A 57,671-nucleotide genomic window follows, 5' to 3' on the forward strand; every position below is an offset into this window, starting at 1 on the left:
ATGGTCGGTAACTGAGTCTGTTTTCCTTTAGGTAGCGTTAAATAGGCTTGGATTTTCACCCCATCCCGCGCGGTATAGACAATCGATTGGCGTGGCGAGAGTTGATCCGCAGGAATACTGGCCGGAATGTCTACTAACAGATGGATATCCCCCGTGGCGGCATTGTATTGATAGTCCGCGCCTGCGGCTCTGTCGCTGGCGACATGAATTTGCCACAGATGGGTTTTCTCGTTCATCTCGCTAATTGTGATTTCAACATCTTGATTAAAATGACGATTAATCACATCCCAATGGCGAGCAAACTCGGCATCTAAGGGATAAACCCGTAAACGTCCACCATAGTAACCAACCGCTAAGGGCTCGCCCGCATCGCTAAACTGTACCCCAAATACGTCGGCCTCGTTGTCGGGATCCTTGTGCAGCGTCTCATATTTACCCGTCATCAGATCGACTTTCAGCAATTCCTGCTTATCGCGATCGCCGATATTGGCGCTGATATAGGCGAGCTTCTTATCATCGTTCACTTTAAGAATATCGATGCTCTCGCCCTTGGCACTTTGGATGATCTTGCGCCAGTTGCCGTCGATCAACACATACAAGGCATTGGTGTTATCGAGATTACTGCTGCTGGCAATCACAGGTTGTCCCAGCTTATTAAACTTCACCTGAGTAAAGCTCAGCTCGTTCTTCAGGATTGGGGTTAACTTGCCATCGTTGATATTGAGCAGATAAATATCCATACGGCTCGAATCATCGTGGTTGGCTTGAACAACCAGCAAATCAGGATTGTCTTTTACCTGCTCGAGCACGCTGTATTGCAAATCGTCCTTATGGGTTAAGCGCTGCTCTTTAGCGGTGATTTTGCCCGCGTGTTCTTCAAAGCTCAGCTTGTAAATCTGGGTGTTCTCATTACCGCCTTTGTCCTTCATAAAGAATAAGTCATTACCCTTGGCGGACCATTCGAAGGCGCGGATGGGTTCTACCGATGTGGTGAGTGGTGTAGCGCTGGCAAGATCGGCCTTATCAGCCATCAGGAAGATATTGCTGGCCCCTTGATACTCCTTCACAAAGGCAAGCCACTTGCCATCGTCGGACATTTTTAAATGGCGAATGCTCTGCTCGTTAAAGAAGTTTTCGATGGGAATTAACGGCGCTTCGGTTTGCTGCGTCGCGGCAACTTGAGGTTGTGCATTTTGGGTATCAGCAGTGCTGCAACCCGTCAGTAGCAGTGCGGCGGCAATGGCAGCACTGCATAACTGACTCGTGAATGGAAATTTTTGCATTGTCGTCACCTGAGTGTGTTGAAATTGAAAACATGCTAATACGAAAATTAATCATCGTAAAACAATAAATTTATATTTCTTTGTAATATTTTTTGTCGAAGGATTATACTGGTGCTCGTTCGCTAAGAATTATCTAGGGTGATGTTTGGGTGAGTTGATGAATCAAAATTTTAAAAAATTAATAAAAATCAGTGAGTTTTGCCGCTGGCTGGTGCTCTTTTCGGCGGTGGCCATTGTCGGCTACCTGTTTTATTGCTATTGGGCCTACGACGATATTCGCTTCAATAGCAGTAACACCCAGTTACTCGAGTTATGGCACCTCGCAAGCGCCAACAGAATGTTGTTGCTTGCAATGCTAACCCCTTTATTTATCACATTTTTATTAGGAGTCTATTGGCTACAAAGGCTTTTATCCTGCTATCAGCGCGGCCTGTTTTTCAGTGACGAGAGTATGAAATGTTACCTATGGCTAGTGTGGTTAAAAGTGGCGGCCTTAGTGTTCGAGATGCTGCAAACCTTAGGGATAGGTATCTATCATCAGTCGTTTTTTGAAGAAGGTCGTATCGAACTGGTGCTCGATTTTGGCAATATATCGACGATTTTATTGATGTTGCTTATCGTGTATTTGCTTAAAGCCGCCCGCGATTATGAGGCGGAAAACCAAGAGTTTGTTTGATTTTGAATATTATCGTTAATTTAGACGTCATGATGGCGGTGCGAAAGGTGAGTTCTAAGGAGCTGGCCAAAGCGGTGGGCATTACCGAGGCTAACTTGTCACTGTTAAAACGGGGCAAAGTCAAAGGGGTGCGTTTCGATACCTTGGCGAGTATCTGTGAATACTTGGCCTGTCAGCCGGGGGATATTTTGGAATACCGCAAGGAGGCCGAGCAAGACGCGTCGGACTAAGGAAGCGGCCTAGGCTGCATGCTGTTTCTACATGCTGTGCAGCCTAGGCTTGCGGTTTTACGCTTTTACTAACTGAGTTAAATCCGCAGGGCGATAGTACACCGACTTTAATACCTTGCCTTGGCGCACGACTTTACCGGCCATTTCCACATCCTTAGCGCATTTGGCGATGATAAACTCGCCCTTTTTGCTGCCAACGATTTCAACGCCTTGCTCGGCATAGAAGGCGATAGTCTCTGTTAGTTCCTGCTCATTGCGGCACACTTTGCTCATGTTGCTCGAATGCACTTCATCCCAGCAGGCGATAAAGTCGATTTCACGGTTTTTGGCCACACACAGCAGCAAGTCGATAAGGTAGCTGATCTCTAGGCGGTCACTCATTTGGGCCGCGCCTAAATGCACTAAACGCCCCATTAATACATACACAGAATCGACAATGGCATCGGCCTGCTCGATACGGCTATCGGCTTCGGCAAGTTCGGTTAATTCTTCAATAATCAGTGAAGTATGTAGCGTGTCGGCCTTTTCATCCAAGGAGCTAGCATCGTTGACGGCGAGGTCGAAGGTGCTGCGAAACTCACTGATATCACGGTACAAGTGGTCATAAATAGGTTGAGTTAAACAAGTGAGTTTCATCGGGAAGCCTTAGATTTTATCAATGGGTTTTACGAATGGATTTGCAAAATCGATTCATGGATAACAGCGGCAATTCTAAAGAAAGGTGGCGCAGAATACAAAGCGAGTCCGCCTTGGGGTAAAAATACCCGCTGCCAAATCGGGGAGCAGCGGGCTTCGGCAAAGATTTAGGGTGGGGTACCGAACGGAGATTTGATTTCATGGATTGGCTAAGTCAAAACTCACTTAGCCCTTCAGTGCTGTGCTAATGAGTGCCGAGCGAAATTACTGGGCATATTTGGCGATAAGCTTATCCAAATAGGGCGCAACCTCTTTATCGGTCCAATCGAGATAGCCACGGACAAAACCGACTAGGTTGCCTTTAGCATCAAACACATAGGTCGCAGGGACAACGTTGGCAGGGATGATCTGCTCGATGTTTTTGTCTGGGTCGAGCCAAGTGCGGTAGTTGCTAAAGCCATGCTGATTAAGAAAAGGTCGCACCTCTTTTACTTCTTCATCAATCGAGATGGGCACTATGGCGATGTTCTTATCGACATATTGTTGCTGGAGTTTTTGCAGCTCAGGGATTTCCCGTAAGCAGGGCACGCACCAAGTCGCCCACAGATTCACTAAGGTCAGTTTGCCTTGGTGTTGTTTTAAGCTGTGTGTCTGCCCAGCTTCATCGATAAAAGGCACTTCGGGCACGCCGCGGGCATGCTGCATCTCGATAAAACCAGTCATGACTCTGGGTTTAGGGATGGGCTCACCCGTGTCATAGAGTTTGTTTTGCAGTGAATGGGCCTGAACGGCGCAGCACAGCAGCCATGCGGTGCAAAGGAGAGCGAGCTTGGCGGTGTAAGATTTCATGGGGTTATCCTTCTATTCAAACTGAGCAATAGGGTAAAAGGGGCTATCTTCTAGGGGCTATGCGTTTGGGACTTGTGGCCTGCGCTTTAACAGCGCAAATCCTAAGCCAAATCCAGCGGCTAACAGCACGAGCGGGCCGAGCCAGAGTGCCAGTGTGGCTGGCTTAAATTCGGGCTGATATCGGATTTTTTCGCCATAGCGCTGCACCATAAAATCGAGGATCTCATCACGCTTATAGCCTTGTTCCAAAAGTGAAAAGATTTGTCCTTTCAGCTCATGGGCAATCGGTGCTTGCGACTCAAATAGGGTTTGATTAGTCGCCATGGGGCAGCGCAGCACTTTGCTGATCTCTATGGCTTGCTGTTGATAGGAGGCGCCAAGGTTGGGAGCCTCCTGCGCCGTGGCGAGAAACGTGGCGCCGCCAAAGCACAGACTCAGCGACAGCAACCAAAATAAGAGGCTCAAATAAGGCGAGCGAAACAGTGGGTTCATAACGTCATTGTCTCCTTTGGTGAGCGACTTACATTAAGCGCCTTTGTTTGTGCGACTCTATGGCCTTGTTTGATTGGCCAAGCGGCAATCGCGCCCGCAAGCATCATCAATAAAGCACCCAGCCAAATCCAGGTCGCCAAGGGCTTATAGCTAATGCGGATCAGGTATTCGGTGTCGCTCAGTTGTAGCCCCATAGAGACATAGAGATCCCGCCAAAAACCGTGGTCTATGCCCGCATGGGACACTTCCATGCCATTGCTATGAAAGGTTTGTCGCTGTGGATGCAGGTAACCCAGTACAACATCATCCTGCTTGGCTGCGCGGATGCTGATATTGGCTTGAATCGCGCTAAAACTTGAGGTTTCTACAGGTTCTGTGCTTTCGTACACCAGCACATAATTGGCAAGTGGTTTACCTTGGCCTGGCCCCATACGCAGCAAGGCTTCCTGCTCGAAAAACGATACCGAGGTCGCGCCGATAATGCTGACGGCCACACCAAAATGGCCGACTAGCATGGCTAATCTGGCGCGCTTTGATGTTGTCGATATGGCGGGCTTAGGTGGGGTCAATGCTTTGGATATCACTGTTACACTCACCCCAAGACAGCAGAGCAAAAACAACGCGCTGGCGCAGCCAAGGAATAGGAAGAGAGCACCATCGGTTTGGGTTTGATAACTCATCAGCGCCGCGATAATCACAATGGCGACAGAGGGCAAGGCTAATACCTTGAGTGGCTTGCCGCGCGATCGTCCCCAAGCAATTAACGGTGCTATGCCCATTAGCATCACCGCGATAAAGGTCAGTGGGACAAAAATCGCATTAAAATAAGGCGCGCCGACCGACAGAGTGCCTAAGCCTAACAACTCGTATAGCAGGGGATAAAAGGTGCCCAGCAGAACGGAAAAGGCTGCAACCACCAATACTATGATGCCAAGCAGTAACAGTGTCTCTTTGCTCAATAGGCTAGGGCTGACCTCATGCTTCAAGGCTTGGGCTTTGAGCGCAAAAATCAGCAGCGCCGCACCGACAAATAGCACCAATAAACATAGGATTGACATGCCTCTGGTGGGATCTGCCGCGAAGGCATGCACAGATTGCACTATGCCGGAACGCACCAAAAAGCTGCCGAGTAAACTCAGCGAAAATGCCAAGATGCACAAAAATAGCGTGGTGAGGGCAAAGCCTTGGGTCTTTCTGGTCAGCACTAAAGAATGCACCAGCGCTGTGGCGACTAACCAAGGAATAAAAGAAGCATTTTCAACGGGATCCCAAAACCACCAACCGCCCCAACCCAATTCGTTATAGGCCCACCAAGAACCAAAGGCATTGCCTCCCGTCAGGAAAATCCACGCCAGTAATACCCAAGGCCGCAAGTATTCGAGGTGACGATGCACTAATGCGCCACCCAATAGGGATGACAGCGCCGCGGCAAAACATACCGTCAGCCCGACATAGCCTAAAAACAGCATAGGCGGGTGCAGTATGAGGCCAATGTCCTGCAATATCGGATTGAGGTCGCGCCCTTCAATCGGAATGTTAGGCAGTAATCGGGCAAAGGGATTGGAGGTAAAGAGTAAAAACAGATTAAAGCCGAGGATAACGAGTGCGAGAATCGCCAATAGCCGGGCAAAGTAGGCTTTATCCGTCTGCACATCGGCGTTATCTAAGTCGACGAATATACCCGCTTGGCGGCAATTGATGATGGCACCCCATAACGCGATGGCGAACACCCAAAACAGCATAGAGCCTTCATGGCTGCCCCATACTGCGGCAATTTTATAACCGAGGGCGAGTTGGCTGTTGGAATGATTCGCCACATAGGCAACCGAAAAGTCATCGCTAATAAAGCCATAAATAAGGCATAAGAGTGCGCCAAATAAGCTTATAAACATGGCATTAAATAATTTATTGCCAAACTCGATTAAATAAAACCGTGGTTGATGAATGCCAATAAAGTGAATGGTGGCGGAGAATAATGCCAACACAGTACTTATGATGAGCAATAGGTGACCTATTTCTGGGATCATACTTATCATAGTGATTTCCTGTGTTGCATGGTTAATCTGATTTATTGGCTATTCATTAATGGTGAAATTTAACTTGATAATGTTCGAGCATTTTAATTTGAGCTTTATGTCAATTCTCGCTGGATTATTTTTGATGCATCTTATTTTTAATTTTGAGTGCTTTTAAATATCTCGAGCATTTCACCCGCTTTGGATTGACTGGCAGGGTAGCGGAGTTTTTCGGCTAGGAATGTGATCTGTCTCGGCATTAAAATCGTCACTTTTCCCTTTGGTGATTTTTGAAAAATAAAACCATTTTTTAGGTCTTTTTAGATCTCAAAAACCACGATTTATATCTAAAATATTTCCCATGAATTGACATTAACTTGTTGGTTTTGTTGTGTTTGATTCTTTTTATTTCTATTGATTTTTGAATCAAAATTTAATGTGCTCTAGCTCAGGTTTTTAGGCGTTTAGCTGCTTCATCATGCCGCCACTGGTCAATTGTTTATGTCGTTCAGTGAACAGTTAGGTTCAGTGGAAAATATAAAACTAATGATAAATTAGGAGTGAATGATGAAGCGATGGAAATCCAAAGTAGCATTAAGCGTGCTATTTTGTTTAGGTTCTGCCGTAAGTGCTACCACAGTCGCTGCCGATGCTAAGTCGGAGGGGAAGGTGGTACCTGGAGTGGGTAATAAACAACAATCCCACTATACTCAAGATATTTTGGCTAATCCCCATGTAGATGAAAATTTAATGGAGAAATCCCGTGGTGTGAAAACACTGCAGGATTATATTGTTCAAGAGCAAGAATTGTTTGATTTTCTATTTGAAAATCACCCAGTTTTTAAATACGACGCTGAAGGTCGATTAAAGGGCACTTATAAAGTCAGTGACCGTGGTGAAGAATATTTGCACGGTGGTGACAGTGTTGCTTACAGCAAACACAGTAAAGAAGTGAATCCCACAGATGGCACCGCTGTGCGTTACAGCTCTTATAACGATGGCCAGCGTCCTAAGGCACTGCAATACCGTTTAGGGGCGAAATCGATTTTAGATTTCCCGAACAAGTTTGTCGGCCCAGAAAAATGCGGTGAGTGTCATGGTCCGCAATACGAGAAGTGGAGACGTTCACGCCACTCTAAGACGATTCGCTTCCCTGGGGAGCATCCTGAGGTCGATAACGACCTGAAGAAAACCATGTATGGCACTAAGGATACCTCGATTCTGCCATCGGGTATTACCGCCGATGCCATCTACGCGACTGTGGGTACGCCACGGACTAAATATGGCTTTATCGACGCCTACTTAGTGCGCGGTACTTACCACGTGAAAGACGGTCTGTTGAAGGATGGCACAGGGACTATGGTCGCTGGTGGTAACCAGTTCTCCCGTGGTTGGGCTGAGTGGTTAACCCCTGAAATGGCAGCCAAAATCAACAAAGCTATCCCAAGCTTCCCCGTCAAAATGGAAGACTTCGGTACCAGCGGTTCACACCAATGGGGTATGAGTTCATACGGCGCTAAGTATGAGAAGGAATTCCTGTTCCAACCGGCTAGCTCCTATTGCGAAATGTGTCACACCTTTAAGTTTGACTTCCAAACCAAAGATGAATTTTTCGCGGCTTTAGGTAACCCGAAAGAGCTGCAAAAGCACACTATCGCTAAAGGGATTACCTGTGAAGAGTGCCACGGCGCGGGCGGCCACTTAGACGGTGGTATCGGTGGCGGCATGCCATCTAACTGTGAACGTTGTCACCAACGCTTTAACTTTGTTGAAGAGTTAGCTGACACGCCACAGGGTAAAGAGAAGCTGGAATATGCCTTCAACGTGAAGATGAAGTCTTCTTGCCCATCCTGTGGTACTGAAGGTTCGCAAATGTTTGCCTCAGCGCACTATGACAAAGGCATGCGTTGTTCAACCTGTCACGATCCGCACGAAGTCACCGACGGTGATTGGACTACGGGTATGACTAAGCCAAAAATCATCAAAGAGTGTACTGACTGTCACACGGCTCAAGCCGAGATCGCCAAGAACACTAACACCCACAGCAACCAAACCTGTCAAAGCTGTCACATGCCAAACATGGGAAGTTGTGAAAACTTCACGGCGATCCAATTCCCAGATATGGCGGGCTTCGACAACGTGCGTAAGTCACACATGTGGAAGATTGATGTCGACCCACTGCGTAAGACCCTTAACCCACCAGAAGGCAAGTCTCGCGATGCGACCACTAAGGGCTGGACTGTGGCGAAAGACGAGAACGGCTACAACTACCTCGACCTGATGTGGACTTGTGCTCGTACATCTGCCTCAGACCACGACGTAACTGAAAACAAAGGTTGTCATAGCCAGTTCCAATCCGAGCTAGAAGTTGGTCTGCACTTCGAAGATCAGCTGGAAATCTACGGTGAAGTTCAAAAGTGGCAAAAACCCGTTAAAGATACTTTTGCTCAAGTAGAACAAGCCCTTGCCCGTATCGACAAGCTGTTAGAAGTCACCAAGCTGTCGGTGGAAGACAAGACTCAAGTGTTGATGTTGACCGACAAAGCCCAAGACGTTGTTCGCCTGATCAAGGCTGACGGCTCATGGGGTGTCCATGGTCCACGTTACTCACTGAAACGTCTCGACGCTGCCTTGACCTATGTCACTCAAGCCCAAGCCATTATTGATGGTAACGGCCTGAGCGCACAGAAAATGTAGTTCGACTCGAGTCTAACTTGTCCCCGACACGCGAGTGTCGGGGGCTATACGAGGCCAAATGATGAATAAAGCGATTCGACACAGCCTATTAGGCGGCTTACTGGTACTGGGCCTAGGTGGCATGAGTTTACCCGCTGTGGCTGGTGGTGGCTCTGAGATCTCCGAGGCGCCCTATAACGAAATTCAGTTGAATCCGATTTCCATGCGGGAAGCCGAAACCTTAGTCGGCAAGCCCGGGGTGTATTTTTTCGATGTAAACACGCTGGAAATCTGGGCGGAAGGTTTTATCCCCGGAGCGGTGTTTTTCAATGTGCAGAATTGGCGAGATCTACTGCCAAAGAATAAAGACGCTGTGATGGTGTTCTATTGCGCTAACCGTCTTTGCACCGCCAGCAACATGGCCGCACGGGAAACCATGAAGCTAGGTTACACAGGTGTGCGCCACATGGCCGATGGCATTTTCGGCTGGCGTATGTCAGGCAGAACAACAGAAAAACCATAGTAATCATATAAATATTTTAATCGATTATGGGGTTACCCATACGTTTTCGGCTTAAGCACTAAAGCCCAAGGGCTAAATTGTAGAGAACATAAAATGAAAATATCTATGCCAACTTCTTTTATCCCAAAAACCCTCACAGTGGCGACCTGCGCTGCATTGTTTGTCTCTATGGCGAGCTTTGCTGCCCCAACGCTTAAAACCGATGCGGATAAAGCGTCTTACAGCATCGGCGCCTCTGTGGGTAACTACATTTCTGGCCAGATTTATAACCAAGTCGAACTGGGCGCCGAAGTGAATGTGGACTTAGTGGTACAGGGCTTTGTCGATGCGCTGAAAAAGCAGCAGCAATTAACCGATGAAGAAGTGCTGACCTATCTTAACCAACGCGCCGAAGAGTTAAACCAAGTGAGAAAGGCTAACGCCGAGAAGCTCGCTGCGGAAAACACTAAGGCAGGTGAAGCATATCTTGCTGAAAATAAGAAGAAATCAGGCGTAACCGTTACAGAGTCAGGCCTGCAATACGAAGTGTTAACTCAAGGTACAGGCAATAAGCCCAGCCCAGAGGATGTGGTCACTGTCGAGTACGTCGGCAAGCTTATCGATGGCACCGAGTTTGAAAATACCGTCGGCCGTGAGGAACCCACACGTTTCGCCCTGATGACAGTGATCCCGGGTTGGGAAGAGGGCTTAAGACTCATGCCTATGGGCTCTAAATACCGTTTTGTTATCCCGGCAGAGCTGGCCTATGGCAATGAGTTTGTCGGTGAAATCCCACCGCAATCCACCTTAATTTTTGAAATCGAACTGAAAAATATTGAAAAGCCCAGCGAGAAAAAAGAAGCCCGCATGATGGGCATGATGCCAGCCCACTAAGGGCTAAGTATTGGCTTAAGTTCAGAGAGTGATGAACTTGGATAGGCGAGCGTCGAGGTAAGGCATGGCAAGTTTAGGATTCACCATAGCACTCCTATTAAGCGGGTTTGTGGCTTGGATTTTCTGGCTGCACGCACGTTTAAACCAACGGCAAACGCTGGTGGGAGAGTCTCAAGTCTCCCATGGCGTGCCTGTGCTGTGCAGTGTGCTTCTGCTATTGCTCACGCTCGCCATCTATAGCCAAACGGGGCGTTATCAGGATTGGAACACAGGCAAGCTCGATGAAAACATTGACTATTTAGTGGCTGCCGACATCACCAAAGCCCTGCGTATCGTGGATGAACAACCGCAAAACCCGTTGGCATTACAGGCGCTTGCCGAGGCTTACAGCGCGGGAGGCTTATATGCCGATGCGGTGCAGACCCTAGACAAACTGCTTGCCTTGGTGGGGGAGGATGCAGAGGTGCTCGGCGCTAAGGCCAATGCCCTCTATTACCGCGATGGCCGGCAAATGACCGCAGAGACCCAAGCACTGATTGCACAGATCTTGGCGCTCGTGCCCTTCGAGCCGCAGACGCGGATGCTACAGGCCAACGATGCCTATCTCCATGGGCGCTACCAAGAGTCGATAGACCATTGGCAAGCATTACTGGCGCAGCCAAGGGCAGAGATTAATCGTGAGGCCCTGTTAAACGCCATCGGCAAGGCCCAAAGCAAATTGAATGAAAGTGGATATTAATCAAGTCGCTAGCCATTTTCAGGCATGTTGGAACGATAACGATATAAATAAAAACGTCGGTATAAAACCGATAGATGGAGGATGTTGTGAGTGAAAATATAGAGAGACGGAGGTTCCTTAAAAGCGCTGGCATGTGCTCTTTGATGTTAACGCCTTTAGCCGGGTGTTCGGTCAAAGAAGAGTCTGACGGCGCCCATAAGCCCCATTACGTCATGGTCTTTGACCAAAACAAATGTGTCGGCTGTGGCGACTGTAAAACCGCCTGTAATCAAGCCAACCATTTACCTGCGGGTAAATCACGAGTACTGCTCGAGCAGCAGAGTGGCCGTGTCGAGGGTCAGCCTTGTCCACATTGCGGCAAGATGAGCTGTGACTGTGAACGTAAGTTTGTGCGGGTTTCCTGCCAGCAATGCAAGAACGCCCCCTGTGTCACAGTTTGTCCGACTGGCGCGGCGCACCGCGACGCGAAAACGGGCATTGTGACTATGGATGCGAGCAAATGCGCCGGCTGTAAATACTGTATTGGGGCTTGTCCTTACAACGCCCGCTACATCAACAGCGATACGGATGTGGCCGATAACTGCGATTTCTGTTTGAACAGCAAGTTAGCCAAGGGCGAATTACCCGCCTGTGTGCAGAGCTGTAAATACGATGCGCTGATCTTCGGTGATGCCAACGATCCTCAATCCTACGTAAGCAAACTCTTAGCGGTAAAAGACTCAGTGCGCATTAAGCCACAGTTTGGCACTGAGCCGAGCTTACGTTACATACCAATCGTCAAACTGGGAGTGTAAATATGGATACCAGTATGGAATTTACCCTAGGCCTCTCCCAAGGCGTCGCTTGGCCTTGGCCAATTGCGGTGTACTTGTTCTTCGCCGGCATCTCCGGCGGGGCGCTAACCATTGCGCTGGCGCTGCGGTTTTACTTAGGTCAGGTTGAAAATACCGCCTTTTTAAAAGCGGCGACTCTGCTGTCCTTTGTCACTATCAGTTTAGGGATGTTGTGTCTGGTGCTCGACCTGACTAACCCATTATTCTTCTGGCGAATTTTGGTGTTCTACAACTTAAATTCTGTGATGTCGATTGGTGTGATTGCCCTGTCGGTGTATATCCCGTTAGTGGCTGTGGTCGCGCTACTCGCCCTCGAAAAAGAGCTGATGGCTATTCCACAATTGCAGTTCCTCGGCCCCATCATCACTAAGTTGAAGGGCTTTAGACGCCCGATGGAAGCACTGGTGTTATTACTGGCGTTATCCGTCTGTGCTTACACCGGCTTCTTAATCTCCGCCCTGATCCGCTTCCCGCTGATCAACACCTCGGTATTGCCTGCGCTGTTTATTGCCTCAGGGCTTTCAGCGGGCGGCGCTTCGGCCAAAATGCTGGCGGTATGGTTGTTTAAAGAACCTTTGCACAGCGGTGAGATGAAAATTCTGCATGGCGCCGAGTGGCCGATTATGTTCGCCGAAGCCCTGTTTATTTTCATGATCGCCACCGCGTTGTTAACTGGCAATGCCGGAGGCCAGTTTGCCTTTGCCGCCTTCCAAGAAGGGATCTGGGCAAGCGTATTCTGGATTGGTGTGGTCGGTATCGGTTTTGGTGCGCCGCTGCTCCTTAACTTCGCCACGGGTAAGCATTTTAGCCATTCGGCCAAAGCGTTTTATATGTCGGGTATGTGCGCGGTAGTAGGCATGATGTGTTTGCGACTCTTCATTCTGTTGGCGGGTCAAAACTACGCAATTTAACCCAAAGCTAAGGCCCAAGGCCTGAAGCGATGAACCATTTTTGTATCAACCCTCGTCACAAGAGGTCTGTCCCTGCAAGGTGCCTTGGCGAGGTGTTGATATTTTTTAGAAGGAATAACAGGATGAAAAAGTACTTAAGTTTGCTACTACTCGCTCCTTTGTTATTGGGTTGCAACAAGAGTGAAGCCACGGATCATCAACATAAAGCCGAGATGATCCACGAGCATGACCGTTGCCACCTTTGCGGCATGGTGATCACTAAATACCCAGGGCCTAAGGGACAAGTGCATTTGAAGGCCGAGAAGATGGTGCCTAAGTTTTGCTCCAGTCGCGATATGTTTAACTTTGCCCTACAGCCTGAAAACAAAAGACAAATTGATTACATGATGGTGCATGACGCCGCATCGACCGACTGGGATCAACCAGACGACGGTGCCTTTATCGACGCCGCCAGTGCGTTTTATGTTTATGGAACCAGTAAAAAAGCCGTGATGGGACCAGCAGTTGCACCTTTTAGCACGAAAGCCGCTGCCGAGGCCTTTGCTCATGAATACGGTGGACGCGTACTTCGCTTTGAAGATATCACCCTCGAATTACTGGCTGGCGATAAGTAGGCGATTGGTATGTGGCGCTGCTTGCTGCTCGGTTGGCTCTGTAGTTTATCCCTTGTTGGGTTAGCGCAGGAGTTTAGGGTCACAGACACTGCGGCTTTGACCCAAGCCCTCACGCGGGCGCAGGATGGCGACACTGTTGTGCTCGCCACTGCCGTTTACGAAGGCAATTTTACTGTCAGCCGCGCGATTCATCTTAAGGGCGAAGCGGGCGCAACCTTAGATGCCCTGCGTCAAGGTAGCGCCTTAACGATTACGGCGCCCAAGGTCATTGTTGAAGGGCTGAATATCCGTCACTGGGGTCGGGATCTTTATTACCACAATGCCGGTATTTTGCTGCAACCGGGTGCTGACGAGGTGCTCATCAAGGGCAATCGACTGGTGGGGGATGGCTTTGGTATCTATGGCGAGCAGCTGAGTGCGCCCCGCATTATGGAAAACAGCATTAGCGGTAATGGCGCCATTTATGTGTTGGATCGGGGCGATGGCGTCTTTCTCAAGCATGTAAGTGCGCCCCACGTGCAAGCTAACCATTTTATTTTTGTCCGCGATGGTGTGTATCTAGAGTCGGTGACAGATAGCCAAATCCACCATAATCAATTCGCTAAGTTGCAATACGGTATCCATTATATGTACACCCGAGGCGATGAAGCCTCAAATAATCAAGCGATTAGCGTTGATGGCGGTTATGCTTTGATGAACTCACAGCACATCTTTTTACACCACAACAAGGTCAGTCATGCGCGGGACTTTGGCATTCTGCTCAATATCACTAATGATGCCCATATTCAGGCAAATGTCGCGACAGAGGTCGTCAATCCCCAAGGTTCGCTGGAGCTTGGCAACGAGGGCAAGGGTATTTTTATCTACGCTGCGCAGAATAATCGCATCGAGGCGAATGAGTTTAGCCATAGCGATACTGGGATTAGCATGGCCATGGGCGGCGAAGCAAATCGCCTTTGGCACAATCGTATTTTAGCCAACCAGACCCAAGTCAAATACGTTGGCGAGGCACAACTCGAGTGGAGTTATCAGGGGCAGGGCAATTACTGGTCCGAATATCAGGGTTGGGACACTAATGGCGATGGACTGGGGGATATCGCCCACAGACCTAACGACAGTTTGGACAAACTCTTTTGGCTCTATCCCGAGGCAAAGTTATTGATGGAAAGCCCAGTAGTATTGCTGCTGCGTTGGGTGGAGCGGCAGTTTCAGCCAACTGGCGTAAGCGGTGTGAGTGACAGCTTTCCCTTAATGGGATGGAAAACCGAGGGAGATGGGCAATGAGCCATTTTAGCAATGATGCAAGGCATAAACAGGCGCTAACCTTGATGAAAAACGAGGCTTCATCACAAGGGCAAGTGGCGGTTAAGGCCATCGGGCTTTGTAAGCGTTATGCAAAGTTTGAGGCACTCACGGATCTTAATTTTGAACTTCATACAGGCCAAACCTTAGCACTACTTGGCCACAATGGTGCGGGTAAATCGACCTTGATTAAAATGATCTTGGGGCTTGTATCCCCAAGCCATGGCGAGCTATTTGTGCAGGGGCAATCGCTGCATACCAAGCGACCCAACGCTAACCTGTCATTAGGCTATTTACCTGAAAACGTGAGCTTTTATGACAATATGACGGCGCAGGAGATCTTAAGCTATTTTGCCAAACTTAAGGGTGTCGCCCCCAAGCGAGTATCCATTTTGCTCGAAGAATTTGGTCTAATGGCGGCCAAGGATAAACGCCTAAGCACCTTTTCGAAGGGGATGCGTCAACGTTTGGGATTAGCTCAGGCGGTATTGGCAGATCCTAAGGTGTTGTTGCTGGATGAACCGACTGTGGGGTTAGACCCGCTCGCATCGGCATTTTTATATCAGAAAATGGCGCAACTGAAGGCGCAGGGCTGCGCCATTATCATCAGCACCCACGAGTTAGGATTAGTGCAAGATCAAATGGATAGCGCGCTGATCTTGGGCCAAGGTCGGCTGCTCGCCGCAGGTGATTTATCACAGCTTAGGGCAATAAGCGCGCTGCCAAGCCTGCTTGAGTTACATCGCGTTTCGCCTTGGCAATATCATCAGCTTATCAGTCTGCCGCTATTTGCCTCACTGCAGAACCACTCAAGTGCTAATAGGGTGTGCTTCAGTGTGCCCGATGCGCTTAAGGCTAAGGTTATCGAACAATTGTATCTTCTTAAAATCCATGAGTTTTCCATTGCGCCAGCGAGCTTGCAGGATATTTTCCATCATTTTATGGCAGGGCTGAATCGCCCTAATGCGTCAGCTGTGTGCTCGGGTGCAGGAGAAGAGCAAGAACAAAGGGAGTTAGTGGCATGAGTCAGATAAGTGTCGAGCAAGGCTGTGCTCAATATTGTCCTCCACGGGCGTTGACACTCATTCAAGCCGTTGCCATGAAAGAGTTTAAGGACAATTTACGCAACCGCTGGTTGGGCTTGATGGCAGGGATCTTGTTGATTCTGTCACTGTGCGTGAGTTTTATGGGCAGCGCCGTGTCGGGCACAGTGGTATTGCTCGAGAGTGCACAAATCTTCTCAGGCTTAGTTACGCTCGCGGTATTTATCTTGCCCTTGGGGGCGATTTTACTTAGCTACGACAGTTTTGTCGGCGAGCGCGAGTCGGGCACTCTGTTGTTGTTACTCACTTATCCCTTGGCTCGTTGGCACTTGGTGTGCGGCAAATTACTCGGCCATGCCTATGTGATGATTACTGCCTGTGTAACGGGATTTGGTACGACGGCATTGTTACTACTGGCCTTTGTTGAAGAACACGCCAGACACGCCTTAATCATCGGATTTATCCACTTGATTTTCAGCGGGATTTTGCTGTCGCTGGTGTTTGTGCTTTTGGGCTATTGCGTGAGTTTGAGTGTGCGGGAAAAGGCCAAAGCCCTAGGCGTATTACTGCTACTGTGGTTTGTGCTGGTCTTGGTTTATGACTTAGTGCTGCTCACGGCGCTGGTGAGTTTGGCGGAAGTGTTCAATCGCCAGCTATTTAACCTATTGATTTTAATTAATCCTACCGATCTTTTCCGCGCCTTAAATTTGCTTGCTAATCCCGCCGATAGCCTATCGGCGAAGAGCAGTCTCGCCCTGATTGCTCAAACGGGAATGGGGCCTGTGCTGATGTACGCCATGCTGGCAACATGGATAGGGCTTTTAGGGTTGCTGGCTAGCTGGATTTTTTCACGGCAAGAGGTTTAGTTTTTGCTGCATTAGTTTAGATTTACGCTTTAAAAACAATAAGTAAACTGAGTGTAGAGTCACAGTATTTTATGTTGTTAAAAGGTAAAATAAGCCATCTTGATTTGGTAGCCAGGAATCACGGTTGCTCTCGGGTGAAACTGAGTTTCACTGTGTTTGCCCGTTGTTAGCGCAATCATAGTCTATTGTTTTGGCTTAGTTTTGGGCGCTTAACATGCATAAAATCACTTCATATCTAATGTTAGATGAGCAGGCCAAAGAGCTTGTTGACCTTGTTCATGGAACCCATATCGGCCTGACTTTTTCAGAAACCGCCGTACTCGTATTGCTGTTATCTTCCCCGAATGCGATTTTTACCAAGGAAGAATTGCTGCAAGTTGGCTGGCCTGAACGCGTGGTCGCACCCACCTCGTTAACTCAGTGCGTCAGCACCTTACGCAAAAAATTAGAACCCTATACCGAAGTGCAGCTCAAAACGGTGGCGCGCCGGGGTTATCAGTTGCATGTGTCCGAACAGTCCCATGTGAAGATGTTGGCGATTAACGATGCCGATGCGATCCGCGATGCGATTGTCGGCGTCTCTGCTTGGACTAAGGTGGCGGGCATCGTCATGCTGGGGTTAATCCTTATCTCTGTGTGGTACTGGAGCGATCACCATGCAGTGGTGAAACATGTCGCTAAATGGAATGCCGATAAATATATCAGCCTCAATATTGGCGGCACTTTGGGGACGGCGCAGGTGCTGTATATCGACGATGAGGAACATTTACATCCCTCATGGTGGCAAAAACATTTAGCTCCAGAAGGTAACCATATCAGTGGCTTACCTTATTTCAGTGCCTTTGCTTCAACAGATGGCAAAAACTACTCTATTTCAACTTGCCCGTCGCTCGATGCCAAAGATTGTACTGGCAAGGGCATAATCAACATCACTGCTATCGATGCTAAACCCGCAGGGCTCAGCATGGCGGAATTTATTCCGCTCAGTAAAAAGATGGAGGAGCGCATTCGCTACAATCGGGTAGTGTTACCCGTTGATGATAAAGGCGTGGGTGAGCTGCTAGAGCACAACTACCACGCGGATATTTACTTCCCTGTAGCGGGTGAGTTGCTGGTTCGCACGGATCTGAGCATGTCACTGGTGTACGAGGGGCAAAATCGGGGTAAGTTTTACTCTACCTCCTGCATTACCGACCAGGACTGTTTAACCACACCAATTAAGTACACAATCCGAGGCGAATTTGAGCAGTATCAAACGCAAATTGATGATCTGAATGTGGATGTATTTCATGTCAAAGTGTCGCAAAAGGAACTGACTAAACCCGATGAGGTGAGCCATTCGGCCATGCAGTTTTACCGTGCGATTCGCAAACACGATATTCGCGATGAAGATCTGTTCTATTATCGGGTTTATCAAAATAAGGACACTGCCGTTTGGATCGTCCCGCAAATGGGACAGTTGCTGGCGTGGACTCAGTACACTCAAGTTAAGCTTTAATCACAAAACCATCTAAACAGCCGATAACCATCGGCTGTTTTGCTTTTTGCTAGAAGCATCCGCTTGCCAAGAGATAGAGTGTATTAAAGACTTTGCATTAACTTTCTATCATAAAGTGTGAGTTTCTTTTACATCCCACCATATCGCCAGTTACACTGCCTCGCCATGCTGGAAAGCATTCAAATAGCCAAAATACCAAAAATACAAGAATATCAACGGAAGGAGTCTCATATGTCGGACCGCCTGATCCCCGCCATATTACTGTCGACGACAGTACTGACAGGGTTAACTGCCTGTGGTGATAACACCAAGGAAACCGCCGCTGCCGCCAGCGATAATGCTGCAAAAGTACAAACCAGCGCAGCACCCACTGCCAGCCAACCCGCCACGCCAATCGGCATTAACCTCGCTGCAATGTCGCCTAAGGTTAAACCCGGCGATGATTTTTATACCTACGCCAATGGCGAGTGGATGAAAACCACAGAGATCCCCGCCGATCGTTCAAGCACTGGCGCATTTTTAGTGGCTTTCCAAGAGACAGAAAAGCATAAAACCAGCCTGATAGCCGACTTAGTTAAGGCCGAACACGCCGCTGGCAGCGATGATGCGCGCATTGCCGATTTCTACAAGGCTTACACTAACACCGCGGCAATCGATGCGGCGGGCATGAAGCCAATGGAAGCCGATTTAGCCCGTTATCAAGCCATTGCGGATAAACAGGCCTTATCGGCGGCGCTTGGTGCTAACCTGCGCGCCGATGTGGACCCTCTCAATGCCACCGACTTTTTCACCGAAAACCTCTTCGGTATTTTCGTGACTCAAGGTCTGGCGACGCCGGGTGAAGTGCTGCCTTATATTCTGCAAGGCGGTTTAGGTTTACCCGAGCGGGAATATTATCTGTCGGACGACCCTAAAATGGTCGAGATCCGCACCGCTTACCGTGCCTATATCGAGACCCTGCTGACCGATGCGGGCATCAGTGATGCTGCGGCTCGTGCCGATCGCATTTTTGCCCTCGAACACAAAATTGCTAGCGCCCACGCCAGCCGTGAAGACAGTGAAGATTTCACTAAGGCATCGGGTGTGTGGAGCCGTGCCGACTTCGACGCTAAAGCCCCGGGTATCGACTGGACAGCCTTTTTAGATGCCGCCCAGCTTGGCAAGCAAGACAGATTTGCCGCCTATCACGCCAGTGCTATTACCAACCTCTCGGCGCTGGTGGCCTCTGAACCGCTGGATGCGTGGAAAGACTGGTTGGTGTTCCACCATATCAACAGCCACGCCGACGTACTGCCTTCGGCTATCGATAACGCTTCTTTCGCCTTTAACGGCACTAAGCTGTCGGGCACTCCTGAGCAGCGCAGCCGTGATAAACGCGCCTTGAGTGCCTTGGATGAATACCTAGGTGATGCCGTAGGCCGCGCCTACGCCGAGCATTATTTCCCGGCTTCGGCCAAGGCCGAAGTCAGCACTATGGTGGATAACATCGTCAGTGCCTTTGGTAAACGTGTCGAAAAACTCGAGTGGATGGACCCTTCCACCAAGCAGGAAGCCCTAGCTAAGGTTGCGACCATCGCCGTGGGCGTGGGTTACCCCGATAAATGGCGCAATTACGATGCCTATGCGGTATCGCCAACCAATGCCTATGCCAATGCTATCAATGGTGAAAAGGTGGAATACGCCCATCAACTCGCCAAAATTGGTAAGCCAATGGACAAGGGCGAGTGGTGGATGACGCCGCAAGTGGTTAACGCGGTTAACCTGCCGGTGCAGAACGCGCTTAACTTCCCTGCGGGGATTTTGCAGCCACCATTCTTCGATGCTAAGGCCGATGCCGCCTATAACTACGGTGCGATTGGCGCTGTGATTGGCCATGAGATCAGCCATAGCTTCGATAACAATGGTGCGGCGTTCGACTCGACTGGCGCTATGCGTAACTGGTGGACGCCAGCGGACTTTGCTCAGTTTGCCAAACAAGGTGAGGCACTGGCGAAACAGTTTGATGCCTATGCGCCATTCCCAGATTTGCATGTAAACGGCAAGCTGACCTTAGGTGAAAACATTGCCGACGTGGCGGGCTTAGCGGCCGCACTCGATGCCTACCATGCCTCGCTTAACGGTAAACCTGCGCCAGTTATCGATGGCTTTACCGGCGACCAACGCTTCTTTATCGGCTTCGCCCAGACTTGGGCAACCAAGATGCGTGACGAAGCCCTACGTGCCCGCGTGGCGACCGATGGCCATGCCCCTGGCATGTACCGCGCGCTGACCGTGCGTAACTTAGATGCGTGGTACACCGCATTTGATGTGAAGCCCGGCGACAAGCTGTACTTAGCGCCAGAGGATCGCGTGAAGATCTGGTAAGTTTAAGGTTCTAAAAACAAAGGGAACCCTAGGGTTCCCTTTTTTGTTAGCGATTTTGCAGTCGATTGTAGTCCAGCCAACCGCTTTCAATCGGATGACTGTCGAAAAAGGCTTGGTTGAGTTTGTCACTAAAGGCCCAAAAACGCGGATCGGTACGGCGCACTGCCGCCAAATCCAATAACGCCTCGTAGTCTTTTTCGGTTTGCATGCCTTCGACCTTAGCTACGACTTTGGCTAAGTCCTGCTCCTTAATATGCCAGAAGGCTTCGGGATAACTGCCCAAAAGCCCGCGCACTAGCGTGACATCATCCTTAGCGGGCTCGCGATTGCTTTCCTCATTGAATAGGCTCGAAATATTCCGATGGGCACTGTTACGCACTAAGGTAAAGATTTCCGCTTTGCCCGTTTTTTCAGGCTCAATCATAATCATCGTCAGCTCGGGCAAAAGAGTCGCTTGCGTACCTTTGACTCTCCCTAGCGCCTGCAACAATGCCTTGCTATTGGATTTTAACTGACTGAGTGCGATTTGATAGCGTTGGGGCTGAACCTTGTCGACCTTAGCGGCCAATTTTTGATAGAGTTCGGCCTTAAGATCGTCCGTGTAGTAGAGTACGCCCGTGGGTTGATTGAAGGTATTAATATCCCCCGCAATAAAGGCGGTTAGCTGGGTGCCCGCATCCTGATACCAGTCTTTAAACTGCTTACGGCGCTCCTCTTGGGGCAACAAGGTCAAGAAGTTAGACTCGCCCTCCATCCGTAAAAAATCCATATACAGGCGGGTGAGTAGCTGGTGGCCGTAGTTGCCATACACATCGAAACCCGCGACCAAGAGGTAGTGAATGCGCTCTAGCAGGGCATAGTCGATCACCCAAGCCGTCTTGGGAGATTCTCCCACTAACCCTTTGACCACAGTGGCATTATCGAAATGCCTAAATACCGTCAGGCTGGCATTATCATTATTGCCGTCGCCATCCCATAGGCCGTCGATAGTTAGGTGGCGACCATTTTTAAACTTATGATTTAAAAACTGATTTCGTGCACGCATATACTCGCCCTGTTTGGCGGCGTATTTCACCCAAGTCACGGCAAGGGCGGTGCTTTCTTCCTCGGCGGGCATACGTAGGTTCTCGATTTGGCCCTGATAGAAGTCAGTAAAGTCGCTGTCGTCCATATATTCTGGGGTGACAAAGTAAACCCAGAATCTATCGTTGATCACATTGAGGGCGACCTGACCACGGCAAACCGGCCCCTTGATAAAGCCCATAATAGTGTCTTGGGCGCGGGTAAGCATAAAGCGATAACGCGAGCCTGCGGGCAGTTGAATAAAGGCCTCGAAGGGATTGGCCGCCACGCTCGGCGCATAGCTTGGCAGCGAGCTGACTTGGTACTTGGCATCGATAAACCACTGCTGCCAGTTTTGCAGCACAGTGTTATTCAAGGCGTAGGGAATATGGGTCTTATCGACGATCGTGGCGTGATAGGGTTTAAAGCGGTAATACACCCGCGACACTTGCGGATCGTCGAAGGGGCGGCGACTGGCAATCAGATCAATCGGTTTGCCCGGCGGCGTGCGTGAGCGCACTAACTCGAAGTAAGCCGCGGGAGCATCGGCTGCGGTTAATGACTCAAAATACAGGTGAAAGGCAAATAAGTGCTCGTAAATATAACGGGCGCTCAGTTGCGCCTTGAGGCTGTCGGCATTTAAGAACTGCTCCCAGCGGGCGATTTCTTGATTAAACTCGGCGCTGAGCGCAGGTGGCGTCGGCAACACTGCACCCTGTTCGAGCCATTGCATCAATACTTTATGTTCCTGCTGATTGAGCGCAGGCAAGCCGTAGGGCATGCCCGCAAGCGGTTGGTATTGCTCGTATTTGTCCATTTCCTCAATGCTGGCGCATTGCTGAACCCGATCGAGGCTAAAGTCGAAACTTTTATCGAGCAGTTTAGTATCCGGTAGGGGATGGGCCTGTTTTAGCGTGAGCATCCGCGCCAGCACTGAGGCCTGGGTATTAGCCTGTGGGGTCTGGGCGCGCTCATTGAGCACGGGATAAAAACCGCGTTCGCGCCATGCTTCAGGTGTGTGGGCATCGACAAATAACCGATTCGGCGTTGCCGCCATCAAACGGGTGCCCTGATAGACTTTTTCCTTGTTCGCGCCCCGTTCAATGCCCTCACTGGAAGTCATTTTAAGCTGACAGGGCGCATCGTAACAGGCATGGCAAACCACGCAGCGACTGTTGATGATAGGTTCAACAGCCGAGTGATAAGCCTTTGTTTGCGCTGTGAGTTCACTCTGGATTGGCTGATTATCGGCCCGCATCTGCGGCGAGCTTTTACCATAAAGATTATCAAAATCCACTTGGGCGACGCTGGCACAACCCGTGACCGCTAACACTAGGGCCAATAGCCAACGTTTCCAGACTGCATTTATCGGATTCATATCCACTCCTTTGCCCGACTGATGAGCTTTATCCATGCCTAATCTGCAACACTCTAGCAGAATAGTCTGAACAAGTTGAATTTACTGTTTATTTGGGGTGTTTATTCGACCTGCTCACGGGTTAAGATGAATGACATGCGTGAATGCTAAGCTTTATTGGGCACAAATCGATAAGGGAAGAAGATGACTACAGAACGCTATTTTTACGAGCCGAGTAAGGGACATGGACTATCGCACGACCCCTTAAATGCGATTGTCGCCCCCAGACCCATAGGCTGGATCTCCTCGCGCAGTGCCCAGGGGCAACGCAATCTCGCGCCGTATAGTTTTTTCAATTGTTTCAACTACAAACCACCGATCATTGGCTTTGCCAGCACGGGCTGGAAAGACAGTGTCGCCAATATCGTCGACACCGGCGAGTTCGTCTGGAACCTCACCACCCGCAGCCTTGCTGAGAAAATGAATCAAACTTCCGCCATGTTACCCCGCGGGGAGGATGAGTTTGCCTTTGCCGGACTCACCCCCAAGGCGGGCACTATCGTCCAAGCCGAGCTGGTGGCCGAAAGCCCGGTCAACTTTGAATGTAAGCTGTCTCAATGTATTCAATTAACTGCCGCAAATGGGGATAAGATTGATACTTGGCTCGTCTTAGGTGAAGTCGTTGCGGTGCATATCGCCAAGCATTTGCTTAATAGTGAAGGTGTGTATCAAACCGCCCTCGCCGAACCCGTGCTGCGCGCCGGCGGCCCATCCGCCTACTATGGGATCTCCGAAGAGCAAAGGTTTGATTTGCATAGACCACAAGTGTAGGGCGCTTAAACGCCGCAAGGCTTGAGAGGCAAACTGCGTTTGAGCTTAGAGTGTTAATTGTAGGTTTGAGTGTAATTTCTAGCTTTTAAATCAAAGTCAAAGTTGTGGGGCTTCACCCCCTGATTTTTTATAAAGAGTCGAGCAAAAGGGGAAAAGCGCCTGTTCCCCTTTTGCCTTGTTCGTAAAACGTGGCCCCAGCGCCCATTCATCTCCTGAAAGCTACGCAGACTTCCTGTATGCATCACGCGCAATCCTTTCAATGAAGAATCTTCAACCCTCTTTCGCTGTTCAATAACTTCGTTGGGGGCAAGGTGAACTTCTGTAGTCTTGGTATGTGGGCTATTAATTCCCACAGATTTGTGTCTGTTCTATCTTTAGCTCCCTCCAACTTGCCAACTAGGCTCCCACCACACAGTCCCTCTCAAAGGGTATTTTACAAATCATATAAAGTCCCAAAATGGTTACTCAAATCGACTTTAAAGTATTTAATGTAACCAATAGGGAATATTAATAGTATATATTGACGACTCTTCCATAAAGTCCTATTTTAAGAGCATTAAGCAAGTTGAATGTTAATAATGAAACCAAAATAGGACTTTATAGTGAAATATTCGACAGCTACAGCCACAGCACTAGCAAAAGAGATCGGCGACAGGTTGAAGCAAGCTCGGCTAAATCGAAACTTAACACAATCTGAAGTTGCAGAGCTTGCAGGCATTGCCCGCAAAACGGTTTTGAATGCAGAAAAAGGAAAAGCGCAGCTCGATATCATGATTGCGATATTAATGGCACTAGACCTCACGCAGCAGATTGATCTATTTATCCCTAAACAAGAAATTTCTCCCTTACAGCTGGCAAAACTGCAAGGAAAGAAAAGGCAGAGAGCCTCTGGCCTGCGCAGTAACAAAGATGAGGAAACACCTGAATGGTAATGGAAGTCATTAAAATAACTTACCAAGATGATGTCGTTGGTGCAGTGAGTTTTGACACTGAAAAGGGACTTGGGTCATTTGAATATGATCCAGGCTTCGTAAAAAATGGTGTCGAGCTGTCCCCAATCAAAATGCCATTATCGAATCGTATTTATAGTTTTCCCGAACTGGATTTCAATACCTTTAAAGGGCTACCAGGTTTAATTGCTGACTCCCTCCCTGATGATTTTGGTAACGCGGTTCTCAACGCATGGGTAGCAGGTCAGGGGGGGGCACCGACTGACATTACACCACTGCAACGCCTCCAATATACGGGAAAGCGAGGCATGGGAGCTCTTGAGTATGCACCAGCTACAAAGTTACGAAGTTTAAATGCTTCACAACAGGTAGAAATCCAATCGCTCGTTTCAATTGCACAAGAAATCTTAGATTCACGAGGTAATTTTGAAGTAGAACTCAAACAAAATTGCCAAGACGATAGAGAGGCAATGATGTCTTTATTATCTGTTGGCATGAGTGCAGGAGGAGCAAGACCGAAAGCAGTATTAGCATTTAATGAAGATTTTACTCAAGTCCGCTCCGGGCAAACCAAAGTGCCAAGTGGTTTTACTCATTATTTGATGAAGTTTGATGGTGTTAGTGAACATAACAAGGGTCAAGAAACCTTCGGTGACCCATTAGGTTATGGAGCAATGGAGTTCGTTTATCATTTAATGGCTAACAAATGCGGTGTCGATATGATGCCATGCCGTTTACTCCACGAAGGCAATCGACGACACTTTATTACGCAGCGGTTTGATCGAATTAAAAACAGCAAGGTACACGTACAAACGCTAAACGGCCTTGCCCATGTTGATTATAAAAAGCCGGGGTCATTTTCTTACGCAGAGTTATTTGGCATTGCCAGACAGTTGAAGCTTTCCGCTGTTGAAGCTGAGCAGCTATTCAAGCGTATGGTGTTCAATATAATTGCTCGAAATCATGACGATCACTCAAAGAACTTTGCCTTTATTCTGAAAAAAGACAAATGGTCTCTCGCGCCTGCTTATGATTTAGCCTATAGCTACAAACCCGGCAGTAAATGGGTGAACAGTCATTGGATGAGCTTGAATGGAAAAAGAGATAATTTTACACGAAGTGATTTATATAGCTTAGAGAAACTGAGTCCTATTTTTAGCAAAAGAAAGATCGACGATATTATTGATACAACGATTGAGCACGTATCAACTTGGCGTAAGCTTGCTGAGGAATGGGATGTACCAAAAACACTGATAGATGAAATACAAGAAAACTTGCGGCTCGATATTTAGCGAAGTGGCTATTCCTGTATGCAAAAAGGGTGGCCTTTTGTTTCAGGCTGCAAAGATGGGACATGTACTTCTTTTTTAATAAATAGCCGAGAATACCAAAGCGAAAGGAATTCATCCTCCCCTCTTGGTCTGGTGTAGGCTGAAGACCCACGACTTTGATTTGTGCTTTGATTAAAGATAACCCTTTAATTTTATAGGGAGATAGTGGTGCCTTTTGATTTATCGGAAGAACAGTTAGCGCTAACGGAACAAGAGTTGGGGGCTACACTGCCTCGTGAGTACCGTGAAGCGATGAAATTGGATAATGGTGGCGAAGCCGTTACAGCAGAAGATGATTGGGAGTTATATCCGATTAAAGATACTTCCGATAGAAAACGAATTTCCCGCACTTGCAATCATATCCTTTATGAAACTGAGTCGTGCAAAGGGTTTGGCCATTTCCCCGATAATGCGGTCGCGATTGCGGGCAATGGATTAGGCGACCAAATGGTTTTTATCAAAGAATCAGGCCAGTTTTTGGACACTGCGTATTTGTGGCTTCATGAAACTGGTGAGCTTCAACAATTAGCCACTTCATTTAATGGAATTGAAAAGCTGTAAATACTAATAACAGCATGATTAAATTCAAAATTTTAACTCGTTAGCTACAGATAACACAGATCCCCTGCGGAGTTGCCGCAGGGCGATTAGACAAATTGCGTGAGTCTTGCCATGGATGGCAAGCTAGCTTTCGCAGGTGCAGGGACGCATCCTTCGGAAGCGATAGCAAATTTGGCAATGAGCACAAGGGGCTTTCAACTCCGTTGGGGCGTCTTGGAGCATCCAAGGGCGAAGGCCAACGGCCGTTTTGAGCGCGAGATAGGGATATCGAGCTGGCAATTTAACATGGACGTTTTTGATAGGACGAGCAGTCCTCCTTGGTCGGGTGTGGGGTGAAGCCCCACGACTTTAATCCAAATGAAGTTTGGGTAAACTCAATTGACTGCCATCTGCAAGATAGAAAAACAAAATCCCAGTAAAAACTGGGGTTTATTGTTTGAGCCAATGTTGGCAAAGGTTACTCAGCCAAACTCACAAATCAACGCGTTATTTGATAAACGCGAAGGCATCGCCGTAGAGATGGGCTTCATCGACACCCATTTCGCGGAAGATTTCGCGGGCGGCGCCGACCATATCGAAACGACCTGCGATATAAATGTCATAGCCGTTTAGGCTGATAAAATCTTGCTTGATTTGCACGAGCAGGTTAGCGGTTTTACCCTGCCAGTTGGCTGGAGCTTCTTCCACCACAGGCACAAAGTGTAACCAAGGGTGAGCGTCGTGCCATTGGCGGGCGATGCTTTCGTAGTACATCGCATCTTGGGTGCGGCAACCCCAGTAGAGGGTGGTTTCGACCTGTTGGCCGAGGGCGATTTGTTGCTCGACAATGCTCTTAATGTACGAGAAGCCAGTGCCACCAGCGATCAATAAACGTGGGCGCTGGCTGTCATGACGTAAGTGGGCTTCGCCGCCGGGAGCTTCGATGTCGATATGCGTGCTATTACGCAATTTTTCAACCACTTGCATTGGATAGCTTTCGCTGACGGCCGCGCCAATATGAAGCTCAATCACTTCGGCATTAGGGGCGGACGCGATAGAGAAGGGACGTTTATCTTTTTCACCCATCACAACACACAGGTATTGTCCCGCTTGAAACTCAAAGGGGGTGTCGGGCTTTAACCACACCTGATACACGGCGTCGTTAAAGGGGGTTACTTTCTCTATCTTACAACGTATGGTTTTCATCAAACTTCCTTTGCACCTTTCATCATTTGTTGTCGTTAGGTGTCACATTAAGGCCGCTGGCGGCCTATTCTCTTGGCTTAAGTGGGTACGAGAGTCGTGCTTAAGCTGAATTATAGGGTTGGGCTGTCGTCTATGCCTAACTCATCCCAGATTGAGTCGATTTTTTGCTTAACCTTAGGATCCATCACGATCGGTGTACCCCATTCGCGGTTGGTTTCGCCTTCCCACTTATTAGTCGCATCGAGGCCCATTTTGGAGCCGAGGCCCGCCACGGGAGAGGCAAAGTCGAGGTAATCGATAGGCGTGTTATCGATCATCACTGTATCGCGCTTAGGGTCCATACGGGTGGTAATGGCCCAAATCACATCGTTCCAGTCGCGGCAATTCACATCGTCGTCGACCACCACAATAAACTTGGTATACATAAATTGGCGCAGGAAGGACCAAGCGCCCATCATCACCCGCTTCGCATGGCCAGGATATTGTTTACGAATCGAGATCACCGCCATCCGATAGGAGCAACCTTCGGGAGGCAGGTAAAAATCAATAATTTCAGGATATTGCTTACGCAAAATCGGCACAAACACTTCATTGAGTGCCACACCTAACATGGCGGGTTCATCCGGTGGACGGCCTGTGTAGGTGCTGTGGTAAATCGGATCCCTACGGTGGGTAATATGGGTCACGGTAAAGACTGGGAATTTATCCGTCTCGTTGTAGTAACCCGTGTGGTCGCCGTAGGGGCCTTCTTCGGCCATTTCGTCGGGATCGATATAGCCTTCGAGGATGATTTCGCTGCTGGCGGGCACTTCTAAATCACAGCTTAATGCCTTGCAGACTTCGGTGCGCTCGCCACGCAGCAATCCTGCAAAGGCGTATTCGCTCATGGCATCGGGTACTGGGGTGACCGCGCCTAAAATGGTCACAGGATCAGAGCCTAAGGCTACCACCACAGGGTAACGCTCACCGGGGAATTGCTCTTTAAAATCGGCAAAGTCGAGGGCGCCACCACGGTGGGACAGCCAGCGCATAATGAGTTTATTCTTGCCGAGCAACTGCTGACGGTAGATCCCAAGGTTTTGGCGACTCTTACGCGGACCTTTGGTAATGGTTAAGCCCCAAGTGACCAAAGGTGCGACATCGCCCGGCCAGCAATGCTGAATCGGCAACTGAGTTAAATCGACTTCATCGCCCGTTTTTACCACTTGCTGACAGGCGGGATTACGCACCGTTTTAGGCGGCATATTCAAGGCTTGCTTAAACATGGGGATTTTTGAAATCGCGTCTTTAAAGCCGCGTGGTGGCTCGGGTTCTTTTAAAAACGCCAGCAGCTCACCCACATCTCGCAGCGCGAGCGGGTCTTCTTTACCCAGCGCCATGGCGACGCGTTTTGGGGTACCAAAGAGGTTGGCCAGCACTGGCATTGAATGATTCGTTGGATTTTCGAATAGGAGTGCAGGGCCTTTAGCGCGTAGAACGCGATCGGCGATCTCTGTCATTTCTAAATGAGGATCAACGGGGTAGCTAATGCGTTTGAGTTCGCCATTGGCTTCCAGATGATCAATAAAGCTGCGTAAATCCTTAAAACTCATGTGGAAATAGCCTCTGCAGTGGAAATCCGTGTGGCGCGCACTATAGCATTTTTCTGTTTTAGGGTTAACCTATTCAGTGATCTTCCAGCTTTGGAAGCGTATAATGCTTGTCCTAGGTCGATGTTTATTTGACCAGTGCCCGGTATTTCGAGGTTTATATGACACTCTTTCCATGCCTTGTTAAAGATAAATATCTTCAACTTCAATCAGTTTGCTTACCTAAGTCGGCTGTGTCTTGGCATAAAACAGGCTTTACCTTGTCCTTACTGGGCGCCTTACTGATTTGCACCTTAGCCGTGCCGAATCTGGCGGCGGCACGCGATCGCGGCAATGATCGCCATAGCGAGAGTCATGGTCGCCACGACAATCACTACAATAATCACCATAAACATGGGGATAGCCATCGCCATTATCGTCCCTATTATCGTCCTTATTATCCGTGGGGATTGGGCCTAGGTGTTGGCTTAGCGACGGGCTGGGGCACGGGTTGGAATCTTGGCTACGGTTGGAACAATAACGGTTGGAACGATTGGGGCTGGAATAGCTCGCGTTATTGGAATTCACCCTATTCGGGCATAGGCTTGTCTATTCCCATGGCCTATGATGATACGCCAGTGGCGGTTTCGCCCCCAGTGCGAGTCACAACGAGTATGCAATATTCGCCGAGCGAAGGCCGTATGGTGTCGAATATGCCAACAAATAGCGCGACTGTGATATCACAGACAGGTGCATCGACGGCTAGGGCATCAACAGCCTCGGCGGAGCAAATTGCCAATGTGCCCCGTGCACGGGCTGCGCGCAGTGTGTCGAGCCTGCCGAGCAATGCCAGAATAGTGCAACAGGATGGCCGTACCTTATATGAGTGGCACGGTACGCTTTACGCCTTCGATTGGAATAGCCAAACCTATCAAGAACAGTTAGTGAAGTAATCTTGTTTTAGGCCTTATCGACGGGAGCCCCGAGTGGGCTCCTATTTTTTTCTTAGCCAGTTGTCGTTTTATAGAATCGCGGAGAAATCGTTTGCAAGCAGTTCAACCCCAGACTCAGGCTCAAAGCAGCGCGCTTTGGGTGTTACTCGCCTTGGCATTAGGCACCTTTGCCCTAGGCACCACAGAATTTGCCGCCATGACCTTAGTGCCTTATATCGCCAGTGATTTAAGCGTCGATGTCGCTCATGTGAGTTATGCCATCAGCGCCTATGCCCTTGGGGTGGTGGTGGGCTCGCCCATTATTATGGTGCTGGGGGTGAGGATTAAGCGGCGCACGCTGTTAATCGCCTTGGCCGCCATGATGGCGGTTGCCAATGGCTTAAGCGCCCTAGCACCCAGCTTGAATTGGTTAGTCTTTTTCCGCTTTTTAAGTGGCTTGCCCCATGGGGCTTACTTTGGGGTGGCTATGTTACTGGCGGCGTCCTTAGTGCCTCCCGAGATGAAGGCTCGAGCGGTTTCTCGGGTGATTATCGGCTTAACCTTAGCCACTATCGTTGGCGTGCCCTTCGCGACCTGGATGGGACAAACCGTCGGTTGGCGCTCAGGTATCGGCATAGTGGCGATTATTGCCGCCGTAACTGCCGTGATGCTGTATTTTCTCGCGCCAAATGTCGCCGTACCGCAAAATGCCAGCCCGAAAAAAGAGCTGCAAACCCTGAAGAACCGCGAAGTTTGGCTCACGCTCGGCATTGCGGCTATCGGTTTTGGCGGGATTTTCTGTGTGTATACCTATCTGGCCGAGACGCTGATCCAAGTCACCCAAGTCGAGCCCTTTAAAATCCCGGTGATGATGGCGGTCTTTGGGATTGGCGCCACCTTAGGCACTTTAGTCTGTGGCTGGGCGGCGGATAAGTCGGCGCTGGCGGCTGCATTTTGGTCGCTGGTGTTAAGCACCTTAGTGTTGGCGCTGTATCCGAGTTTGACGGGATCTTATTGGGCATTAATGCCGATTGTATTCTTTGTAGGTTCGGGGATTGGTCTGGCAACCATAGTACAGGCGCGATTAATGGATGTGGCCCCCGATGGGCAGGCCATGACGGGCGCCTTAGTACAATGTGCCTTTAACCTTGCCAATGCGATTGGCCCTTGGGTTGGCAGCTTAGTGATCTTATCAGGCCAAGGCATCGCCGCGACTGGCTATGCCGCAGCGCTGTTATCCCTCGGTGGTTTAGTCATGTGGTGGTTAACCCACAGGGAGAGTCGCCGCGCTGATAATCTTTGTACTGCAAACTGCATTGATTAAGCTGACTATGACGGCGCAGATCTATATCTGCGCCGCCTTTAAGTAAACTCTTAACCTCTTTGTATGGTGATATCGGCGATATAACCATGTTCAGTGGCGAGCAGTGCTTGTTTTAGCATGCCTGCGGCCTCATCGGCGGACATAAAGCTTGAGGTATCTAGACTCTTACCACTACTCGGCCAAAAGCCGGTATCCATACCGCCGGGATAAACCGCTATCAACTTCATCGGACTCTGCTTGAGCTCCAAACGTACCGATTCGATAAAGCCCCGCACCGCCCATTTGGCGGCGCAGTAGGTCGATTCACCCGCTTTGGCGGCGAGGGCGGCGGTAGACATAACGATCACAACCTTAACCGCTTGCTGTTTATAGCGTTTCACCAATTCACGTACCAGCAGAATCGTTGAAGTGACATTGTTATTCAGTAGTGCTTGGATCTCACTCGCGCCCTGGGTTTCCAGTGCGCCAAAGTAACCACTGCCAGCGCAGTGGATAACCGTGTCGGGAGTATCGATGAGACCATCGAATAGCGCTTCGACACTCGCTTCGTCGGCTAAATCGGCACTAATGGCGCTGATGCTTTGGGTCGAAAATGGGCTGAGGGCATTGGCCACGGTATGCAGGCGATTGGCATCGCGCCCCGTCAGTGTAAGTGCTTGGTTATCCTTGGCATACAGGGCGGCTAATGCCGCGCCTAAGCCACTGCTTGCGCCAGTAATCAGTATCATCTTTACCTCTTAGTGTTCTCTGGACGTTTAGGCTTAGATCAGGGTAAATAGCGGCTGGTCGAAGGCGACATCGTCCCCATCTTTCACCCAAATGGCGCCGACTATGCCGTCGCGCTCGGCCTCGATAGGATTTTGCATCCGCATGGCTTCGATGATGCAAAGCGTGTCGCCGCGCGCCACCCTTTGACCTATGCACACCAATGGCGCTTCGGTTTGGCCTTGCGACGCATGGAAGGTGCCGACCATGGGCGATAGCTGCACAAAACCTTCAATCACAGGCAGGGCGTCACGGGCTTTGGCAGGCTTTGGCGTCAGTGCTGAAGAGGGCGTAGGATGATGCGCGCCTTCAGGTGCGCTTGCGGGATGTGGGCCGTAGCGAGTGATGCGAATGGACTCTTCCCCTCCGGTAATCGCCAGTTCTGCAATCCCAGATTCCTGCACTAATTCAATCAGTTTTTTGATCTTTCGAAGGTCAACCGCCATGGCTTGTGGCTCCCTGTACTCACGCTAATCGCGTTTATGCCTTCAATCTCTTAATCGCCGCCGCGAGGGCAAACTCATAGCCTTGGGCGCCGAAACCACAAATCACCCCAATGGCCTTATCGGACAAATAGGAGTGGTGGCGGAAGGGCTCGCGAGCGTGGACATTGGATAAATGCACTTCAAAGAAGGGAATATCTACCCCAAGCAGTGCGTCACGCAGGGCCACACTGGTGTGGGTAAAGGCTGCGGGGTTGATAATGATCATCTGCGCATCGGTAGCATGGATAGCGTTGATCAGCTCAAATTCGGCATTCGATTGAATATGTTCAAGTTCAACACCTGCTGCTTGAGCTTGTTCACTCAAAGTGGCAACGATATCGGCTAAGGTTTGATGACCGTAAACACTGGGCTCACGGCGGCCAAGGAGGTTTAAATTGGGGCCATTGATGAGCAGAACTTTATGATTCATTACGCTTTCCTTTTACGACATGCCTTAACGGGTTGAATGCCATTAACTTAACCTGTTCGGGCGGATTTTGCATTATGAATGTCACCGCGCTGTCGGCGGGGTTAATCAAACTTAATCTGTCGCATGGCTTTAGTGGCACCGCGTTGTTTTTTCGCATCTAAGCGTTTGGTTTGGCTGCTTTTGGTCGCGCGGGTTGGAATGCGTTTTTTGGGCACTTCGGCCACGCTGGCAACCAGAGCGATAAATTGCTCCAATGCGGTTTGCCGATTCGCCTCTTGGCTGCGACTCGCCTGACATTTGATAATGATTTTGCCACTGGCGGTAATCCGATGATCGGCTTTTTGCAGCAGGCGCTGCTGATAAAACTCGGGTAATGACGAGTTTCTGATATCAAAAATCAATTGGGCGGCGGTGGAGACTTTATTGACATTCTGCCCGCCAGCGCCGCTTGAGCGGATAAATTGCCACTCGATTTCATTTTCCGGAAGTTCCACACGGTTTGAGATTTTTATCATGGCAGACTTAGGGTTTTGTCCAATTGCTTTGAGAAGCGAGCAATAACTGCTTATGGCTTTTCAATAGATTTGTTATCATCGGCGCATTCTTGCTGGGCAGGCGTGTTTGCCCGTTTGCAAAATAGTGTTCTCGTTTCGGAGTGCCTTTATGTTATGCCAAATCCCCGATATTGCTAAGGGTGTTATCAGTCTTTTCGCCAGTGGTCGACTCTCATCAACCGATTATCGTACCCGTTTACAGCCGGCCATTAAGAGTTACCGCAAGGATTGGGGACAAGTTTGCCTGTATATCGAGGCGGACGTCTTACTCGAAGGCTGGGAATTTGAGTCGCTAACGGGCAGCGGCGAAGTCCAACTCCCTAATTTTGAAGCCTTAGTATTTGTTGGTGGCCCAGATTGGGTGGGTAACGCTGTGCGTTTACTCGGCCCTTTTATGCAGGGCGAAGTGGCTTGGTTCCCCTTAGAACAAAAAGCCAAGGCCATCGACTGGATTGCGAAACGTTCAACTTTTTAACGGCCCATGGTGGGTATTACTTATAAGGAATTAACTATGTCTTTGTTGAAAACTATGACTGCCAAACCGACCGCTAAATTAGGCGCTATCGCCTTAGTGTTGGCCTTTACCGCAGGCTTGAGTGCCTGTGCGCCAGAGGTGGGCAGTGAAGCTTGGTGTAAGCAAATGAAGGATAAACCTTCTGGCGATTGGACGGCGAACGAAGCCGCCGATTACGCTAAACACTGCGTGTTTAAATAAGCTTTTCAAGCTAGTAGCGTCACAGCTTGGCTTCTTTTTAGTTGCAAGCTGTGAACTTATGCTTAGAATCCCTGTCTGAAGTTCCACAAGCTATTGCTTTACAACCTACTGAATTGTCCAAAGGTGATATTTGATTTCGACCGCCAAGCCATTCTTTAGCCGAATGGTCACCCTACTGATAGCCATTATCGTGCTGCAATTTGCGGGCGCGAATTTGGGTGCGCATCAGTTACATGCGGGTAATGGCGCCGAAGAAGCCGAAAATCATCCCCATCTCCAATTTAGTGCTCCCGTGACCACCTTGGCCCAATGTGTGGATTGTGTGTGTTCCAATGAGCAGACACTCGGATTCAGTGCCGAGGCGTTTGGCGAAACGGCGCTCAAGTCGGGCATTGCAACGGCGAGCGTGAGTGGTCACTCACACTTAGTGCAAACCACTGAAATTCAAGATTTTGACCTCTGCCTCGATTGCCAATGTCACGGCGGTCATGTGGCGTTGTTATCCCATACCGAAAACCAAACGACTGTCGCGTTTGATATGGTCTATGTGCCGGCTGATTTAACTTATTTCTCCGCGGATCAATTACCTAAGTACCGCCCTCCCATCGCTTAACCTGCAATATCTGCTTATCGCAGGCTGCGTATCGTTTTGTGATTGCGCGCCGCCATAAGTCCTTTATTTATCCCCAAAGCATCGATTTTAGGCCTCGAACGGCCATGGCTCGCGCTAGCGCTTTGAGCCGAATCGACACTGATTGCCTCTGGGGCCATTGATTGGCATTTACCCGCCTATTGCGTGGTGCCAATCCTATTTAGATATTGTTAGGAATTGCGATGAAGAAAACCATTATCGCCCAGACCTTGTTCGGCCTGTTTAGCGCACTTGTGCTAATCGGCGGACAGGTAAACTCTGCTGTTGCAGCAACCCCAGCCCTAGAAGCCAAAGCGCTTAAGGGCGATTCAGTCGCCGCATCGGTTGAATTGGCACCAGATAACCTATTAGCCCCTGAGACTCAGGCATCACTCAATCAGTGGTTACCTGAGTTACTCAAGCAAATTAATCAGTTGCCTGAAGTGCAGGCACAAATAGCCCGGCAGCAACAGGCGGAGCTGGCCATAGCCGCAGCGGATCGCGCCGTCTATAACCCTGAGCTTGGACTCAATTACCAAAATGCCGACACAGATACCTACAGCCTGGGGCTGAGCCAAACCCTAGATTGGGGCGATAAGCGTGGCGTGGCGACCCGCCTTGCCCAGCTTGAGGCGCAAATCCTGTTAGCAGACATTAGCTTAGAGCGCAGCCAGATGTTGGCCGAGCGGCTATTGGCGCTGGCCGAGCAGGCGCAGAGCAATAAGGCGCTGACCTTCGCCGAGCAGCAATTAAGGTTTACGCAGGCACAGCTCAATATTGCCGAGCAGCGTTTTGCTGCCGGGGATCTATCCGATGTTGAGTTGCAACTGCTAAAGCTCGAACTGGCGAGTAACACCGCCGACTATGCGATGGCCGAGCAAGCCGCCTTGGTGGCCGATGGCAAAGTGATCGAGTTACTCGGGGTCGACAAGCTCAAGTTTAAGGAGTTTATCCCCGAGATTGGCCAATTGGTGTCTAAGATGTCCCCGAAAGCAGATTTGCCCGCCTTGACCAGCGCCCATCAACAGGTGCTGCTGGCGAAGGCCAATGCCATCAAGGTTAAGGCGGACACGGCGGCCGATCCCACCATCAACCTAGGTGTTGAAAAGGAAGGCGATGACAACAAGCTGGGTATCGGCGTGGCAATCCCTTTGCAGGTGCGGAATAACTACAGCGAGTTACAGTCGGTTGCCGACAAGGGCATCGCTATCGCGGAGCAGGACTACTTAGCCCGTGAGCGAGTACTTACGGCCAAACAGGCACAATTTGCCAATGCGTTACCCCGTTTACTGACGCGCTACCAAGATTGGCGTGAGCGAGTCGAAGCCTCGGGGGGCAAAGCCGCTAAATCCTTAAGTGAGCTTTGGCGCTCGGGGGATGTGAGTACTAGCGAGTATTTGCAGAGTCGGCGACAACTCGCGGCCAGCTATTTGGTCGGTTTAAACCTCGAAACGGCAATTTATCAGAGTTGGTTAACTTGGATGGGGGACAGCGGTCAGCTGCTGTCTGTGATCGACAATTTAGCCGACAAATCAGCGTCCATTTCTTCTACAAATGCCGTGCCAGCAGAGTAAATCGTGAGGTAACACTATGAATTCAATCACTCAGAAATCTATTTTCCATTCTTTTTCTACTGTGTCTGCTACGGGCTTAAGGTCGTTGTTTACTCCTTCCCGCTTAGCGCTGGCGCTGATGCTTACCTCGTTAACTATTACGGCCCCCACCTTCGCGGGTGAAGGCCATGACCACGGCGCTGAAAAGGTGGCCAATACCGCTGAAAAGAGCGTAAGTGCAACAGAAGATGACCATGGTGAGCAGGCACTCACTCTGACGCCTGCGCAGTTGGAACTTGCCGGCGTGCGCCTGTTGCCCCTGAGCAGCGACAGCTTAAGTCTTAGCAATCTTAATCTCGATATTCGGGCGACGGCTACTTTAGTGGTTGACCGTGATAGAACCGCGACCTTAGCGCCGCAGCTGGATGTGCGGGTGCAGGCGCGCCATGTGGTGCCCGGCCAAGAGGTGAAAAAAGGTGAGCCCTTACTGACCTTAGGTGGGGCAGAAGTCGCCAAGGCGCAGGCCGAATATATCAATGCCGCCGCCGAGTGGAACCGTGTGCGCCGCATGAGTGAAAGCGCCGTGAGCGTGAGCCGCAGAATGCAGGCGCAGGTCGATGCCGAACTTAAGCGAGCGATTCTGGAGGCGATCAAAATGACGGATGAACAGATTCGCACCTTAGAGTCGACCCCAGAAGCTATCGGCAGCTATCAGTTACTGGCGCCTATTGATGGCCGTGTGCAGCAGGATATCGCCATGCTAGGTCAAGTGTTCACCGCTGGCACACCATTAATGCAGTTGACCGATGAGTCGCATCTTTGGGTTGAAGCGCAATTAACCCCAGCACAGGCGGCCAATGTGAATGTCGGCGGCCCGGCGTTAGTGCAGGTCGGGGATAAAACCTTGGCGGGCAAGATTATCGGCCGTTCCCATGAGCTGGATAGCGTGACGCGCACCGAGCAGATTTTAGTCAGCATGCCAAACCCTGAGCATGTGTTGCACGCGGGACAATTTGCCGAGCTTTACTTTGCCGATGCGCCTGCAAGTGCAGACGGAGCCGCTTCCTCATCGGGCTTCTCATCTGGAATCGTCCTGCCCGATGCGGCGCTAACACGTGGCGGTGATGGTGATTGGCAGATTTTTGTTCAAGACGAAGATGGTTTTGAAGCCATAGAGGTGGAGCTGGTTCAGCGTCAACGTGGCTTAAGCCTAGTACGCGGGGATGAGTTAGATAAGGCGCGGCAGGCACAACAGAAAGTGGTGATTGAGGGGGCGTTTTTCTTGGCATCGGAGCAGGCCAAAGCTGGCTTTGATATTCATGCCCACTAATGGTTGTGCTGATATGAAAGCTGTTTAGTGAACCCTTATCAAGCCCTATTTTGATAACTTTTTTAAAGGCTTAGGGCTAGCGCGCGAGGAATTTTTATGTTGCAAAAAGCAATCGAAGCCGCGATTAAAAATCGGCTATTAGTGGTACTGGCACTGCTCGCTGTGGTCGCCGCCAGTGTCGCCATGTTGCCCAAACTGAATCTGGATGCTTTTCCTGATGTGACCAATGTGCAGGTGACTATCAACACCGCGGCCGAGGGCTTGGCCGCCGAAGAGGTGGAAAAACTTATCAGTTATCCGGTCGAGTCGGCCATGTATGCCTTACCGGCGGTGACCGAGGTACGCTCACTATCCCGTACAGGCTTGTCTATCGTGACTGTGGTATTTGCCGAGGGCACGGATATTTACTTTGCCCGTCAGCAAGTGTTTGAGCAGTTACAGGCGGCGCGGGAGATGATCCCAAGCGGGGTGGGCGTGCCAGAAATTGGCCCTAACACTTCAGGTTTGGGGCAGATTTATCAGTACATTCTGCGGGCTGACCCTAGCTCTGGCATTAATGCCGCCGAGCTGCGAAGCCTTAACGATTACCTCGTTAAACTGATCATGATGCCGGTGGGCGGCGTGACCGATGTTTTATCCTTTGGCGGAGAGGTGCGTCAGTATCAAGTGCAGGTAGACCCTAACAAGTTGCGAGCCTATGGCTTGTCGATGGCGCAGGTGAGTGAGGCGCTTGAGAGCAATAACCGCAACGCCGGTGGTTGGTTTATGGACCAAGGCCAGGAGCAATTGGTCGTGCGGGGTTATGGCATGTTACCCGCGGGTGAAGCGGGGCTTGCTGCTATCGCTCAAATTCCGCTGACTGAAGTGCGTGGCACGCCTGTGCGAGTGGGCGACATTGCTAAGGTCGATTTTGGCAGTGAGATCCGCGTAGGGGCCGTGACTATGACGCGCCGCGATGAGGCGGGTCAGGCGCAAGCCTTGGGCGAAGTGGTGGCGGGCGTCGTGCTTAAGCGCATGGGCGCCAACACGAAGGCGACGATTGATGATATCGATGCGCGGATTAATCTGATTGAGCAGGCGCTGCCCAAGGGCGTGTCCTTCGAGGTGTTTTACGACCAAGCGGACTTAGTGGATAAAGCCGTTACCACAGTGCGCGATGCGCTGCTGATGGCCTTTGTGTTTATCGTGGTGATCTTGGCGCTGTTCCTTGTGAATATTCGCGCCACCCTGTTGGTGCTGCTGTCTATCCCTGTGTCCATTGGTTTGGCGCTAATGGTGATGTCTTACTATGGCCTTTCTGCCAACTTGATGTCTCTTGGTGGGTTAGCGGTGGCCATTGGTATGTTGGTCGATGGTTCTGTGGTGATGGTTGAGAATATTTTCAAACATTTAACTCAGCCAGACCGCCGTCATTTAGCTCAGGCGAGAAGCCGCGCCGATGGTGAGGTCGACCCATACCATGGCGATGAGGATGGTAGTGTTCGCGCTGTTGAGGCGGATAACAGCATGGCCGTACGCATTATGCTGGCGGCGAAAGAGGTTTGCAGTCCGATCTTCTTCGCGACCGCCATCATCATTGTGGTATTTGCGCCGCTATTTGCGCTGGAAGGGGTTGAGGGCAAGTTGTTTCAACCTATGGCGGTCAGCATTATTTTGGCGATGATTTCCGCTTTACTGGTGGCCTTGATTGCCGTACCTGCACTGGCGGTTTATCTGTTTAAGCGTGGCGTCGTGCTCAAGGAGAGCGTTGTCTTAGCACCTTTGGACTCAGCCTATCGCAAGCTGCTGAGTGCAACCCTTGCTCGGCCAAAGTTAGTGATGATCAGCGCGCTGCTGATGTTTGCCATGAGTATGGTTTTGCTGCCCAGGCTGGGGACCGAGTTTGTGCCCGAGCTAGAGGAAGGCACCATCAACCTAAGGGTGACGCTGGCACCGACCGCGAGCCTTGGCACTTCTTTAGATGTGGCGCCAAAGCTTGAGGCCATGTTGCTGGAGTTCCCCGAGGTGGAATATGCCTTGAGCCGTATCGGTGCGCCCGAATTAGGCGGCGATCCTGAGCCTGTCAGCAATATCGAAGTCTATATCGGCCTTAAACCCATCGAAGAATGGCAATCGGCTAGCTCGCGTTTGGAGCTACAGCGGCTGATGGAAGAAAAGCTCAGTGTCTTCCCCGGACTGCTACTCACCTTCTCACAACCTATTGCGACGCGGGTCGATGAGTTGCTCTCTGGGGTAAAGGCGCAGTTGGCGATTAAGCTTTTTGGCCCTGATTTAGATGTCTTATCAGAAAAGGGACAAGTGCTCACCGATCTGGTGGCCAAAATCCCCGGCGCCGTGGATGTGTCCCTCGAGCAGGTCAGTGGTGAGGCGCAACTGGTAGTGCGGCCAGACCGCTCGCAGCTTGCCCGCTATGGCATCAGTGTCGACCAAGTGATGTCGCTAGTCAGCCAAGGGATAGGCGGTGCCAGTGCTGGACAGGTGATCGACGGTAACGCGAGATACGACATCAATTTGCGCCTCGCAGCCGAGTATCGCAGCAGCCCGGATGTGATTAAGGATTTACTCCTTAGCGGTAGCAATGGTGCCACAGTGCGTTTAGGTGAGGTGGCCAGCGTTGAGGTGGAAATGGCGCCGCCGAATATTCGCCGTGATGATGTGCAGCGCCGCGTGGTGGTGCAAGCTAACGTGGCGGGGCGGGACATGGGATCTGTGGTTAAAGATATCTATGAGCTAGTGCCTCTGGCCGATTTGCCCGCTGGATATACTGTGATTGTCGGTGGGCAGTACGAGAACCAGCAGAGGGCACAACAAAAGCTGATGTTGGTGGTGCCTATTTCTATCGCTTTGATTGCCTTGCTGTTGTACTTCTCCTTTGGTGCGCTGAAGCAGGTCTTATTGATCATGGCAAACGTTCCTTTGGCATTGATCGGCGGTATCGTGGCGCTGTTTGTCAGCGGCACTTATCTATCGGTGCCGAGCTCCATTGGTTTTATCACGCTGTTTGGGGTGGCGGTGCTCAATGGTGTGGTGTTAGTAGACTCGATAAACCAGCGCAGGCAGAGCGGCGAGTCGCTCTATGACTCGGTTTACGAAGGCACGGTTGGCCGTTTACGCCCCGTGCTGATGACGGCCTTGACCTCGGCCTTGGGCTTGATCCCCATCTTAGTGTCATCGGGTGTGGGTAGCGAAATCCAAAAGCCGCTGGCGGTGGTGATTATCGGCGGGCTGTTTAGCTCTACTGCATTGACCTTATTGGTGTTACCGACCCTGTATCGCTGGTTATATCGCCACGATAAGTCGCCCGTCTAGTGGGATGTTGAGCCTTGGCCTCATTTTGTGGCAAGGCTCAATGTTAAAGTTAAAAATCAGTGAGCTATAGTGCGCGATCTAGGCTAGGCTTAGCTCTGGTATTAAGGATTACTATCTCTGGAGAGCATTATGATCGCAGTCATTTTTGAAGTCGTGCCCACGAAAGAAGGCAAGGAAGAATATCTGCACGTGGCAGCTGAGATGCGCCAATATTTAGAAGGGCGTCAGGGGCTGATTTCAATTGAACGGTTTCAGAGCTTAACCGACGATGGCAAGGTGCTGAGCTTATCGTTTTGGGATGATATGGCCTCTATTACCCAATGGCGTAATCAAATGGCCCACAGCATTGCTGAGCAATCTGGCATTGTGCCTTGCTTATTTAACTCTTATCGCATCCGCGTTGCCGAAGTAGTGCAAGACTATAGCGAAACAGTGCACGACGTGCCCGAGTAAGCTGAGCACTTGCATAAAAAAACAAAACCCATCGAAGTCGATGGGTTTTTTATTGCAATCAATTGGATAAGAAAATAGCGAGAGCTTATTTTTCTTGCTGCGCTTTAAGCAGATCGCGGATCTCTGATAATAGCTCTTGATCTTTGGTAGGCGCAGGTGGCGCTTTCGGCGCTTCTTCCTGTTTGCGTTTTAGGCTGTTAATGGCTTTTAAGCCCATAAAAATTGCGAAGGCGATAATGGTAAAGTCGATAACGGTTTGGATGAACTTACCGTAAGCAATCACTACCGCTGGCGCATCGCCCTGGGCGGCTTGCAACACTATGCTCAGATCGCTGAAATTCACGCCACCTAAGATGATCCCAATTGGCGGCATAATGATATCGGCTACAAAGGATGAGACTATCTTGCCAAAAGCGGCACCGATGATAATACCCACCGCCATATCGATCACATTGCCACGGGACGCAAAAGCCTTGAACTCTTTAATTAAGCTCATTAGGTTTCCTCCGAAATTAAAATGAAATGTTAAATTTTATTGTGTTAACTGTATCAGGAAAACCTAAGGGTCTTTTGCTGCCTGTTACCTTGCCAAGCTTATAGGGGCTTAAGGATTAAGGCAATTCTGACTTTCGGGATTTATCCTTCATCGGCTAATTTCAGCTCAGCAAGGTTACAATTGTTAAGTCGAACGAGGGTTGTTTGGTTCTTGCTGGCCAATAAATTCCGGCACTTCTAATACCTGTGAACCCCAGCGTTTGAACAGGGCGGTATAGATAAATTCGATGAAGACACGATATTTGCGTGGTAAATACGCCCGTTTGGGGTAACTGAGCACCACTTTGGTTTGCACCATAGGGTAATCATCGAGGAGTCGCACTAAATAACCTTTCTCTACCGCCTCTTGCGCAATAATCGACGGCACGGCCGTAATGCCAAGCCCCGCAATGGCGGCTTCGCGGGCAATGGTGACATTGTTTACCGTCAGTTGCGTGACGGGTTCAATCACCACCCAAGACTGGCCATCAAACAGCTTCCACGCCCCTTCAATATGTGCCGACTGTAAGCGAATCGCTTTATGCTTGGCTAAGTCCTGCGGCACTTTGGGTGTGCCATGCTCTGCTAAATAACTTGGGCTTGCCATCAATGATTTGTAGGCGTTAACTAAGGAATAACTCTGCAGACGCGTATCGCTCGAGTCGGCGATTTGGAATAACAAATCGATGCCTTCTTCTATCACATCGACCTTACGGTTAGTGAGCTCAGCCTCAATGGTGATATCGGGATAAAGGGTTAAAAACTGGGCGAAAATAGGCCCGAGAAACAATTGGCCTAACTCGATGGGGCACACTATTTTTAGGTTGCCTTTAATCAATTGCTGGTGGGCGCTGAGCTGATTTTCGGCGCTCTGTAGATCGCTCAAGATCTTATTGATCCGATTGTAATAACTCGATCCCGCCTCGGTGAGTTTGAGGGCGCGGGTCGTTCGGAATAACAATTGGGTGCCAGTATCTGACTCCAGTTCGGCAATCTTGCGACTGACGGTGGCCTTAGTTAAACCCAGGGCCTTGGCGGCGCCAGTAAAGCTACCTTGCTCGACCACTTGGGCAAATATCTGCACACGATTGAGATCCATGATTGTTACACCTGTGAAACAGTGGGTTGATTTTTAACTATCTAATAAACGTGATGAGACAGTAGTACACTAGCACTCACTAATCAAGGAGTCATTCATGTCCAAAAGTAAGCTCATCATCGCCGTTCCACTGATACTCGCCGCTGTCGCGGGGGGCGGCTATTACTGGTGGACGCAAGTACGTTTTATCGAAACCACTGACAATGCCTATGTTGAGGCCGATATCTCCCATGTGAGCGTGAAGGTCCCGGGTTATGTGGTGTTATCCGATGTGACCGATAACCAGCATGTGCGTAAGGGTGAGTTATTGGCGCAACTTGAAGATAACCAGTTTAGCGCCAAAGTCAGCCAAGCCGAGGCGTCACTCGCCAGTGCTAAGGCCGATTTGCAAACCTTAGCCGCTAAAGTGGAATTACAACATGCGTTGATCAGTCAAGCGAGTGCGGGCGTGGTCGCAGCGCAGGCCGACAAACTGCGCGCCGAGCAACAGTTAACTCGTGCTAAAAAGTTAAAAGTCAGCAACTACAGCTCACAGGACGATGTCGACCAATTGCAGGCGGGTTTTGATTCTGCCGCCGCTGGGCTGGATGAAGCCAAGGCACTGTTAGTGGCTAAAGAGCGTGAGCTTGCCGTGTTCAATGCTCAGCTTAATCAAGCTGGCTCTGTGGTTGAACAGTCAAATGCGGCATTGGAGCTGGCTAAAATTCAGCTTAATGATACCCGCGTGACCGCGCCTTTCTCTGGGGTGATTGGTAAACGCGGCGCCATGGTGGGGCAGTATGTACAGCCCGGCCAGGCACTCTACAGTTTGGTTCCGGATGGGGCTGTGTGGATCACGGCGAACTTTAAAGAAACCCAAATCCAACACATGCAACCTGGACAGCCGGTGCAGGTCAGTCTCGATGCGTTTCCCGACAAAACCTTTACAGGTGTTATCGATAGTCTGTCGCCGGCGTCCGGAGCCAAATTTAGTCTGCTGCCCGCCGAAAATGCCACGGGTAACTTCACTAAAATCGTGCAACGTATTCCGGTGCGGATCCGTTTAGATCTCTCAGAAGAGGCACGTGTCGTCCCCGGTTTAAGTGCCGTGGTCAAGGTCGATACTGCGTCGCATCCGACGACAGCCATCGCTGCTAACGTCGGTCGCTAAGTAGGTCGTTAACATGAGCACAATTGCTGCGGCACCTGAGGCTATCGCCGCGGGGGCTACACCGAGCGAATATGAGCGTGGTAGTCGCCGATCGTGGATTGCTGTTTTCGGTGGTTTGATTGGCGCCTTTATGGCGATCCTCGATATTCAAATCACTAATGCCTCGATGAAGGAAATCCAAGGCAGTCTCGGCGCAACGCTGGAGGAAGGCAGTTGGATTTCAACAGCTTATCTTGTTGCAGAGATGATTGCGATCCCGCTCTCGGGTTGGTTAAGCACAGGACTGTCGGTCAGGCGTTATCTGTTGTGGACCACAGCTGCCTTTATCTTTGCTTCTATCCTGTGTTCGATTTCGTGGAACCTCGAGGCCATGATCGCCTTTCGGGCGTTGCAGGGCTTCTTTGGTGGCGCGCTGATCCCGCTAGCCTTTCGGCTGATCTTAGAATTTTTACCCGAGAATAAACGTGCCGTGGGGATGGCGTTATTCGGGGTGACGGCGACGTTTGCCCCCTCGATTGGCCCAACCTTAGGTGGTTGGTTAACCGAGCATTTTAGTTGGCATTACCTGTTTTATATTAACGTGCCGCCCGGCTTGCTGGTGATGGCGATGTTGGCCTATGGTCTCGAAAAACGCCCCGTGGTGTGGGACAAACTGAAAAATGCCGACTTAGCGGGCATTGTCACTATGGCGCTGGGTATGGGCTGCCTCGAAGTGGTACTTGAGGAAGGTAACCGCAAGGATTGGTTTGGCTCGGATTTGATCCGCAATCTTGCCATCATTGCCGCAGTGAATTTAGTGCTGTTTGTGTGGATCCAGCTTAAACGTAAAGATCCTTTAGTGAATTTACGCCTGCTCGGTAAACGCGATTTTGTGCTTTCGACCATAGCTTACTTTTTGCTGGGGATGGCACTCTTTGGTGCTATCTATTTGATCCCACTTTATTTGTCTCAAGTGCATGATTACACGCCGCTGGAAATCGGTGAAGTCATTATGTGGATGGGCTTCCCGCAGTTGTTGGTATTGCCATTAGTGCCGCGTTTAATGCAACGTTTCGACGGGCGTTATTTAGCCGCCTTCGGCTTTTTTATGTTTGCCCTCAGTTATTACATGAATAGCCAAATGACCGCCGATTACGCTGGGCCGCAGATGATCGCCTCCCAAGTGGTGCGCGCCTTAGGCCAGCCCTTTATCTTAGTGCCCATTGGCATGTTGGCGACGGCCCATTTAAAGCCCCATGAGAATCCTTCGGCTTCGACCGTGCTGAACGTAATGCGTAACTTAGGCGGCGCCTTTGGTATCGCGCTGGTGGCGACCTTAACCGATAACTTGGCCCGTAGTCATTTGGCCCATGTGAAGGAGTCTCTGCCAGCGGTCAGCACACAGGCGCAGGATTATTTGAATCAGAGCGCCAGTATGTTGCAACAGGGCGGCTCGGATCCCTATACCGCCTCCATGCAGGCCAAAGCACTGTTAGGGCAAACCATGAGTCAGCAGGCCTATATTCAAGCCTATAACGATGTGTTTTTGATTATGGGGGCCATGTTGTTAATTGCCGTGCTGGCTGTGCTGCTTATCCGTAAACCTCAAGGGCCAGTCGCCCACGATGCGGTAATTGAATAAGACTGACTCATTTCGTTTTCGCAATGCGTAACCCTTGCGCCTTAATTCCCCCAGGATTAAGGCGCTTTTTTATGCGGCGACCGCTGTGATAGACTCGAGCTCTTTTCCGGTAGTACGCAGAGCCTTTTTATGTCGATACAAGATTCAGTCGAGTGGCAAAATCTTAAATTTAATCAATTAACTGCTAACACTTTGTATGAGATTCTCAAATTGAGAGTCGATGTGTTTGTGGTCGAGCAGGCCTGTGCTTATCCTGAGCTTGATGATAAAGATAGGCACCCTGAAACCCAGCATGTAATCGGCTTATCGCCCGCTGGCGAGTTACTCACCTATGCCCGCATTTTACCTCCTGGGCTGAGTTATCCAGAGGCCAGTATTGGCCGAGTCGTTGTGTCTCCAGCTGGACGAGGTAAAGGGCTGGCTATGCCCTTGATGCAACGGGCGATTGATGCCGCTCTTAGCACTTGGCCTGCTGCAGGTATCCAAATTGGTGCTCAGGATTATCTGAAAAGCTTCTACCAAAAACTCGGGTTTAACGCCTGTTCCGAAATGTATTTGGAAGATGGCATTCCCCATATTGATATGCGCTACCAGCCTAAGTAATCTGCTTTTAACTAGCTGACTTTACTCTTATTAAGGAAATCAAATGACGACAGTTACGGACTACAAAATCAATCAACAACAACTCGTTTGCGTCGCGAGCTTTTTAGCGAAAGAAGGTAAAACCGAGGCCTTGATTGCGGCGCTCGCTTCGCTGATCCCCGATACGCGCCGCGAAGCAGGCTGCATCCGTTATGAGCTCAACCTCAGCCGTGATGAACCGCGCCGTGTGACTTTTGTGGAGAAGTTTGTCGATATCACCGCGTTCGATGAGCACTGCGCTAAGGATGCCATTCAGCATTATTTCCATCAGGTGATGCCCGAGTTAGTCGAGTCTTTCCATGTGGAAACTTACCATCAAGTCATCGCTTAATTTATCTGGTTTAACAGGAGTTTGCAGTGTTAATTAACTACATTGAACCTGTATTTAGACCGCCATCAGAATGGAAGTCGTTAATACTGCAAGTGACTAACGGTTGTAGTTGGAATCAGTGCAGTTTTTGCGATATGTACACCCAGCCGCAAAAAGCCTTTAGAGCACAAAAACTCGATAAGATTGAAAAAGATATTCTCGCGATTGCCCAAACTGGTATGCCAGTATCGCGGGTGTTTTTGGCCGATGGTGATGCTATGAGCTTACCCTTTGCACGGCTAGAGGCGATTTGCGAGTTAATCCATAAGCACTTACCACAGGTTACGCGGATCAGCAGTTATTGTTTGCCGCGTAACTTGAATAATAAAACCCCTGAGCAGCTCGCTCGGCTGCGGGAGTTAGGCCTAAGTCTACTGTACGTTGGCTGCGAAAGTGGTGATGACGAAGTGCTGGCCAAGATTAAAAAAGGCGAAACTTTCGAGTCATCGCTGGCGGCATTACAAAAAATTCGCGCGGCGGGAATGAAGTCTTCTGTCATGATCCTCAATGGCTTAGGTGGCGTAGCATTATCGCTGCAACATGCCATCAACTCAGCCAAGTTGATGAATGCTGCCCAGCCCGATTATTTATCTACATTGGTGGTCACTTTACCGCTCGGCACCGAGCGGATGGATGCCGTGTTTGATGGCCAGTTTCAGTTGCCGGACCAATTGGGATTATTCCAAGAAATGCAAACCCTGCTTAGCCATTTAGAGCTGGAGCAAACGATTTTTCGCTCCGATCATGCCTCTAATTACCTTGTGCTAAAAGGAGTATTAGGTAAGGACAAGGCCAAATTGCTGGCACAGGTCGAGCAGGCGATTAACGCGCCGCGCAGCATTCCCTTAAGGCAGGAATGGCAGCGGGGTTTGTAATTGAGCCCGAGTAAAAAGCCCCAGGAAGATGCTGGGGCTTTTTTATTGGAAACGGATCAGCAGTGCTTAGAAATTATAACGAACGCTGACTTTGTAGCTGCGTGGCTCGCCAGGCATAGTCCACATCGATGAATAAGAGCTTTGATAGTAAACTTCGTCGAATAGGTTAGTGATATTAAATTGCAGGCTAACATCCTGATTTAACGCGTAGGTGCTAAATAAATTCACTAAGGTATATGCCGGCAGTATGTAGTTTGGATCAATGGTTTCACCTAAGCGATCGCCCACATAAAGCAATGTCGCTCCTGCGGAGGCATCGGAACCAAACAATGAAGTATCATGTTTTAGCGTGAGATGACCATTGTGTTTTGGAATGTTGATTAAACGACTGCCTTCGGGAATGCTCACACCCCAATCTGCGTTGAGAATATCGTTAGCTGTCTTGGCATCGGTATAGGCGTAGGATAGCAACAGCTGAGTATTGGCTGTTAGGTAGGCAGCCAAATCCAGCTCAAGCCCTTGGCTATCGGCTTTACCTAGTGCCGCTGAAAAACCTGAATTCACAGGGTCTGCAGTTAGCACATTACTCTTTTCGGCGCGGAAGAGGGCGATAGAGCCTGTCAGATTTTCTAACTCAAACTTAGTACCTAGCTCATAGGATTTACTCTCTTCGGGTTCGAATGCGACACCGCGATAATCAGAACCTGTGTTAGGGCGAAAACCTTCAGAGTAACTGCCATAGAGGCTTAACCAAGGTTGCCATTCGTAAACGATACCAGCTCTTGGACTAAAGACATTTTGGGTTTGATTGGATTCTGTCTGATTTTTATGGTTTTCAATGCTTTGCTCGAAACTGTCAAAGCGGCCACCTAAGGTGAGCTTCCATTTTTCGCTGAGATCGAGTTGGTCCTGAAGATAGATCCCGTAGTTATCCTGAGTCTCTACTTGGTTGTAGAGCAGGGCGCCTTCGGGCGCAATTTGTCCATACACTGGATTGTAAACATTGATGCTGTAAGTGGTATCACCAGCAGCTGGGCGGAAGCGCTCCCAATATTTGTCGAAATGGAAGTGATAACCGTCTGCGCCAATGAGAAGGTGGTGGCTAATATCGCCAGTCTCGACTTTACCGCTTAACTCAATGCGGCCCGATAAGTCCGTTGAGGTGAAGTTACGGTAGTTATGTTGACGGCTTAGGGTTTCACCGTCGATATTGAGCATTTGACGACTTTTCACCAGCTCTGGATCGCTTGAGTAGCCTTCAAGTCCTGTGTCGCGGTAGCTAATACCCGATAATAAACTCCAGTTACCAAAGTCATGTTCTAAGGTAAATTGGTGGGCTAACAAATCTATTTGGGTTGCACCATCGCTGGCTTCACCTAGATATCTATCAATGGGTATGGCTTTAATGTCGCCGTCAATAGCCACAATCCCGCGGTCGAAGGGGACTTTTTGGTTTGCATATTCCAGTTCATAGCTTAGGCGCGTAGTATCGCTGGCTACCCAAAGCAAAGAGGGGGTTAAAATCCGTTTTTCCGAATCAACAGGATTGCGAAAGCTCCCCTTATCTTCAATTGCACCATTAACCCTAAAGGCTAAATCGTCGGTAATGGCGTTAGTATAATCCCCCTCAAGACGGTAATTATCCCAGCGACCAGCACTGGCTTGCAGATAGCCTTCTTGGAAGAATTTAGGTTTTTTGGTGATGATATTGATGGTGCCACCTGGTTCTGCACGGCCATAAAGAGCAGATCCTGGACCTTTCATAATCTCGATACTTTCTACGTTCGCAGTATCACGGGTACCACCAAAACCACGTCCCGCATCATAACCATTAACTAGATAACCCGAGGGAACGTTTTCATCGCCCACAAAGCCGCGCACGGCGAAACTATCCCACATACCACCAAAATTATTTTGACGATTGACTGAGCTCGATAAATCCAGCGCATCCATCAGCGTCGATATACCTGCATCGCTAATTTGCTCCATCGACAGGCTTTCTAACGCCTGTGGCTGAGCTTTCAGTGGCACATCCCCTCGAAATGGTTGGCGAATACCTTTGACTTCGAGGTGTTCGATATTGGGTGTGGACTCTTCGGCATAAACTGTTTGAGTAAGCACACTTAAAATGGCGATTTGAATAAGGGATACACGAAAAATGCCTTTAGTAGACATATGGATTGGCTCCGGAGTTTGGCAATTATCTAATGTTTTTATGATTACAGAGCTTTGGTTTGATGATGTGGTAGAGGAGAGAAAACAACATATTGCACCATAACTTTTAGCTTAGTACGGATTTTAATGGCAACCATTATCATTTGCAATTGATGGTTTTTATATCCATTTAGCTGATGTGATCTTGTTCAAACAATATCCTTCTTAAATTTAAATAGGCTATAGACAGAATTTATTTTGATTATGATGATTATATATGTTTTTTCATATATGCTTTATTCCATATGTGATCTGATCATTTTGGGAGCACTCGATGCAACCCGTGGCATTTTTTAAGGCTCTTGCCGATGAGACTCGGCTGAAATGTTTACTGCTGATCCAGCGGGAAGGGGAGCTGTGCGTTTGTGAATTAATGGCCGCGCTGTCGGAGATCCAACCTAAGATCTCCCGGCATTTAGCGCAGTTAAAAAAAGCAGGGATCTTAGTCGATAGGCGCCAAGGTCAATGGGTGTTTTATCAAATTAATCCTGAGCTGAGTGCTTGGTGTCAGCAAGTATTAGCGCAAAGTTGTGAGGCTAATAGCCCGTTTTTAGCTGAAAGTATGCAGAATCTGTGCAGCATGGGGGCTCGTCCCGAACGTGCTAAAGCCTGCTGCTGAGTCGCAAACAATGCAATTTGTGAGTCGAGGTTGTTATGGGGATCTTTGAACGTTATTTAAGTGTCTGGGTTGGCTTGAGTATTCTTGCTGGAGTCACGCTTGGGAATCTGGCGCCAGAGGCATTTTCCGCTATCGCGGCTGTCGAGTTGGCCCATGTGAATTTGATTATTGCGTTATTCATCTGGGTGATGATCTATCCCATGATGGTGCAGATTGACTTTTCGGCGGTTAAACATGTCGGTAAAAATCCCAAGGGGTTGTTGCTGACACTCACTATTAACTGGCTAATTAAACCCTTCACCATGGCCTTGCTCGGTTGGTTGTTCTTCAAATGGGTGTTTGCCCCTTGGATCGACCCGCAAACGGCGGGTGAGTATATCGCGGGGATGATTCTGCTCGGCGTCGCTCCTTGTACCGCCATGGTGTTTGTTTGGAGCCAACTGACGAAGGGCGATCCTAACTACACTTTAGTGCAAGTCTCTGTTAACGATATCATTATGGTGTTTTTGTTTGCGCCGCTCTGCGCGTTGTTGCTGGGGGTGAGTGATATTCAAGTGCCGTGGGAAACCCTGCTGCTTTCAGTGGTGTTGTATGTCTTATTGCCCTTAGTCGCAGGCGTGTTAACTCGAAAGCGCCTCGAGACAAGCCATGGTGCCAGCGCAGTGCCGCAGCTATTAGCTAAACTCAAACCTTGGTCTGTGATAGGGCTACTCGCGACGGTTGTGCTGTTATTTGGTTTTCAGGCCAAGACCATAGTGACACAGCCACAAAATATTCTGCTCATAGCTATTCCTTTGATTATTCAGACCTATGGCATTTTTATTTTGACTTACTGGTTGGCGCTAAAGCTCAAATTGACCCATGCCATTGCCGCGCCCGCGAGCATGATAGGTTCTTCTAACTTCTTTGAATTAGCCGTAGCCGTAGCAATTTCGCTCTTTGGTTTGCATTCTGGGGCGGCACTGGCGACCGTGGTGGGCGTTTTGGTCGAAGTGCCTGTGATGTTGTCTTTGGTGTACTTTGCCAATCGCACCCGCCATTGGTTTGCGACTTAATCTTTTTTCAAAATAATTATATTTAAAATAAATAAATTGTAAGTTAATCAGGTGTTTATAAATCATGGCAATTAAAATCGGGATTAATGGATTTGGGCGTATGGGACGTTTAGCTCTGCGTGCGGCGTGGGAATGGGATGATGTTGAGTTTGTGCAGATTAACGATCCCGCAGGGGATGCGGCGACCTTGGCCCATTTGCTTGAGTTCGATTCAGTCCATGGTCGCTGGGGTTATCCGGTAACGGCGAGTCACGAGGGCATTCAAATCCAAGATAAAACCATTCGCACCACAGGCAATAAGACAATTGCCGAGACCGATTGGTCGGGATGCGATGTGGTGATTGAAGCCTCCGGGGTGATGAAAACCAAAGCCTTACTGCAAGCCTATTTAGATCAAGGCGTGAAGCGGGTGGTGGTGACGGCGCCAGTCAAAGAGGAAGGTGTGTTAAATGTGGTGATGGGCGTGAATCATCAACTATACGATCCGGCAATTCATCCGATTGTGACCGCGGCTTCCTGCACGACCAACTGTCTTGCACCTGTGGTGAAAGTTGTCCATGAGCAGATTGGCATCAAGCACGGTTCCATGACCACTATCCATGATATTACTAACACCCAAACGATTCTGGATGCGCCGCACAAGGATCTGCGCCGCGCCCGCGCCTGTGGGTTAAGTTTAATCCCCACCACCACGGGCAGTGCGACGGCAATTACTCATATTTTCCCTGAGCTTAAGGGCAAGCTGAATGGCCATGCGGTACGGGTGCCGCTCGCCAACGCATCCCTCACCGATTGTGTATTTGAGCTTGAGCGCAGCGTGACCGAAGCGGAAGTGAATGCACTGCTACAAACCGCCGCCGAAGGTGAACTCAAAGGCATTTTAGGTTATGAGGAGCGGCCGTTAGTCTCGGTTGATTATAAAACCGATCCCCGTTCGAGCATTGTCGATGCGCTCTCGACCATGGTGGTGAATGGTACTCAGCTAAAACTTTACGTGTGGTACGACAATGAGTGGGGATATGCCAACCGTACGGCAGAGCTCGCCCGCTTAGTCGGCCAGCTTGATTTACCGCGTTAGGAGAGCACAGTGCCTGCCGCCAAGCTATTTGAACAACTGATGCAATTGCCCGCGGCTGTGCGGCAATATTTGCTGATCACCTTCAATTATTGGAGTTTTACCTTAACCGATGGTGCGCTGCGGATGTTGGTGGTACTGCATTTTCACGATCTCGGTTATACGCCATTCGCGATTGCGATGTTGTTCTTGTTCTATGAGATTTTTGGCGTCGTGACCAATCTGGTGGGCGGTTATCTCGGCGCTCGCCTAGGGCTCAATCGCACCATGAATCTAGGCCTTGGCATGCAGGTGTTGGCATTAGGGATGTTATTGGTGCCAGCGGCCAGTTTACCGCTGTGGCTCGCGGGCGTGCCCTGGGTGATGGCGGCGCAGGCGCTTTCGGGCATTGCTAAAGATCTCAACAAAATGAGCGCCAAAAGCGCGATTAAATTGCTGGTTCCAAAGGGGGAGCAGGGCAAGCTTTACCATTGGGTTGCCCTGTTAACCGGATCTAAAAATGCCCTCAAAGGAGCGGGCTTTTTCCTCGGTGGCGCCTTGTTAGCGGGATTAGGTTTCAATATGGCGATTGCCGCCATGATGGCCGTGCTTGCGCTGGTGTGGTTAATGAGTCTGGCCTTGCTGAAAAAAGATCTGGGGAAAGCGAAGAACAAACCTAAGTTTACCGAGATTTTTTCTAAGAGCCGCAGCGTGAATATTCTCTCGGCGGCGCGCCTGTTTTTGTTTGCCGCAAGGGATGTGTGGTTTGTGGTGGCTTTGCCCGTGTATCTGGCGAGCCAATGGGGCTGGGAGCATTGGGCCGTGGGCGGCTTTTTAGCGCTCTGGGTGATAGGCTACGGCATAGTGCAAACCTTAGCACCGAAGATCACCGGTGCGAGCAAAGCGGAAGCTGGCACTTTGCAGCGTATCCCCGATGGTTATACCGCCTTAGTTTGGTCGACCTTATTAGCTTTTGTTCCCGCATTAATTGCGCTCTGTTTGTATCTGGATTTCTCACCACAGCTCAGTCTGATCTTGGGGCTGATGTTATTTGGCGGACTGTTCGCGATTAACTCTTCACTGCACAGCTATTTAATCGTGAGTTACGCCAGTGAAGAGGCGGTATCCCTCGATGTGGGATTCTATTATATGGCCAATGCCATGGGGCGTTTAGTCGGAACCGTGCTCTCGGGCTGGGTGTATCAGAGTTATGGGGTGGTGGCCTGTTTGTGGATTTCGACGGCCTTTATTGCAATGACGGCACTGATCTCTATCAAGCTGCCTCGACAAGGATAGGAATAGGATGCTCTCGGGGTTAAAGCGTTTCAAAAGGTCTGCTGTCATTGGCTTAATCGCCCTGTTTTTGCCATTCGTTATCGTGCCCGCGAAGGCCGCGAACGATTCGACACTAGGCGTTGCTATAACGTCCGATGCAACACTTAACCTGGTGCCAAAACCTATTCGAGATTGGAAAAATCCCGCTTATATTATTCAAGCCTTCGATGAGGTAGCCCTTAAAAATGAATACGATAAAGATAAACATCGGGTTCGGAAATGGCGTCAGCCCGTGCGTGTCTTTGTCGAGCATCAAGTGGGCGATAATGGATTGCATGCACAATTGGTGCAGATGCATTTAAGCCATCTTGCACAAATCACTAGCCACAGTATTGTCAAGGTGGATTCGCTCGAAGAAGCCAATTTACACTTAGTCTTTACCCGTCAATCCCAATGGGCCGATGTGGTGATGCGTCTTATGGGGGCAAGTGCGGCCAGTAATATTCATGGCTCTGTTTGTATGGGCAAATTTGCGCTTAATTCCCAGAATGAAATTGAGCGTGCTTGGGTGGTTATACCCGTCGACCAAGCGCAAATGCATGGCAAATTGGTGGCCTGCGTGGTGGAAGAAATCACCCAAGTGCTGGGCCTACCCAATGATTCGGTGAAAGTATTTCCTTCCATTTTTAACGATAAAACACCGCAGGATTTGCTCACTGGGCTGGATTATATTTTGCTGAAACTGCTCTACAGTGCGGATATTCGCGCAGGTATGACGGCCGCCGAAGTGCAACCCATATTGCAAAAACAACTCGAACAATGGCAGCGGGATGGCACGCTGACACAAGCCGATAAAGCGGTTCGTCAGGGCCAGTTGTACCCACTGTTAGGTTATTGATCCACAAAGTTTTACATCGAAAGTTGGCTTTGATCATGCTTTACCAATTATTCCTTTTTCTTTTAGGAATAAGGGCATAGTCTATCTTTAAAAGAGATAAACATGCTGGAGGCAGGCTATGCAGATGACATTGCAGTTTTTGGGCGCGACCGAGGAAGTGACTGGCTCGTGCCACTTACTCACAGTGGCAGGTAAGCAAATGCTGCTCGATTGCGGTCTCATCCAAGGCGGCAAGGCCGATGAGTTACGTAATCACGAACCTTTTAGCTTCGATCCCCTTGCGATTTCAGCCGTTGTTTTGAGTCATGCCCATATTGATCATTCGGGCCGCTTACCCCTGTTGGTTAAGGCGGGCTATACCGGGCCGATTTTTACCCATAAAGCGACGGCAGAGCTGTGTGCCATCATGCTGAAAGATGCCGCCATGTTGCAGGTGCGCGATACCGAAAGAACCAATAAAAAGCGTGCTAAGCATGAGTTGGAACCCCTAGAGCCGCTATTTACCGTAGAAGATGCGGAGCAGGCCATTACTCAGTTTGTGTCGCTTGAATATGGCCAAGTCACCCAAGTGATCCCCCATGTGGATATTTGTTTATCGGATGCGGGGCATATTTTAGGCTCGGCACTGGTAGAGCTTTGGTTGGCAGAAGGGAAAGCGCAGAAAAAACTGGTATTTAGTGGCGATCTTGGCCGTGCTGGCATGCCGATATTACGTAATCCCACCTTAGTCGACACCGCCGATTTAGTGCTAATGGAAAGCACCTACGGTAATCGTTTCCACCGCAGTTGGACCGATACTCTGGCCGAGTTAAAGGCGATTTTCGCCAAGGCGGTGACCGAGAGCCATGGCAATATTCTGTTGCCGGCTTTCTCCGTGGGGCGTGCTCAGGAGCTTTTGTATCTATTTCATCTGTATGCCAAAGAGTGGGATCTCTCCCGCTGGAAAGTCTGCCTCGACAGTCCAATGGCGATTGAGGCGACGCGGGTGTATGTCAATAACTATCCCTTAATGGATGATGATTTTAAGCGCTTTACGCGCCAGCATCCGGGGCAACATCCGTTATTGTCGAATGTAGAATTTATTCAAACGACTGAGGAGTCTATCGCTCTTAACGATGTGCACAAAGGATTGATCATTATTGCGGGCAGCGGCATGTGTAACGGTGGCCGTATCCGCAGTCATTTAGAGCACAATCTATGGCGCCCTGAATGCGATGTGATTATCTGTGGCTATCAAGCACTTGGTACGCCGGGACGCGCCTTAGTCGATGGCGCCGAGGAACTCACTATCCATGGTAATAGCATCAAAGTTGCCGCTAAATTACACACTGTCGGTGGCTTATCGGCCCACGCGGATCAGGCGGAGTTATTACGTTGGTATCGACATTTTGAAGCGCAGCCGCCCTTGGTGCTTGTTCACGGCGAACCCGAAGCGCAGCAGGGATTAGTCGCTGTGATGAATCAAGACTCGAAAACCAAGCCTAAAGCGCTGGCCATCGCCACCCGTGGAGATATGTTGGATTTAAATGCCTTACCCAAATTAGTTTGGGTGACAGCTTAAGTGATAGCCCACGGGTCTTGAGTGCAGTGGGCCACATTACAGCGTTAGTCCGAGTTATTATCAAATTCAGTGTCGTCGAGTAACTCGAGGCTTGGGTCGATACTGGGCACGTCTTTAAATAAGCGGGTGAAGTGACGTTGCACCCCTTTCAGATCGATTCCTGCTAATCCTGAGGCGAAACCAAACCAAGCATACAAGCCGCTGAAGTTGTCGAACATCGGCGGCAAATACTTAGGTGGCGTCAGAATTCCTTCTTGGCAAGCTTGATAGAGCACGGGGATGTCCTCAATGGCGAGTTTGCCTAAAAACAGCATAGGGATCAGTTCGGGTAAACCCGATGTGATGGCGCTGCGGATAAAGTTGATGTTTTCGACATAACCACGCACATAGGAAATATCTTTGGTAAAAAAGCTGCCACCTTCGACCATGCCGCCACGAAACACCCTTTGTGTGACTCGATAACTATCCTTAGCGCTAAGATTTAACTCTCTAAAATAGTTAAATACTTCAATAAAGTTTGCCCCATTTTCCGCCATATCTACCGCAGCAACACGGTCGCTAATACGGCGGGCGCGGCCTGGGTTAGAACTTAGGGTGAGCATTTCAAGTAAGACGGCAAGCCCTTCTTGGGTGGCGGCTACGCGGGGAGAACCGACGCTGAGCCAAGTCGCATGGGGTTGAGCCCGACCATTGAGGGTGGTGCCTACATGCACCCAACCTTCATGAACTTCGTACACATTGAGATCTGACTCGCTGAACATGGCTTTGCTGTTGAGTTTGACCGTATCGCCACCCACTGCGGCGTCAGACACAATCCCGTCACTCAAACGCACCCGCATATCATCACTGTGAAAGTATTTTTCCAATCGCTGACTCAGCACATTCACGGCTTCGGGGGCACTGATGATTTTAGGGTGATGCTTGTTCATATGCCGCGCGGCGGGCAATGAGAAAA

At 49.7% G+C, this 57,671-nt stretch carries 54 protein-coding genes (2 of these 54 running past the window's edge); 38 read left to right on the forward strand and 16 right to left on the reverse strand.

Translation table 11 applies throughout. The features are described 5' to 3' along the window. On the reverse strand, nucleotides 1-1,283 hold the 5' portion of the coding sequence (locus CBX96_RS11985) for a prolyl oligopeptidase family serine peptidase (protein WP_109286854.1). Its footprint begins 778 nt before the window's first position; 1,283 of the gene's 2,061 nt are visible here — the first part of the coding sequence; its start codon is at nucleotides 1,281-1,283; the stop codon falls past the left edge of the window. 157 nt (nucleotides 1,284-1,440) lie between these two features. Between CBX96_RS11985 and CBX96_RS11990 the strand changes: the two genes are divergently transcribed. Further along, entirely contained in the window at nucleotides 1,441-1,959 is a 519-nt protein-coding gene (locus tag CBX96_RS11990) for a DUF2975 domain-containing protein (protein ID WP_109286855.1), read from the forward strand. A gap of 2 nt (nucleotides 1,960-1,961) precedes the next feature. Continuing rightward, nucleotides 1,962-2,189 (forward strand): helix-turn-helix transcriptional regulator, encoded by a 228-nt coding sequence (locus tag CBX96_RS11995; protein ID WP_109286903.1) that lies wholly within the window; start codon nucleotides 1,962-1,964, stop codon nucleotides 2,187-2,189. 57 nt (nucleotides 2,190-2,246) lie between these two features. Here the strand turns inward: CBX96_RS11995 and CBX96_RS12000 are convergent, their stop codons facing one another. The 4 genes from CBX96_RS12000 to CBX96_RS12015 all read right to left on the reverse strand — a co-directional run bounded on the left by CBX96_RS12000 (nucleotide 2,247) and on the right by CBX96_RS12015 (nucleotide 6,202). After that, nucleotides 2,247-2,825, reverse strand: coding sequence for a nucleoside triphosphate pyrophosphohydrolase family protein (locus tag CBX96_RS12000; RefSeq protein ID WP_086902998.1), 579 nt, complete (start codon nucleotides 2,823-2,825; stop codon nucleotides 2,247-2,249). A 264-nt stretch (nucleotides 2,826-3,089) separates the two neighbouring features. After that, entirely contained in the window at nucleotides 3,090-3,674 is a 585-nt protein-coding gene (locus tag CBX96_RS12005; RefSeq protein ID WP_109286856.1) for a TlpA disulfide reductase family protein, read from the reverse strand. 57 nt (nucleotides 3,675-3,731) lie between these two features. Next, the gene (locus tag CBX96_RS12010) at nucleotides 3,732-4,166 is read right to left on the reverse strand and encodes a cytochrome c-type biogenesis protein (protein ID WP_011621288.1); all 435 of its coding nucleotides are present in this window, start codon (nucleotides 4,164-4,166) and stop codon (nucleotides 3,732-3,734) included. Then, complete coding sequence (locus CBX96_RS12015) at nucleotides 4,163-6,202, reverse strand: heme lyase CcmF/NrfE family subunit (protein WP_109286857.1); 2,040 nt, start codon at nucleotides 6,200-6,202, stop codon at nucleotides 4,163-4,165. The genes CBX96_RS12010 and CBX96_RS12015 overlap by 4 nt, the downstream gene beginning before the upstream one ends. 546 nt (nucleotides 6,203-6,748) lie before the next feature. On the opposite strand from CBX96_RS12015, the gene sirA reads away from it, so the two are divergent. The 12 genes from sirA (at nucleotide 6,749) to CBX96_RS12075 (ending at nucleotide 20,423) form a co-directional block, all read left to right on the forward strand. Further along, entirely contained in the window at nucleotides 6,749-8,878 is a 2,130-nt protein-coding gene (gene sirA / locus CBX96_RS12020) for a dissimilatory sulfite reductase SirA (protein WP_109286858.1), read from the forward strand. A 58-nt stretch (nucleotides 8,879-8,936) separates the two neighbouring features. Then, a complete protein-coding gene (locus CBX96_RS12025; protein ID WP_181382196.1) occupies nucleotides 8,937-9,380 on the forward strand; it encodes a rhodanese-like domain-containing protein in 444 nt (147 codons plus the stop codon). A gap of 93 nt (nucleotides 9,381-9,473) precedes the next feature. After that, nucleotides 9,474-10,253 (forward strand): FKBP-type peptidyl-prolyl cis-trans isomerase, encoded by a 780-nt coding sequence (locus tag CBX96_RS12030; RefSeq protein ID WP_109286859.1) that lies wholly within the window; start codon nucleotides 9,474-9,476, stop codon nucleotides 10,251-10,253. Nucleotides 10,254-10,317: 64 nt separating this feature from the next. Continuing rightward, nucleotides 10,318-10,992, forward strand: coding sequence for a tetratricopeptide repeat protein (locus tag CBX96_RS12035; RefSeq protein WP_109286860.1), 675 nt, complete (start codon nucleotides 10,318-10,320; stop codon nucleotides 10,990-10,992). A gap of 86 nt (nucleotides 10,993-11,078) precedes the next feature. Beyond that, nucleotides 11,079-11,786, forward strand: coding sequence for a 4Fe-4S dicluster domain-containing protein (locus CBX96_RS12040; protein ID WP_109286861.1), 708 nt, complete (start codon nucleotides 11,079-11,081; stop codon nucleotides 11,784-11,786). A gap of 2 nt (nucleotides 11,787-11,788) precedes the next feature. Beyond that, nucleotides 11,789-12,736, forward strand: coding sequence for an NrfD/PsrC family molybdoenzyme membrane anchor subunit (gene nrfD / locus CBX96_RS12045; protein ID WP_011715701.1), 948 nt, complete (start codon nucleotides 11,789-11,791; stop codon nucleotides 12,734-12,736). Between the two features lie 122 nt (nucleotides 12,737-12,858). Then, the gene (locus tag CBX96_RS12050; protein ID WP_109286862.1) at nucleotides 12,859-13,350 is read left to right on the forward strand and encodes a nitrous oxide reductase accessory protein NosL; all 492 of its coding nucleotides are present in this window, start codon (nucleotides 12,859-12,861) and stop codon (nucleotides 13,348-13,350) included. A gap of 9 nt (nucleotides 13,351-13,359) precedes the next feature. Further along, nucleotides 13,360-14,634: a nitrous oxide reductase family maturation protein NosD gene (nosD, locus tag CBX96_RS12055; protein WP_109286863.1), complete on the forward strand. Its 1,275-nt coding sequence runs from the start codon at nucleotides 13,360-13,362 to the stop codon at nucleotides 14,632-14,634. Beyond that, on the forward strand, nucleotides 14,631-15,677 hold the full coding sequence (locus tag CBX96_RS12060) for an ABC transporter ATP-binding protein (RefSeq protein WP_109286864.1): 1,047 nt from the start codon (nucleotides 14,631-14,633) through the stop codon (nucleotides 15,675-15,677). The genes nosD and CBX96_RS12060 overlap by 4 nt, the downstream gene beginning before the upstream one ends. Then, the gene (locus tag CBX96_RS12065; protein ID WP_109286865.1) at nucleotides 15,674-16,561 is read left to right on the forward strand and encodes an ABC transporter permease; all 888 of its coding nucleotides are present in this window, start codon (nucleotides 15,674-15,676) and stop codon (nucleotides 16,559-16,561) included. The genes CBX96_RS12060 and CBX96_RS12065 overlap by 4 nt, the downstream gene beginning before the upstream one ends. Before the next feature lie 214 nt (nucleotides 16,562-16,775). After that, complete coding sequence (locus tag CBX96_RS12070; protein WP_109286866.1) at nucleotides 16,776-18,059, forward strand: winged helix-turn-helix domain-containing protein; 1,284 nt, start codon at nucleotides 16,776-16,778, stop codon at nucleotides 18,057-18,059. Between the two features lie 231 nt (nucleotides 18,060-18,290). Beyond that, on the forward strand, nucleotides 18,291-20,423 hold the full coding sequence (locus tag CBX96_RS12075) for a M13 family metallopeptidase (RefSeq protein ID WP_109286867.1): 2,133 nt from the start codon (nucleotides 18,291-18,293) through the stop codon (nucleotides 20,421-20,423). Between the two features lie 46 nt (nucleotides 20,424-20,469). Here CBX96_RS12075 and CBX96_RS12080 read toward each other — a convergent pair whose 3' ends face one another. Then, the gene (locus CBX96_RS12080) at nucleotides 20,470-22,863 is read right to left on the reverse strand and encodes a fatty acid cis/trans isomerase (protein ID WP_109286868.1); all 2,394 of its coding nucleotides are present in this window, start codon (nucleotides 22,861-22,863) and stop codon (nucleotides 20,470-20,472) included. A 183-nt stretch (nucleotides 22,864-23,046) separates the two neighbouring features. Here CBX96_RS12080 and CBX96_RS12085 point away from each other — a divergent pair, with 183 nt between their 5' ends. The 4 genes from CBX96_RS12085 to CBX96_RS12105 all read left to right on the forward strand — a co-directional run bounded on the left by CBX96_RS12085 (nucleotide 23,047) and on the right by CBX96_RS12105 (nucleotide 26,515). Further along, nucleotides 23,047-23,673 (forward strand): flavin reductase family protein, encoded by a 627-nt coding sequence (locus CBX96_RS12085; RefSeq protein ID WP_109286869.1) that lies wholly within the window; start codon nucleotides 23,047-23,049, stop codon nucleotides 23,671-23,673. 602 nt (nucleotides 23,674-24,275) lie between these two features. Further along, entirely contained in the window at nucleotides 24,276-24,605 is a 330-nt protein-coding gene (locus tag CBX96_RS12095) for a helix-turn-helix transcriptional regulator (protein ID WP_109286871.1), read from the forward strand. Continuing rightward, complete coding sequence (locus CBX96_RS12100) at nucleotides 24,599-25,915, forward strand: type II toxin-antitoxin system HipA family toxin (RefSeq protein WP_109286872.1); 1,317 nt, start codon at nucleotides 24,599-24,601, stop codon at nucleotides 25,913-25,915. Before CBX96_RS12095 ends, CBX96_RS12100 begins: the two co-directional genes overlap by 7 nt. Nucleotides 25,916-26,122: 207 nt before the next feature. Then, nucleotides 26,123-26,515, forward strand: coding sequence for an SMI1/KNR4 family protein (locus CBX96_RS12105; protein ID WP_109286873.1), 393 nt, complete (start codon nucleotides 26,123-26,125; stop codon nucleotides 26,513-26,515). A gap of 486 nt (nucleotides 26,516-27,001) precedes the next feature. Here CBX96_RS12105 and fre read toward each other — a convergent pair whose 3' ends face one another. Together fre and ubiD are read right to left on the reverse strand one after the other, a co-directional pair. Beyond that, the gene (fre, locus tag CBX96_RS12115) at nucleotides 27,002-27,700 is read right to left on the reverse strand and encodes an NAD(P)H-flavin reductase (RefSeq protein ID WP_109286875.1); all 699 of its coding nucleotides are present in this window, start codon (nucleotides 27,698-27,700) and stop codon (nucleotides 27,002-27,004) included. A gap of 110 nt (nucleotides 27,701-27,810) precedes the next feature. Beyond that, the gene (gene ubiD / locus CBX96_RS12120; protein WP_109286876.1) at nucleotides 27,811-29,292 is read right to left on the reverse strand and encodes a 4-hydroxy-3-polyprenylbenzoate decarboxylase; all 1,482 of its coding nucleotides are present in this window, start codon (nucleotides 29,290-29,292) and stop codon (nucleotides 27,811-27,813) included. 158 nt (nucleotides 29,293-29,450) lie between these two features. On the opposite strand from ubiD, the gene CBX96_RS12125 reads away from it, so the two are divergent. Both CBX96_RS12125 and CBX96_RS12130 read left to right on the forward strand, forming a co-directional pair. Then, the gene (locus CBX96_RS12125) at nucleotides 29,451-30,221 is read left to right on the forward strand and encodes a hypothetical protein (protein ID WP_109286877.1); all 771 of its coding nucleotides are present in this window, start codon (nucleotides 29,451-29,453) and stop codon (nucleotides 30,219-30,221) included. Between the two features lie 91 nt (nucleotides 30,222-30,312). Next, entirely contained in the window at nucleotides 30,313-31,524 is a 1,212-nt protein-coding gene (locus tag CBX96_RS12130; protein ID WP_240520042.1) for an MFS transporter, read from the forward strand. Between the two features lie 50 nt (nucleotides 31,525-31,574). Here the strand turns inward: CBX96_RS12130 and CBX96_RS12135 are convergent, their stop codons facing one another. From CBX96_RS12135 to arfB, 4 genes are all read right to left on the reverse strand, one after another. Then, nucleotides 31,575-32,252, reverse strand: coding sequence for an SDR family NAD(P)-dependent oxidoreductase (locus CBX96_RS12135; RefSeq protein WP_109286878.1), 678 nt, complete (start codon nucleotides 32,250-32,252; stop codon nucleotides 31,575-31,577). Nucleotides 32,253-32,285: 33 nt separating this feature from the next. Next, the gene (gene accB / locus CBX96_RS12140; RefSeq protein WP_109286879.1) at nucleotides 32,286-32,735 is read right to left on the reverse strand and encodes an acetyl-CoA carboxylase biotin carboxyl carrier protein; all 450 of its coding nucleotides are present in this window, start codon (nucleotides 32,733-32,735) and stop codon (nucleotides 32,286-32,288) included. Nucleotides 32,736-32,769: 34 nt separating this feature from the next. Beyond that, nucleotides 32,770-33,204 (reverse strand): type II 3-dehydroquinate dehydratase, encoded by a 435-nt coding sequence (aroQ, locus tag CBX96_RS12145; RefSeq protein ID WP_011621313.1) that lies wholly within the window; start codon nucleotides 33,202-33,204, stop codon nucleotides 32,770-32,772. A gap of 101 nt (nucleotides 33,205-33,305) precedes the next feature. Continuing rightward, the gene (arfB, locus tag CBX96_RS12150; RefSeq protein ID WP_011621314.1) at nucleotides 33,306-33,719 is read right to left on the reverse strand and encodes an alternative ribosome rescue aminoacyl-tRNA hydrolase ArfB; all 414 of its coding nucleotides are present in this window, start codon (nucleotides 33,717-33,719) and stop codon (nucleotides 33,306-33,308) included. 148 nt (nucleotides 33,720-33,867) lie between these two features. Between arfB and CBX96_RS12155 the strand changes: the two genes are divergently transcribed. The 7 genes from CBX96_RS12155 (at nucleotide 33,868) to CBX96_RS12185 (ending at nucleotide 41,749) form a co-directional block, all read left to right on the forward strand. Next, nucleotides 33,868-34,233, forward strand: coding sequence for an STAS/SEC14 domain-containing protein (locus tag CBX96_RS12155; protein WP_011621315.1), 366 nt, complete (start codon nucleotides 33,868-33,870; stop codon nucleotides 34,231-34,233). Between the two features lie 36 nt (nucleotides 34,234-34,269). Then, complete coding sequence (locus tag CBX96_RS12160; protein ID WP_011621316.1) at nucleotides 34,270-34,473, forward strand: DUF3012 domain-containing protein; 204 nt, start codon at nucleotides 34,270-34,272, stop codon at nucleotides 34,471-34,473. A 163-nt stretch (nucleotides 34,474-34,636) separates the two neighbouring features. After that, complete coding sequence (locus tag CBX96_RS12165; protein WP_181382197.1) at nucleotides 34,637-35,086, forward strand: hypothetical protein; 450 nt, start codon at nucleotides 34,637-34,639, stop codon at nucleotides 35,084-35,086. Nucleotides 35,087-35,307: 221 nt separating this feature from the next. After that, the gene (locus CBX96_RS12170) at nucleotides 35,308-36,678 is read left to right on the forward strand and encodes a TolC family protein (protein ID WP_109286881.1); all 1,371 of its coding nucleotides are present in this window, start codon (nucleotides 35,308-35,310) and stop codon (nucleotides 36,676-36,678) included. Between the two features lie 16 nt (nucleotides 36,679-36,694). Then, the gene (locus CBX96_RS12175) at nucleotides 36,695-37,987 is read left to right on the forward strand and encodes an efflux RND transporter periplasmic adaptor subunit (RefSeq protein ID WP_109286882.1); all 1,293 of its coding nucleotides are present in this window, start codon (nucleotides 36,695-36,697) and stop codon (nucleotides 37,985-37,987) included. Between the two features lie 96 nt (nucleotides 37,988-38,083). Next, on the forward strand, nucleotides 38,084-41,296 hold the full coding sequence (locus CBX96_RS12180) for an efflux RND transporter permease subunit (RefSeq protein WP_109286883.1): 3,213 nt from the start codon (nucleotides 38,084-38,086) through the stop codon (nucleotides 41,294-41,296). Between the two features lie 129 nt (nucleotides 41,297-41,425). Continuing rightward, nucleotides 41,426-41,749 carry an antibiotic biosynthesis monooxygenase gene (locus CBX96_RS12185; RefSeq protein ID WP_011627310.1) on the forward strand — a complete coding sequence of 108 codons (324 nt, stop codon included), beginning with the start codon at nucleotides 41,426-41,428 and terminating at the stop codon, nucleotides 41,747-41,749. 85 nt (nucleotides 41,750-41,834) lie between these two features. On the opposite strand, the gene mscL is transcribed toward CBX96_RS12185, so the two are convergent. Beyond that, a complete protein-coding gene (gene mscL / locus CBX96_RS12190) occupies nucleotides 41,835-42,245 on the reverse strand; it encodes a large-conductance mechanosensitive channel protein MscL (protein WP_011621323.1) in 411 nt (136 codons plus the stop codon). Nucleotides 42,246-42,428: 183 nt separating this feature from the next. Further along, nucleotides 42,429-43,382 carry a LysR family transcriptional regulator gene (locus CBX96_RS12195; RefSeq protein ID WP_109286884.1) on the reverse strand — a complete coding sequence of 318 codons (954 nt, stop codon included), beginning with the start codon at nucleotides 43,380-43,382 and terminating at the stop codon, nucleotides 42,429-42,431. A 97-nt stretch (nucleotides 43,383-43,479) separates the two neighbouring features. Here CBX96_RS12195 and CBX96_RS12200 point away from each other — a divergent pair, with 97 nt between their 5' ends. From CBX96_RS12200 to CBX96_RS12220, 5 genes are all read left to right on the forward strand, one after another. Then, nucleotides 43,480-44,532, forward strand: a complete 1,053-nt coding sequence (locus tag CBX96_RS12200; RefSeq protein ID WP_109286885.1) for an HlyD family secretion protein — start codon at nucleotides 43,480-43,482, stop codon at nucleotides 44,530-44,532. Between the two features lie 13 nt (nucleotides 44,533-44,545). After that, the gene (locus CBX96_RS12205; RefSeq protein ID WP_109286886.1) at nucleotides 44,546-46,153 is read left to right on the forward strand and encodes a DHA2 family efflux MFS transporter permease subunit; all 1,608 of its coding nucleotides are present in this window, start codon (nucleotides 44,546-44,548) and stop codon (nucleotides 46,151-46,153) included. Nucleotides 46,154-46,282: 129 nt separating this feature from the next. After that, nucleotides 46,283-46,756 carry a GNAT family N-acetyltransferase gene (locus tag CBX96_RS12210; RefSeq protein WP_011627306.1) on the forward strand — a complete coding sequence of 158 codons (474 nt, stop codon included), beginning with the start codon at nucleotides 46,283-46,285 and terminating at the stop codon, nucleotides 46,754-46,756. 43 nt (nucleotides 46,757-46,799) lie between these two features. Beyond that, nucleotides 46,800-47,126, forward strand: a complete 327-nt coding sequence (locus tag CBX96_RS12215; RefSeq protein ID WP_109286887.1) for a putative quinol monooxygenase — start codon at nucleotides 46,800-46,802, stop codon at nucleotides 47,124-47,126. A gap of 26 nt (nucleotides 47,127-47,152) precedes the next feature. Next, nucleotides 47,153-48,040: a radical SAM protein gene (locus CBX96_RS12220; RefSeq protein ID WP_109286888.1), complete on the forward strand. Its 888-nt coding sequence runs from the start codon at nucleotides 47,153-47,155 to the stop codon at nucleotides 48,038-48,040. A 66-nt stretch (nucleotides 48,041-48,106) separates the two neighbouring features. Here the strand turns inward: CBX96_RS12220 and CBX96_RS12225 are convergent, their stop codons facing one another. Beyond that, complete coding sequence (locus tag CBX96_RS12225; RefSeq protein WP_109286889.1) at nucleotides 48,107-50,215, reverse strand: TonB-dependent siderophore receptor; 2,109 nt, start codon at nucleotides 50,213-50,215, stop codon at nucleotides 48,107-48,109. A gap of 313 nt (nucleotides 50,216-50,528) precedes the next feature. On the opposite strand from CBX96_RS12225, the gene CBX96_RS12230 reads away from it, so the two are divergent. From CBX96_RS12230 to CBX96_RS12255, 6 genes are all read left to right on the forward strand, one after another. Next, nucleotides 50,529-50,873 (forward strand): metalloregulator ArsR/SmtB family transcription factor, encoded by a 345-nt coding sequence (locus CBX96_RS12230; RefSeq protein WP_011627301.1) that lies wholly within the window; start codon nucleotides 50,529-50,531, stop codon nucleotides 50,871-50,873. A 35-nt stretch (nucleotides 50,874-50,908) separates the two neighbouring features. After that, the gene (gene arsB / locus CBX96_RS12235; protein ID WP_109286890.1) at nucleotides 50,909-51,928 is read left to right on the forward strand and encodes an ACR3 family arsenite efflux transporter; all 1,020 of its coding nucleotides are present in this window, start codon (nucleotides 50,909-50,911) and stop codon (nucleotides 51,926-51,928) included. 64 nt (nucleotides 51,929-51,992) lie between these two features. Further along, entirely contained in the window at nucleotides 51,993-53,006 is a 1,014-nt protein-coding gene (locus CBX96_RS12240) for an ArsJ-associated glyceraldehyde-3-phosphate dehydrogenase (protein WP_109286891.1), read from the forward strand. A gap of 9 nt (nucleotides 53,007-53,015) precedes the next feature. Then, a complete protein-coding gene (gene arsJ, locus CBX96_RS12245; RefSeq protein ID WP_109286892.1) occupies nucleotides 53,016-54,278 on the forward strand; it encodes an organoarsenical effux MFS transporter ArsJ in 1,263 nt (420 codons plus the stop codon). Between the two features lie 7 nt (nucleotides 54,279-54,285). Beyond that, nucleotides 54,286-55,155 carry a DUF2927 domain-containing protein gene (locus tag CBX96_RS12250; protein WP_258294551.1) on the forward strand — a complete coding sequence of 290 codons (870 nt, stop codon included), beginning with the start codon at nucleotides 54,286-54,288 and terminating at the stop codon, nucleotides 55,153-55,155. 118 nt (nucleotides 55,156-55,273) lie between these two features. Next, on the forward strand, nucleotides 55,274-56,716 hold the full coding sequence (locus CBX96_RS12255) for an MBL fold metallo-hydrolase RNA specificity domain-containing protein (RefSeq protein ID WP_109286893.1): 1,443 nt from the start codon (nucleotides 55,274-55,276) through the stop codon (nucleotides 56,714-56,716). Nucleotides 56,717-56,760: 44 nt separating this feature from the next. Here the strand turns inward: CBX96_RS12255 and CBX96_RS12260 are convergent, their stop codons facing one another. Further along, nucleotides 56,761-57,671, reverse strand: the 3' portion of a protein-coding gene (locus tag CBX96_RS12260; protein ID WP_086902970.1) for a flavohemoglobin expression-modulating QEGLA motif protein. Its footprint extends 445 nt past the window's final position; only the last 911 of its 1,356 coding nucleotides appear in the window; its start codon lies off the right edge, out of view — the gene reads right to left on this strand; it ends in the stop codon at nucleotides 56,761-56,763.

Origin of the sequence: Shewanella sp. BC20, assembly GCF_003129585.1 — a bacterium.
Taxonomy (GTDB): Bacteria; Pseudomonadota; Gammaproteobacteria; order Enterobacterales; family Shewanellaceae; genus Shewanella; species Shewanella seohaensis.

Coding starts and splice junctions, on each gene's coding strand:
- nosD (WP_109286863.1), top strand. CDS start 13,360: ATGTGGCGCTGCTTGCTGCTCGGTTGGCTCTGTAGTTTATCCCTTGTT.
- sirA (WP_109286858.1), top strand. CDS start 6,749: ATGAAGCGATGGAAATCCAAAGTAGCATTAAGCGTGCTATTTTGTTTA.
- CBX96_RS12165 (WP_181382197.1), top strand. CDS start 34,637: ATGGTCACCCTACTGATAGCCATTATCGTGCTGCAATTTGCGGGCGCG.
- CBX96_RS12000 (WP_086902998.1), bottom strand. CDS start 2,825: ATGAAACTCACTTGTTTAACTCAACCTATTTATGACCACTTGTACCGT.
- CBX96_RS12185 (WP_011627310.1), top strand. CDS start 41,426: ATGATCGCAGTCATTTTTGAAGTCGTGCCCACGAAAGAAGGCAAGGAA.
- CBX96_RS12060 (WP_109286864.1), top strand. CDS start 14,631: ATGAGCCATTTTAGCAATGATGCAAGGCATAAACAGGCGCTAACCTTG.
- CBX96_RS12250 (WP_258294551.1), top strand. CDS start 54,286: ATGCTCTCGGGGTTAAAGCGTTTCAAAAGGTCTGCTGTCATTGGCTTA.
- CBX96_RS12135 (WP_109286878.1), bottom strand. CDS start 32,252: ATGATACTGATTACTGGCGCAAGCAGTGGCTTAGGCGCGGCATTAGCC.
- CBX96_RS12205 (WP_109286886.1), top strand. CDS start 44,546: ATGAGCACAATTGCTGCGGCACCTGAGGCTATCGCCGCGGGGGCTACA.
- mscL (WP_011621323.1), bottom strand. CDS start 42,245: ATGAGCTTAATTAAAGAGTTCAAGGCTTTTGCGTCCCGTGGCAATGTG.
- CBX96_RS12210 (WP_011627306.1), top strand. CDS start 46,283: ATGTCGATACAAGATTCAGTCGAGTGGCAAAATCTTAAATTTAATCAA.
- CBX96_RS12200 (WP_109286885.1), top strand. CDS start 43,480: ATGTCCAAAAGTAAGCTCATCATCGCCGTTCCACTGATACTCGCCGCT.
- CBX96_RS12240 (WP_109286891.1), top strand. CDS start 51,993: ATGGCAATTAAAATCGGGATTAATGGATTTGGGCGTATGGGACGTTTA.
- nrfD (WP_011715701.1), top strand. CDS start 11,789: ATGGATACCAGTATGGAATTTACCCTAGGCCTCTCCCAAGGCGTCGCT.
- CBX96_RS12080 (WP_109286868.1), bottom strand. CDS start 22,863: ATGAATCCGATAAATGCAGTCTGGAAACGTTGGCTATTGGCCCTAGTG.
- CBX96_RS12035 (WP_109286860.1), top strand. CDS start 10,318: ATGGCAAGTTTAGGATTCACCATAGCACTCCTATTAAGCGGGTTTGTG.
- CBX96_RS12225 (WP_109286889.1), bottom strand. CDS start 50,215: ATGTCTACTAAAGGCATTTTTCGTGTATCCCTTATTCAAATCGCCATT.
- CBX96_RS12175 (WP_109286882.1), top strand. CDS start 36,695: ATGAATTCAATCACTCAGAAATCTATTTTCCATTCTTTTTCTACTGTG.
- CBX96_RS12160 (WP_011621316.1), top strand. CDS start 34,270: ATGTCTTTGTTGAAAACTATGACTGCCAAACCGACCGCTAAATTAGGC.
- CBX96_RS12170 (WP_109286881.1), top strand. CDS start 35,308: ATGAAGAAAACCATTATCGCCCAGACCTTGTTCGGCCTGTTTAGCGCA.
- arfB (WP_011621314.1), bottom strand. CDS start 33,719: ATGATAAAAATCTCAAACCGTGTGGAACTTCCGGAAAATGAAATCGAG.
- CBX96_RS12085 (WP_109286869.1), top strand. CDS start 23,047: ATGACTACAGAACGCTATTTTTACGAGCCGAGTAAGGGACATGGACTA.
- CBX96_RS12010 (WP_011621288.1), bottom strand. CDS start 4,166: ATGAACCCACTGTTTCGCTCGCCTTATTTGAGCCTCTTATTTTGGTTG.
- CBX96_RS12025 (WP_181382196.1), top strand. CDS start 8,937: ATGATGAATAAAGCGATTCGACACAGCCTATTAGGCGGCTTACTGGTA.
- CBX96_RS12215 (WP_109286887.1), top strand. CDS start 46,800: ATGACGACAGTTACGGACTACAAAATCAATCAACAACAACTCGTTTGC.
- CBX96_RS12070 (WP_109286866.1), top strand. CDS start 16,776: ATGCATAAAATCACTTCATATCTAATGTTAGATGAGCAGGCCAAAGAG.
- aroQ (WP_011621313.1), bottom strand. CDS start 33,204: ATGAATCATAAAGTTCTGCTCATCAATGGCCCCAATTTAAACCTCCTT.
- CBX96_RS12100 (WP_109286872.1), top strand. CDS start 24,599: ATGGTAATGGAAGTCATTAAAATAACTTACCAAGATGATGTCGTTGGT.
- CBX96_RS12015 (WP_109286857.1), bottom strand. CDS start 6,202: ATGATAAGTATGATCCCAGAAATAGGTCACCTATTGCTCATCATAAGT.
- CBX96_RS12005 (WP_109286856.1), bottom strand. CDS start 3,674: ATGAAATCTTACACCGCCAAGCTCGCTCTCCTTTGCACCGCATGGCTG.
- CBX96_RS12030 (WP_109286859.1), top strand. CDS start 9,474: ATGAAAATATCTATGCCAACTTCTTTTATCCCAAAAACCCTCACAGTG.
- CBX96_RS12065 (WP_109286865.1), top strand. CDS start 15,674: ATGAGTCAGATAAGTGTCGAGCAAGGCTGTGCTCAATATTGTCCTCCA.
- CBX96_RS12255 (WP_109286893.1), top strand. CDS start 55,274: ATGCAGATGACATTGCAGTTTTTGGGCGCGACCGAGGAAGTGACTGGC.
- CBX96_RS12195 (WP_109286884.1), bottom strand. CDS start 43,382: ATGGATCTCAATCGTGTGCAGATATTTGCCCAAGTGGTCGAGCAAGGT.
- accB (WP_109286879.1), bottom strand. CDS start 32,735: ATGGCGGTTGACCTTCGAAAGATCAAAAAACTGATTGAATTAGTGCAG.
- fre (WP_109286875.1), bottom strand. CDS start 27,700: ATGAAAACCATACGTTGTAAGATAGAGAAAGTAACCCCCTTTAACGAC.
- CBX96_RS12050 (WP_109286862.1), top strand. CDS start 12,859: ATGAAAAAGTACTTAAGTTTGCTACTACTCGCTCCTTTGTTATTGGGT.
- CBX96_RS12155 (WP_011621315.1), top strand. CDS start 33,868: ATGTTATGCCAAATCCCCGATATTGCTAAGGGTGTTATCAGTCTTTTC.
- CBX96_RS12075 (WP_109286867.1), top strand. CDS start 18,291: ATGTCGGACCGCCTGATCCCCGCCATATTACTGTCGACGACAGTACTG.
- CBX96_RS12125 (WP_109286877.1), top strand. CDS start 29,451: ATGACACTCTTTCCATGCCTTGTTAAAGATAAATATCTTCAACTTCAA.
- CBX96_RS11990 (WP_109286855.1), top strand. CDS start 1,441: ATGAATCAAAATTTTAAAAAATTAATAAAAATCAGTGAGTTTTGCCGC.
- arsB (WP_109286890.1), top strand. CDS start 50,909: ATGGGGATCTTTGAACGTTATTTAAGTGTCTGGGTTGGCTTGAGTATT.
- ubiD (WP_109286876.1), bottom strand. CDS start 29,292: ATGAGTTTTAAGGATTTACGCAGCTTTATTGATCATCTGGAAGCCAAT.
- CBX96_RS12230 (WP_011627301.1), top strand. CDS start 50,529: ATGCAACCCGTGGCATTTTTTAAGGCTCTTGCCGATGAGACTCGGCTG.
- CBX96_RS12180 (WP_109286883.1), top strand. CDS start 38,084: ATGTTGCAAAAAGCAATCGAAGCCGCGATTAAAAATCGGCTATTAGTG.